57 protein-coding genes and 2 pseudogenes (2 of these 59 only partly in view) are annotated in these 57671 nt (G+C 53.9%); 38 read left to right on the forward strand and 21 right to left on the reverse strand.

From position 1 onward, the window contains the following. Positions 1–59: 59 nt before the first annotated feature. Both BLP91_RS08050 and BLP91_RS08055 read right to left on the reverse strand, forming a co-directional pair. The gene (locus tag BLP91_RS08050) at positions 60–1454 is read right to left on the reverse strand and encodes an FAD-dependent oxidoreductase (protein WP_091569393.1); all 1395 of its coding nucleotides are present in this window, start codon (positions 1452–1454) and stop codon (positions 60–62) included. Between the two features lie 144 nt (positions 1455–1598). After that, on the reverse strand, positions 1599–2789 hold the full coding sequence (locus BLP91_RS08055) for a ParM/StbA family protein (RefSeq protein ID WP_091569395.1): 1191 nt from the start codon (positions 2787–2789) through the stop codon (positions 1599–1601). A gap of 327 nt (positions 2790–3116) precedes the next feature. On the opposite strand from BLP91_RS08055, the gene noc reads away from it, so the two are divergent. The 7 genes from noc to BLP91_RS08090 are packed head-to-tail and all read left to right on the forward strand — an operon-like array spanning position 3117 to position 8943. Continuing rightward, a complete protein-coding gene (gene noc / locus BLP91_RS08060) occupies positions 3117–3929 on the forward strand; it encodes a nucleoid occlusion protein (protein ID WP_091569398.1) in 813 nt (270 codons plus the stop codon). A 55-nt stretch (positions 3930–3984) separates the two neighbouring features. Next, a complete protein-coding gene (locus BLP91_RS08065; RefSeq protein ID WP_091569401.1) occupies positions 3985–4749 on the forward strand; it encodes a ParA family protein in 765 nt (254 codons plus the stop codon). After that, a complete protein-coding gene (locus tag BLP91_RS08070) occupies positions 4739–5608 on the forward strand; it encodes a ParB/RepB/Spo0J family partition protein (RefSeq protein ID WP_091569403.1) in 870 nt (289 codons plus the stop codon). Before BLP91_RS08065 ends, BLP91_RS08070 begins: the two co-directional genes overlap by 11 nt. Positions 5609–5624: 16 nt before the next feature. Next, positions 5625–6773 carry an aminotransferase class V-fold PLP-dependent enzyme gene (locus BLP91_RS08075; protein ID WP_091569407.1) on the forward strand — a complete coding sequence of 383 codons (1149 nt, stop codon included), beginning with the start codon at positions 5625–5627 and terminating at the stop codon, positions 6771–6773. A 17-nt stretch (positions 6774–6790) separates the two neighbouring features. Beyond that, on the forward strand, positions 6791–7477 hold the full coding sequence (locus BLP91_RS08080; protein ID WP_091569410.1) for a DUF554 domain-containing protein: 687 nt from the start codon (positions 6791–6793) through the stop codon (positions 7475–7477). A gap of 24 nt (positions 7478–7501) precedes the next feature. Further along, positions 7502–8032, forward strand: coding sequence for a DUF4446 family protein (locus BLP91_RS08085; protein WP_091569412.1), 531 nt, complete (start codon positions 7502–7504; stop codon positions 8030–8032). Positions 8033–8070: 38 nt separating this feature from the next. Next, positions 8071–8943 carry a diacylglycerol/lipid kinase family protein gene (locus BLP91_RS08090; protein ID WP_091569415.1) on the forward strand — a complete coding sequence of 291 codons (873 nt, stop codon included), beginning with the start codon at positions 8071–8073 and terminating at the stop codon, positions 8941–8943. 45 nt (positions 8944–8988) lie between these two features. On the opposite strand, the gene yyaC is transcribed toward BLP91_RS08090, so the two are convergent. Beyond that, positions 8989–9579: a spore protease YyaC gene (gene yyaC, locus BLP91_RS08095; protein WP_091569417.1), complete on the reverse strand. Its 591-nt coding sequence runs from the start codon at positions 9577–9579 to the stop codon at positions 8989–8991. 101 nt (positions 9580–9680) lie between these two features. On the opposite strand from yyaC, the gene BLP91_RS08100 reads away from it, so the two are divergent. From BLP91_RS08100 to BLP91_RS08160, 13 genes are all read left to right on the forward strand, one after another. After that, positions 9681–10718 (forward strand): YkvI family membrane protein, encoded by a 1038-nt coding sequence (locus BLP91_RS08100; protein ID WP_091569420.1) that lies wholly within the window; start codon positions 9681–9683, stop codon positions 10716–10718. 69 nt (positions 10719–10787) lie between these two features. Further along, positions 10788–11399 (forward strand): lysophospholipid acyltransferase family protein, encoded by a 612-nt coding sequence (locus BLP91_RS08105; protein ID WP_091569423.1) that lies wholly within the window; start codon positions 10788–10790, stop codon positions 11397–11399. A gap of 48 nt (positions 11400–11447) precedes the next feature. Further along, a complete protein-coding gene (locus BLP91_RS08110) occupies positions 11448–11669 on the forward strand; it encodes a DUF951 domain-containing protein (RefSeq protein ID WP_091569426.1) in 222 nt (73 codons plus the stop codon). Between the two features lie 188 nt (positions 11670–11857). After that, positions 11858–12958 carry a redox-regulated ATPase YchF gene (gene ychF / locus BLP91_RS08115; RefSeq protein WP_091569428.1) on the forward strand — a complete coding sequence of 367 codons (1101 nt, stop codon included), beginning with the start codon at positions 11858–11860 and terminating at the stop codon, positions 12956–12958. A gap of 144 nt (positions 12959–13102) precedes the next feature. Next, entirely contained in the window at positions 13103–13396 is a 294-nt protein-coding gene (rpsF, locus tag BLP91_RS08120; RefSeq protein ID WP_091569431.1) for a 30S ribosomal protein S6, read from the forward strand. 42 nt (positions 13397–13438) lie between these two features. After that, the gene (gene ssb, locus BLP91_RS08125) at positions 13439–13897 is read left to right on the forward strand and encodes a single-stranded DNA-binding protein (protein ID WP_091569433.1); all 459 of its coding nucleotides are present in this window, start codon (positions 13439–13441) and stop codon (positions 13895–13897) included. 41 nt (positions 13898–13938) lie between these two features. Then, positions 13939–14166, forward strand: a complete 228-nt coding sequence (rpsR, locus tag BLP91_RS08130) for a 30S ribosomal protein S18 (RefSeq protein WP_091569436.1) — start codon at positions 13939–13941, stop codon at positions 14164–14166. Positions 14167–14304: 138 nt separating this feature from the next. Next, complete coding sequence (locus BLP91_RS08135; RefSeq protein ID WP_091569439.1) at positions 14305–14616, forward strand: MazG-like family protein; 312 nt, start codon at positions 14305–14307, stop codon at positions 14614–14616. 7 nt (positions 14617–14623) lie between these two features. Continuing rightward, positions 14624–15532: a DUF2232 domain-containing protein gene (locus tag BLP91_RS08140; RefSeq protein WP_176757899.1), complete on the forward strand. Its 909-nt coding sequence runs from the start codon at positions 14624–14626 to the stop codon at positions 15530–15532. Positions 15533–15630: 98 nt separating this feature from the next. Further along, positions 15631–17589: a DHH family phosphoesterase gene (locus tag BLP91_RS08145; RefSeq protein ID WP_091569444.1), complete on the forward strand. Its 1959-nt coding sequence runs from the start codon at positions 15631–15633 to the stop codon at positions 17587–17589. Then, the gene (rplI, locus tag BLP91_RS08150) at positions 17586–18032 is read left to right on the forward strand and encodes a 50S ribosomal protein L9 (protein WP_091569446.1); all 447 of its coding nucleotides are present in this window, start codon (positions 17586–17588) and stop codon (positions 18030–18032) included. The genes BLP91_RS08145 and rplI overlap by 4 nt, the downstream gene beginning before the upstream one ends. 72 nt (positions 18033–18104) lie before the next feature. Then, on the forward strand, positions 18105–19451 hold the full coding sequence (dnaB, locus tag BLP91_RS08155; RefSeq protein WP_091569449.1) for a replicative DNA helicase: 1347 nt from the start codon (positions 18105–18107) through the stop codon (positions 19449–19451). A 125-nt stretch (positions 19452–19576) separates the two neighbouring features. Further along, on the forward strand, positions 19577–20863 hold the full coding sequence (locus tag BLP91_RS08160; RefSeq protein WP_091569452.1) for an adenylosuccinate synthase: 1287 nt from the start codon (positions 19577–19579) through the stop codon (positions 20861–20863). Positions 20864–21030: 167 nt separating this feature from the next. Here BLP91_RS08160 and rlmH read toward each other — a convergent pair whose 3' ends face one another. The 3 genes from rlmH to BLP91_RS08175 all read right to left on the reverse strand — a co-directional run bounded on the left by rlmH (position 21031) and on the right by BLP91_RS08175 (position 22978). Beyond that, entirely contained in the window at positions 21031–21510 is a 480-nt protein-coding gene (rlmH, locus tag BLP91_RS08165) for a 23S rRNA (pseudouridine(1915)-N(3))-methyltransferase RlmH (RefSeq protein ID WP_091569454.1), read from the reverse strand. Positions 21511–21529: 19 nt separating this feature from the next. Continuing rightward, positions 21530–21712, reverse strand: coding sequence for a CxxH/CxxC protein (locus tag BLP91_RS08170; protein ID WP_176757900.1), 183 nt, complete (start codon positions 21710–21712; stop codon positions 21530–21532). 75 nt (positions 21713–21787) lie between these two features. Further along, positions 21788–22978 carry a S1C family serine protease gene (locus tag BLP91_RS08175; protein WP_091569459.1) on the reverse strand — a complete coding sequence of 397 codons (1191 nt, stop codon included), beginning with the start codon at positions 22976–22978 and terminating at the stop codon, positions 21788–21790. Between the two features lie 268 nt (positions 22979–23246). Here BLP91_RS08175 and BLP91_RS08180 point away from each other — a divergent pair, with 268 nt between their 5' ends. Next, entirely contained in the window at positions 23247–23450 is a 204-nt protein-coding gene (locus tag BLP91_RS08180) for a hypothetical protein (RefSeq protein ID WP_091569462.1), read from the forward strand. 40 nt (positions 23451–23490) lie between these two features. Here the strand turns inward: BLP91_RS08180 and BLP91_RS08185 are convergent, their stop codons facing one another. From BLP91_RS08185 to yycF, 6 genes and pseudogenes are all read right to left on the reverse strand, one after another. Further along, a complete protein-coding gene (locus BLP91_RS08185) occupies positions 23491–24288 on the reverse strand; it encodes an MBL fold metallo-hydrolase (protein ID WP_091569464.1) in 798 nt (265 codons plus the stop codon). 20 nt (positions 24289–24308) lie between these two features. Further along, positions 24309–25070, reverse strand: a complete 762-nt coding sequence (gene yycI / locus BLP91_RS08190) for a two-component system regulatory protein YycI (protein WP_176757901.1) — start codon at positions 25068–25070, stop codon at positions 24309–24311. Then, positions 25040–26446, reverse strand: a complete 1407-nt coding sequence (locus BLP91_RS08195; protein WP_176757902.1) for a YycH family regulatory protein — start codon at positions 26444–26446, stop codon at positions 25040–25042. Before BLP91_RS08195 ends, yycI begins: the two co-directional genes overlap by 31 nt. Then, positions 26443–26937 carry a sensor histidine kinase gene (locus tag BLP91_RS17525; RefSeq protein ID WP_425412202.1) on the reverse strand — a complete coding sequence of 165 codons (495 nt, stop codon included), beginning with the start codon at positions 26935–26937 and terminating at the stop codon, positions 26443–26445. Before BLP91_RS17525 ends, BLP91_RS08195 begins: the two co-directional genes overlap by 4 nt. 18 nt (positions 26938–26955) lie before the next feature. Beyond that, positions 26956–28368 (reverse strand): annotated as a pseudogene (locus tag BLP91_RS08200) (histidine kinase dimerization/phospho-acceptor domain-containing protein); the annotation flags it as partial. After that, positions 28250–28960: a response regulator YycF gene (yycF, locus tag BLP91_RS08205; RefSeq protein WP_091569475.1), complete on the reverse strand. Its 711-nt coding sequence runs from the start codon at positions 28958–28960 to the stop codon at positions 28250–28252. The gene yycF and the pseudogene BLP91_RS08200, both read right to left, overlap by 119 nt. Before the next feature lie 551 nt (positions 28961–29511). Between yycF and BLP91_RS08210 the strand changes: the two genes are divergently transcribed. Then, complete coding sequence (locus BLP91_RS08210; protein WP_091569477.1) at positions 29512–30276, forward strand: YheC/YheD family protein; 765 nt, start codon at positions 29512–29514, stop codon at positions 30274–30276. A 203-nt stretch (positions 30277–30479) separates the two neighbouring features. Continuing rightward, the gene (locus tag BLP91_RS08215) at positions 30480–31007 is read left to right on the forward strand and encodes a hypothetical protein (RefSeq protein WP_143003502.1); all 528 of its coding nucleotides are present in this window, start codon (positions 30480–30482) and stop codon (positions 31005–31007) included. A gap of 191 nt (positions 31008–31198) precedes the next feature. Here the strand turns inward: BLP91_RS08215 and murQ are convergent, their stop codons facing one another. After that, a complete protein-coding gene (murQ, locus tag BLP91_RS08220) occupies positions 31199–32104 on the reverse strand; it encodes an N-acetylmuramic acid 6-phosphate etherase (RefSeq protein WP_091569482.1) in 906 nt (301 codons plus the stop codon). Positions 32105–32122: 18 nt separating this feature from the next. Further along, a complete protein-coding gene (locus tag BLP91_RS08225; RefSeq protein WP_091569485.1) occupies positions 32123–33523 on the reverse strand; it encodes a PTS transporter subunit EIIC in 1401 nt (466 codons plus the stop codon). Positions 33524–33829: 306 nt separating this feature from the next. Here BLP91_RS08225 and BLP91_RS08230 point away from each other — a divergent pair, with 306 nt between their 5' ends. The 3 genes from BLP91_RS08230 (at position 33830) to BLP91_RS08240 (ending at position 36583) form a co-directional block, all read left to right on the forward strand. Next, a complete protein-coding gene (locus tag BLP91_RS08230) occupies positions 33830–35593 on the forward strand; it encodes a sensor histidine kinase (protein WP_091569487.1) in 1764 nt (587 codons plus the stop codon). 66 nt (positions 35594–35659) lie between these two features. Next, the gene (locus BLP91_RS08235) at positions 35660–36160 is read left to right on the forward strand and encodes a YwhD family protein (RefSeq protein ID WP_245662202.1); all 501 of its coding nucleotides are present in this window, start codon (positions 35660–35662) and stop codon (positions 36158–36160) included. A 192-nt stretch (positions 36161–36352) separates the two neighbouring features. Further along, entirely contained in the window at positions 36353–36583 is a 231-nt protein-coding gene (locus BLP91_RS08240) for a hypothetical protein (protein WP_091569492.1), read from the forward strand. A 17-nt stretch (positions 36584–36600) separates the two neighbouring features. Here BLP91_RS08240 and BLP91_RS08245 read toward each other — a convergent pair whose 3' ends face one another. Further along, positions 36601–38652: a transglycosylase domain-containing protein gene (locus BLP91_RS08245; RefSeq protein ID WP_091569495.1), complete on the reverse strand. Its 2052-nt coding sequence runs from the start codon at positions 38650–38652 to the stop codon at positions 36601–36603. Between the two features lie 389 nt (positions 38653–39041). Between BLP91_RS08245 and BLP91_RS08255 the strand changes: the two genes are divergently transcribed. The 10 genes from BLP91_RS08255 to kamE all read left to right on the forward strand — a co-directional run bounded on the left by BLP91_RS08255 (position 39042) and on the right by kamE (position 51508). After that, positions 39042–39470: a YwiB family protein gene (locus BLP91_RS08255; protein WP_176757904.1), complete on the forward strand. Its 429-nt coding sequence runs from the start codon at positions 39042–39044 to the stop codon at positions 39468–39470. Continuing rightward, positions 39467–41137 carry an arginine--tRNA ligase gene (gene argS, locus BLP91_RS08260; protein WP_091569502.1) on the forward strand — a complete coding sequence of 557 codons (1671 nt, stop codon included), beginning with the start codon at positions 39467–39469 and terminating at the stop codon, positions 41135–41137. The genes BLP91_RS08255 and argS overlap by 4 nt, the downstream gene beginning before the upstream one ends. 332 nt (positions 41138–41469) lie before the next feature. Continuing rightward, a complete protein-coding gene (locus BLP91_RS08270; protein WP_143003504.1) occupies positions 41470–41874 on the forward strand; it encodes a hypothetical protein in 405 nt (134 codons plus the stop codon). A 462-nt stretch (positions 41875–42336) separates the two neighbouring features. Beyond that, a complete protein-coding gene (locus tag BLP91_RS08275) occupies positions 42337–43740 on the forward strand; it encodes a sigma-54 interaction domain-containing protein (protein ID WP_218119244.1) in 1404 nt (467 codons plus the stop codon). 117 nt (positions 43741–43857) lie between these two features. Further along, positions 43858–44910, forward strand: a complete 1053-nt coding sequence (gene kdd, locus BLP91_RS08280) for an L-erythro-3,5-diaminohexanoate dehydrogenase (RefSeq protein WP_218119245.1) — start codon at positions 43858–43860, stop codon at positions 44908–44910. A gap of 260 nt (positions 44911–45170) precedes the next feature. Beyond that, positions 45171–46478: a lysine 2,3-aminomutase gene (kamA, locus tag BLP91_RS08285; protein WP_091569510.1), complete on the forward strand. Its 1308-nt coding sequence runs from the start codon at positions 45171–45173 to the stop codon at positions 46476–46478. A gap of 26 nt (positions 46479–46504) precedes the next feature. Beyond that, a complete protein-coding gene (gene kamB, locus BLP91_RS08290) occupies positions 46505–47524 on the forward strand; it encodes a lysine 5,6-aminomutase reactivase subunit KamB (protein WP_176757905.1) in 1020 nt (339 codons plus the stop codon). Positions 47525–47533: 9 nt separating this feature from the next. Next, positions 47534–49159, forward strand: a complete 1626-nt coding sequence (gene kamC / locus BLP91_RS17270) for a lysine 5,6-aminomutase reactivase ATPase KamC (RefSeq protein WP_281220519.1) — start codon at positions 47534–47536, stop codon at positions 49157–49159. After that, on the forward strand, positions 49156–50763 hold the full coding sequence (gene kamD, locus BLP91_RS08300; RefSeq protein WP_091569518.1) for a lysine 5,6-aminomutase subunit alpha: 1608 nt from the start codon (positions 49156–49158) through the stop codon (positions 50761–50763). The genes kamC and kamD overlap by 4 nt, the downstream gene beginning before the upstream one ends. Next, positions 50738–51508: a lysine 5,6-aminomutase subunit beta gene (gene kamE / locus BLP91_RS08305; RefSeq protein WP_091569520.1), complete on the forward strand. Its 771-nt coding sequence runs from the start codon at positions 50738–50740 to the stop codon at positions 51506–51508. The genes kamD and kamE overlap by 26 nt, the downstream gene beginning before the upstream one ends. Positions 51509–52424: 916 nt before the next feature. Here the strand turns inward: kamE and BLP91_RS08315 are convergent. Both BLP91_RS08315 and BLP91_RS08320 read right to left on the reverse strand, forming a co-directional pair. Next, positions 52425–54311, reverse strand: coding sequence for an electron transport protein (locus tag BLP91_RS08315; RefSeq protein WP_091569526.1), 1887 nt, complete (start codon positions 54309–54311; stop codon positions 52425–52427). A 337-nt stretch (positions 54312–54648) separates the two neighbouring features. Next, positions 54649–55413, reverse strand: a complete 765-nt coding sequence (locus BLP91_RS08320) for a MerR family transcriptional regulator (RefSeq protein ID WP_091569528.1) — start codon at positions 55411–55413, stop codon at positions 54649–54651. 420 nt (positions 55414–55833) lie between these two features. Here BLP91_RS08320 and BLP91_RS08330 point away from each other — a divergent pair, with 420 nt between their 5' ends. Continuing rightward, positions 55834–56070: a GNAT family N-acetyltransferase gene (locus tag BLP91_RS08330; protein ID WP_091569535.1), complete on the forward strand. Its 237-nt coding sequence runs from the start codon at positions 55834–55836 to the stop codon at positions 56068–56070. Between the two features lie 146 nt (positions 56071–56216). Here BLP91_RS08330 and BLP91_RS08335 read toward each other — a convergent pair. Both BLP91_RS08335 and BLP91_RS16750 read right to left on the reverse strand, forming a co-directional pair. Continuing rightward, positions 56217–56531, reverse strand: a pseudogene (locus BLP91_RS08335) (GNAT family N-acetyltransferase); the annotation flags it as partial. Between the two features lie 15 nt (positions 56532–56546). Then, positions 56547–56723, reverse strand: a complete 177-nt coding sequence (locus BLP91_RS16750) for a GNAT family N-acetyltransferase (RefSeq protein ID WP_176757908.1) — start codon at positions 56721–56723, stop codon at positions 56547–56549. 327 nt (positions 56724–57050) lie between these two features. On the opposite strand from BLP91_RS16750, the gene BLP91_RS08340 reads away from it, so the two are divergent. Further along, positions 57051–57326, forward strand: a complete 276-nt coding sequence (locus tag BLP91_RS08340) for a hypothetical protein (RefSeq protein ID WP_091569540.1) — start codon at positions 57051–57053, stop codon at positions 57324–57326. Positions 57327–57337: 11 nt separating this feature from the next. On the opposite strand, the gene BLP91_RS17530 is transcribed toward BLP91_RS08340, so the two are convergent. Next, positions 57338–57671: the 3' portion of a GNAT family N-acetyltransferase gene (locus tag BLP91_RS17530; protein ID WP_091569543.1), read on the reverse strand. Its footprint extends 8 nt past the window's final position; only the last 334 of its 342 coding nucleotides appear in the window; its start codon lies beyond the right edge, outside the window; its stop codon occupies positions 57338–57340. Beyond that, on the reverse strand, positions 57666–57671 hold the 3' portion of the coding sequence (locus BLP91_RS08350; RefSeq protein ID WP_091569545.1) for an SGNH/GDSL hydrolase family protein. Its footprint extends 291 nt past the window's final position; only the last 6 of its 297 coding nucleotides appear in the window; its start codon lies beyond the right edge, outside the window — the gene reads right to left on this strand; the stop codon is at positions 57666–57668. Before BLP91_RS08350 ends, BLP91_RS17530 begins: the two co-directional genes overlap by 14 nt.

The raw sequence follows: 57671 nt of genomic DNA on the forward strand, positions 1-57671 counted from the left end.
AAAAAATAGGCTGTCGAGACTTTCTCGACAGCCTGCAGCCGTAACGGCTGTCTCTTTTTTTATCCCAGGTTATTGATGAGATTGTGAAGTCCCCGCAAAGCCAGTTTCCGTTTTTCCAGCTGTTCCTCTTCGGAGTTTTTCTCGCCAAAGGGGCCGATAATTTCATCATAAGATTGGCCAAAGGGATCTTCGATACTAATATCGTCTTTTTTCAGACCATCGGATTGGGCCAGTACATTTCTTGCGGCTTCCTGGTTCATATAGGAAGAGGAACCGGAATCGACTTCAAACTTTGACTTCCTCTCTTCCTTTTGTTCCGGGGGCTGCCGGAGGATGGAGGAAGAGGCAAAGGGCATGCGGCTTCGTCCCTGAAGCGGGCCGGATTGGAAGGGTTCGTCCTGGTAGCCGCTGTCAGAGGATTGCATTCCGTCCAGGGTTTTGGAGGAGAAAGGTCGGGCTCTTTTCTCAAACGGTTGGGATTGAAAGGGCTCATAAGTTAAGCGTTTTTCTGCGGGCTTTTCCTTTTTTTCATCGCCTTCCCACACCATGGCCCCCGGGATATGCGTCTTTTCCGGTTCCGGAGGAGTTGGGGAAGGGGGTTCAGGTGGTGGGAACTCTTTTAAGTCCTTTCCCTTCCGGTGCTTCAGCCGGCGTTGATCCATCGGTATGACCGCATGAGAAGGTGATTTTCCCGTGGCCAGTTTGGTGACTCGTTTTTTCTTATCGAAGGGGGTGAGGACAGATCGCTTTTCCTCCACAGTTGAAGTCGGCTTCGACTTTTGGGACTCCGCCTGCCTCTTTTGATTGTCGGCGGTTCCTGGTTGTGGGCGGTGGGCAGTCGGTTGATCCGAAGGAGGGACCGCTGATTTTCGACTGCGGACCAACCGTTGCCTCAGCCTTCTTTCCCGTTCCCGAAGAATCGGTTCCGGGGGTTGAGTTTCGGTTTGATTCGGAACCTCTTTTGCTGGAGGCGCTTCCGGTTTCCTCCAGTGGGCAGTGGAACGGTGAATTCTTCTTTTACGTTTATGGATTTCTCGTTCTCGCAGTACATGGCTCCAGATCCGCTTTTCCCCTGATGACGCCTTCTCGGTTATGGAAGGTGGCGGGGTCGAGGATTCTCGATGTTGGGGATTCTGTTTTACTTGATTCCGGTCTTCCAGGGACTGCAAAATATAGACAGAGTGATGGGAATCCGCATCGATTTTTGTCTGTACCAATTTCGATGACGGATCGCTCTCCTTTTCGAGCCGGATCAATTGAGCCTCCACACCCGTCAGTGCCCCCTGGGGGGAACCATGTTGAGACGTGCTGCACATGACGGAGGCAATCGAGCCGGGGTTCAGCTGGAGAAAAAGGGTGGTTTTCCCCTTGCGGGCCGCTTCTTTTGCCGCTTCTTCGCCGGCAGAACCTTTACCGATCACGATCAGTTCATAATCATCTCCCGGATTGGCCATGGCGTTCCCCTCCTTTGGCCCCGCACTTCCGGGCTGAAGGAAATCCGGAATCGCGGGAGTGCTATTGACGAAATGAACCGTTACGGAATCCCCCAGGGCCATCGATCGACCCTGGGGGATTCTCCCTAGGTTATGTGTGTGTGCTTATTTTTTCTGTCCTTTCCGTTGGGAGACCCGTTTTTCAGCTGTGCTGGGTACCGAAAATTCCTCCTGGATGGTGGCAGCGATTTCCCTCTGGGTTTTGGAGGGTACGGAACGGGATTTAGACTGTGTAAATTTGCAAAGGCCGAAGGCGTTGGCAAATTGAGCATCGATCCCGTAATCCTCTGCAAAAATCAGTTTATCGCCGAAGCGCTCTCGATAATAAGGCTTGAAGGGAATAGAAGAGCCGCCGGTTAAGATGATGTATGTAATATCATCGGCGTAGTCCAGCCGGTTCCACACTTCATCCACCAATGAGGTGCCTACCTCTTGGATACAACTTTTTACGATTTCATTGACATCGTATACTTTGCCCTTGAAACTGATCTCTCCGGAGCGGATGACGCGGTTGAGGCTCCAGATGGGGTATTCCTTGCCTTGTTTGTCGGGATCCACTTCCCGGGAAAACTCCATCAACCGTTTAGATAGTAGCTGATAAACATTGATCATAGCATGGCGAGAGGTAAAACTTTGCCGTTTAATAATCGTTTCTCCATGGAGGGTTTCCACATCAGAGGTACCAAATCCGAGGTCATTGATGCTTACTTTTTGGATAAACAGGTCTTCATTCAGCAGTTTCCCTTCGCGGTCCAGGGCGATGTGAAACAGTGTGGCCATCGGCTGGCTGATCACATACAAGTTTTCTCGTTTAATTTCAAATTCGATCTTCCGGTAGGGCAGGTTCCCCTGCTTCACTTCAAAGCTGTGCTTGCCTACTAAGCGACGGCGCAGTTCTTCCTTATAGTCGGTGTAACTATCCGTGGGCAGAGCGACGGAGACGATCGGTTCCGTACTTTCACTTCCTTGCAGCATCAGCCCGGTGCTCACCCGGAACATGAGCAGGTACTCCTCTTCCCGGAACCAGGTGGGGCTGAACAGCCGGCGTTCATGGGAGTCGAATAGTTCATCGTCGGAGGACTGATCGATCGCCAGTTTACCGACAAACCATTCACGGTCCCCTTCCCGTTCCCGGTACATGATATTGTGAGGATCGTTGTTGTAAGTGATTTCCCCGACCCGATTGGGTACTACCATGTTCCGGAGAAACATCTTCAAAAACTTGTCACCATGACGGCTGACGACTTTGGTGCCGTAATAACCTTGGTCATTACCTATGTAGATGGGTTCACTCATTTCCAGTTCCTCCCGTTTTTTGTCGAAGGTCGTCACACTCTTCTTAATTGATTCTATCAAGTCGGGTTGGAAAGGGTCAATAAAAACAGGAATAAGATTCCCGTCAAATCGACTTTCTTCGAAGATTTGTGCTTTCTGTGTGTCGAAAATTTATCACTATTCCTGATGGTTCTCTTATGTTTTTGGTTTTCTGACGATTTGATCGGAAATGTTTCACGTGAAACATCACCTAGACACCCAAATGAGGAGGTTGATCGATTAAAATATAGAATATATGGAGAGAAGAATGGATCGAGCTCATTATTATTTTAGGTGGTGTCCCTAGAAATGAAAGAGCCATTCAGCCGTTTATTCGGCATGGCGGAAAAGGATGAGGCTGACGAGGTAAAACAACTGAAGGTGGATCGGGTGAAACCGAGCCCTTACCAACCACGTACCGTATTCGACGAGGAACGGATTGATGAACTGTGCCAGACGATTCAAAACCATGGCTTGATTCAGCCGGTGGTGGTGCGACGTATTGGCAACGAGTATGAGTTGATTGCCGGGGAGAGGAGATTGCGGGCCGTCAGGCGGTTAGGGATGGAGACCATTCCAGCAGTGATTCGCGATATGTCCGATACAGAAGCTGCATCAGTATCCCTGATCGAAAACCTGCAACGGGAAGGGTTGACCGCAATGGAAGAGGCGATGGCTTATCATAGCCTGATCGAACTGCATGGGTTAACTCAGGAGGGATTAGCGCAACGGTTGGGAAAAGGTCAGTCCACCGTGGCCAATAAATTACGTCTCCTTCAACTACCTGAGGAAGTGCAACAAGCGGTTCAAGATCGACAAATTTCAGAGCGACACGCTCGAGCGTTATTGGGGTTGAAGGATGAAAAACTGCAGCGGAAGCTATTGGATGAAATTTTGGAGAAAAACCTCAATGTCAAACAGACAGAAGAACGGTTGCGAAAATGGACAGAAGTGAGCAATAAACCGAAACCAAAACGAAAAGCTTTTTCCAGGGATGTTCGCATCGCTGTCAATACCATCCGGCAATCGGTAGATATGGTGAAAGAGAGCGGACTCTCTGTTTCATCCGATGAGAAGGAATATGATGATTTTTATGAAGTGGTTATTCGCATCCCCAAGTAAAAGGTGTACACTTTTTTTAGGTGAGAGAACAGCTTTAGAAACGAGGTGCTAATCATTGAGTCGAGTTGTTGCTATTGCCAACCAAAAAGGGGGGGTGGGGAAGACCACCACTTCTATCAATCTGGGAGCCAGCCTGGCTTACCATGGGAAACGGGTTTTGATCGTCGATATCGATCCGCAGGGAAATACCACCTCCGGTCTGGGAATCAACAAGGCGGATGTCAAACAATGCATATATGATGTGTTGATCAATGAAGTTCAGATGGAGAGTGTCTTGCTATCTACCCCGATTGAGGGTGTCGATCTGATCCCGGCACGGATTGAATTGGCCGGTGCCGAAATCGAATTGGTGCAGGTTTTGTCCCGCGAACATCGGCTGAAGCGGTCTTTACAAAGAGTTCGTGATCGGTATGATTTTGTCTTGGTGGATTGTCCTCCATCACTCGGTGTTCTTACGGTTAATTCTTTAACTGCTGCCGATTCAGTCCTAATTCCGATCCAATGTGAGTTTTATGCGTTGGAAGGGTTGGGACAGCTTTTAAACACGGTTCGGATCGTGCAGAAACACCTGAATAAGCGGCTGGAGATTGAAGGGGTTTTGTTGACGATGTATGATGCACGGACCAATCTGTCTCTGCAGGTGATGAATGAGGTGCAGAAGTATTTTCAGGAGAAGGTATATCAGACGGTGATTCCCCGGAACGTCCGCTTGAGTGAAGCGCCCAGCCACGGGAAGCCGATTCTGGAGTATGCTGCCCGCTCTCGGGGAGCGCAGTGTTATGTCGACCTGGCAAAGGAAGTGATCCATAATGGCCAATAGTAAGGGGCTGGGGAAGGGATTGAGTGCTCTTTTTCCAGATGCCCAGGCGGAGGCTGATGAAGCGGTCAATGAGCTGGATGTAAAGGAGTTGCGGCCCAATCCATATCAACCGAGAAAATCTTTTGATCCAGACTCCCTTGAAGAATTGGTCTCCTCAGTAAAAGAGCATGGGGTTGTACAACCGCTGGTGGTGCGGAAAAGCATCCGGGGCTATGAAATCGTTGCCGGGGAACGCCGCTTCCGTGCCGCAAAGGAAGCTGGTTTGGAACAGGTGCCGGCGGTGGTGCGGGACTTCACCGACGAACAGATGATGGAAATCGCATTGATTGAAAACCTGCAACGGGAGGATCTCAATTCAATCGAGATCGCCCAAGCCTATAAGAAATTGATGGACCAATTTTCCTTGACCCAGGAAGATTTGGCCGCCCGAGTGGGAAAGAGTCGTCCCCATGTGGCCAATTTTCTTCGTTTGTTGCAGCTCCCAGCTGAAGTGCAGGAAAATGTTTCACGTGGAACATTGTCTATGGGACATGCCCGGGCTTTGCGAGGGGTAAAAGACCGGGAGGTGCAGCTAAAGCTGGCCCGAAAATGTATCAAGGAAGGGGCCAGCGTGCGCCAATTGGAAGAATGGGTGCAGCAAGTAAACGAAGGACTGCAACGGGAACGGAAGAAAAAAAAGAAGAAAAAAGAGGAGAACCCGGTGCTTAGACGCTATGAGGATTTGCTGCAAGAGGCATTCAGCACGCCGGTTAGGATTCGTCACGGACAGAAAAAAGGAAAAGTCGAGTTTGAATATTATTCAGAGCGGGAGCTGGAACGGTTGATGGAACTGTTTCAAAGAAACCGCATCGTCGATTAAGCAGGGGGAGGCTACCTTGATCTATCTGGATAATGCCGCTACCAGTTGGCCCAAGCCGGAAGGCGTATCTGAAGCGGTAAAGGAATGTTTGGACGAGTATGGTGCCAACCCGGGAAGGGGAGGGCATCGGTTGTCAGAACAGGCGGGTCGTCAGGTAGAGGAGACACGTCGCCTACTGGCTCAATGGTTTCACATCTCGCAACCGAAAAACTTGATTTTTTGCCAAAATGGAACCCACGCTATCAATTTGGCCTTAAAAGGTTGGTTGCGGGAAGGGGACCATGTAGTTACTACCTGCTGGGAGCATCATGCCGTGATCCGTCCCTTGAATGAGATGAAACGGAGCCTGGGAATCAAGGTGGAGTATATCCCACCGGGGCCGGATGGCCCGGTCGATCTATCTCGTCTCAAAGAAGCGATTCAACCTCATACGCGGTTGCTCGTCAGCACACATGCTTCCAATGTGAACGGGGTTTTGTTGCCATTGGAGGAGATGGGAGCGATCGCCGGAGAAAAAGGGGTTCCTTTTTTGGTGGATGCGGCCCAAACCGCCGGCGTTGTTCCTGTCGACGTTCAGTCGATGGGCATCTCGATGCTCGCTTTTCCAGGACATAAAGGGCTGTTTGGACCTCAGGGAACCGGGGGTCTCTATCTGAATCCGGAGCTCCCGGTGCGACCGATCATGCAAGGAGGTACGGGCAACCATTCCGAGGATTTGCACCAGCCTGAGGAGAGGCCTTTGGGATTTGAAAGTGGAACATTGAATACACCGGGGATCGCCGGGCTCGGAGCGGGGGTTCGCTTTTTGATGGACAAGGGCTGGCAGGCGATTCATCAACATGAGACGGAGCTGAGCCAGCAGTTGGTGGAAGGGTTGAAGCGAATGGAAAAGGTTCATCTCTATCAATTGCCTTTTGCCTCCGTTGCAGTGGTTTCTTTTCGAATGGAGGGGATCGATGAGACAGAGCTGGCCACCCTGCTTGATCGCCACTTTGATATCGCGGTGCGGGCCGGTTACCACTGTGCTGCACTTGCCCACCAAACGATGGGTACGAAACCAGGTGGGACCCTCCGGGTCAGCCCGGGATACTTTAACACGCAATCGGAAGTGGACATTTTTCTAGAGGCATTGCAAGAAGTCCAGCAAGCCTTTGCCGGTCTATAAAGAAAGGGTTTTACATCATGGTACTGCTTGGAACCATCGTCAACGGGATAGCTATTGCGATCGGGGCTCTGTTGGGGTCGCGATTGAACGGTATGCGCAAGGAAATTCATGAAACGGCGATGCAAGGGATCGGTCTGGTCGTCATCGTGATCGGGCTATCCATGGCCTTAAAGACTGAAGATTTGATTCTGGTGCTGATCGCTATCGTGGTCGGCGGTATGCTGGGAAGTTGGATCGGATTAGAGAGATGGTTGAACCGGTTTGGAACCTGGATGGAACAGCGAGTGAAGGGAGAAAGCCAGTTTGCTGCTGCCTTTGTAACCAGCACCCTGGTTTATTGTGTCGGTCCGATGTCCATATTAGGCGGATTAGACAGCGGATTGAGAGATGATCACCAAATCCTCTATACGAAATCCCTTCTCGACGGCTTTTCCGCCGTTATTTTTTCATCCACTTTAGGGGTCGGGGTGTTGTTTTCCTTGGTACCGGTTGTGGTGTACCAAGGTGGGATCGCTCTATCTGCCGATTGGATCGCTCAACTGTTGGACGAAAAAGCATTGGACTTGATGATTCAGCAAGTAACCGCAGTCGGTGGATTGATGATTGTCGGGATTGGAATCAATCTTCTCAAGCTGGCGCAAATTCGGGTGGCTGATCTATTGCCAGCTATTCCGATCGCGGCTGTTTGTTCATTTTTCTTCTAAAGTTAGACAGGAGAGGGTCATATCATGGAAGCAAGGGTTTTCTATCTACTATCCCATCCGGTGGGATGGATGCTGCTATGTGCGGCTTTACTTCTTATCTTGGTGTTTGGCTGCATGTTGTGGGTGCGCCAATCCCGTCAACAACAGTTTCTGAATCAGCTGGAGCGGGATGCTGCCTGGTTGCAGGAGGTATCAGAAAGGGAAGAAGATGGACCAGCCCCTCTCGCCCTGATGCATCATCTCCGTCAACTGGATCAGTCCATCCGGAGGCGGAAGGGACGATTGGGATTGGTCCGGTTTAATGCGGCTGGTGATGGGGCAGCGGATATGAGCTTTTCCCTGGCCCTGTTAGATGATGAGCAGACCGGAATCATTATCAGCAGTTTGTTTAGCCATCGGGGGCCTTCTTACTTTTATGCAAAGCCTGTCGAAAAGGGGGTTTCTCCCTATCCGTTGTCTGCGGAGGAGGAACTGGCCATCCAACGGGCGATGGATGACGGAGATGGGATGGAAAGCATCCCGGTATCCTCCGGTTCAAACGAAAATGATTCCTGAACGTACAACACAGTGATGAAATACAAGGCGGTGTCGGTATGATAGTTTTTATAGTGAACCAGCGGTCTGGAAACGGGAACGGGGGGAAGGTTTGGCGGACGCTTGAAAAACGTTTGTATGAAAAAGAAGCTTCGTTTGAAGTGGTTTATACTGAATATCCCGGTCACGCCACGGAACTGGCTAAGATGGCTGCCCAAAAGAAGGAGATTCGTGCCGTGATAGCGGTGGGAGGTGATGGAACGATCCATGAAGTAGCTGGGGGGTTGATCGGCACCTCCATCACCCTGGGTTGCATACCTGCCGGATCCGGCAATGATTTTGCCCGGACACGGGGAATTTCAACGGATCCGTTGCAGGCCCTGGAGCAGATGCTTACGGGTGAACCCGAGGTTGTTGATACGCTTCGAGTGAACGGAGAGGTGACCATCGGCACAGCGGGGGTCGGTTTTGACGCCAGTGTATCTCAGGCGGTCAACCGATCTTCGGTAAAACGATGGCTAAAGAAAGCCGTCTATGTATGGGAACTGATTCGGCTCTTATTTACTTTTCAACCCCAAAACGTCACTGTCACCCTGGATGGAAATCGAAAGCAAGTATCCGGTGTCTGGTTGATCGCCGTCGCCAATATCCCTTTCTACGGAGGAGGCATGAAAATCTGTCCTGAAGCCTCCAACCGGGATGGCTTGTTGGATATCTGTATCGTCAGAGACGTTAGCCGTTGGAAAATACTCTTCGTGTTCCCTCGGGTCTTTCAGGGCACTCATGTCAGTCACCCAGCGGTAGAAATGATGAAGGGAACACGATTAGAAGTGGAGTCGAGCCCCCCTTTGTTGATCCATACCGACGGTGAGGTGATCGGAAAAACACCGGTTGAGATGGAGATTGTCCCCAATAGTCTCCAGGTGATATAAAAGAGATTTCCTGCTGCCCGTTTACCCCTGTTGGCGGGCGGTTTTTTATTGAGGTTGTTGTTTGATCCGAGACACAGCTACCGCTTCGATCGCTGAGGCGATCACATGGGCCATCTTCATCACCATGTTGAGACGCGTATTCTGCAAAACGAAATACTCCATAAATCCGGAAACATTGACAATGCCGGTCATATGAATCTGGCCGACTGAAGGCAGCTGTTTATTCACCCCGGCTCCCGGTCTGAGCGGCCCGTTTTTCACTTGGATCGAGCCCACATTGGCCAATTGGCCCAAACAGGCATCGATAGCAATGATTCGGGGGTTTTTCAATTCTTTCTCCATTCTGGATAAGGCCTGATTCAAGTTCACCGCATGAACAGGCTCGTCCAATGTCCCGTATACCCGCAGCGCCGGCAGGGCGAGGGACTCCAAGCGGGTACCCACGAGGGGGCCGAGGGCGTCGCCTGTGGACCGGTCGGTACCGATACAGATACAGGCCAACTCCCGGTAACCAGGATACAGTCCGAGCACCTGATCCAGCTGGTCCGCACACTGGTGTTCTGCGCTGGGATGGGCATAATGCACCCGTGCCGGATCCGGGATCCCTGAACCGGAGTGAGGGGCAGGTTTGCGCATGGCCGTCTACCTCCAAAAAAAGGGGATAGAATCTTTACCAGTATACGGACATCGCTAAGGAAATATACATGGTAGGGACAACCCGGACAAGGGGGATCAATATGCGCTTTCAACTGTGGCATTCCTTGAAGATCAGCATGACGATCATCGGAACGATGATCGGTGCCGGATTTGCTTCTGGACGTGAAATATGGGAGTTTTTTGGTTCCTACGGGGATGGCAGCAGCTCCATTATCCTACTGTCCACTTTTCTCACCTTTACCTCTACGGTGGTTATCCTCAAAATCAGTTGGAAATATAAGACGCAGCATTATTCCGAGGTGTTGAACCAAGTGATCGGAGCGCGGATGAGCCGGGTTTTTGATTATCTGGTCATGCTGTTCCTGTTGACCAGCACCTTAGTGATGGTAGCGGGAAGCGGGGCCACTTTTCAACAGTGGAACAGCTCCTACACCCTGGGGGTTTTAGTGATGGTAGCTGCCGTTTTATTGATTCTCCTGTTTGATTTGAAGGGATTGATGTCGATGAATTCCGTACTGATTCCGGTGATGGTCTCGGTGCTGATCTTCGTCTGCCTTCAGTTTCTTCAAAACAGCGGCTGGTTTCTGACCACCGATCATCCGAAAACAACCTCTCTCCCTGTCTGGCCCTCCGCAATTACATACACCGCCTTTAACACCATGTCCCTGCTGGCTGTCCTGTCCACCATGGGAAGACAGATTCGTCATCCGGCGGAAATTTGGGTATCCGGTGGAGTCAGCTCGCTCTGTCTCGGGATGCTGGCCTTTCTGTATAATTATTCATTGCTGCGTGTGGACAGCCTGGTCTCTCAATATGAGATTCCCCTGTTTGCCTTGGTGCGGGACTATTCTCCCATCTGGGTGCTCAGTATCTCATTGGTGTTATGGATGGCGATTTACACGACGGCGGTCAGCAATGTTTACGGTCTTTCCCACCGTCTGTCGGAACTCCTCCCCTTCCCCCCCTGGGTGATCGGCGGGACGGTTATTTTGTTGTTGGTCCCTCTAACCCGGCTGGGATTTGCCACATTGGTCAATTATTTATATCCCCTCTTCGGGGTGATCAATTTGTTCATTCTGACGATGGTCCTCTTGTACCCTATCATGAAAGAGGGGTAATCGATCGAGTGGGATTTCTCCTCCTTTATATGTACAATATGAGCATAGAGAGAAGAGGAGGTGGATGATATGTGGTATCGGTTGGGGCAGTGGATGCTGCGCGTAATTTTGCGCGTATATCACCGAGCGGAAGTCCAAGGGCTGGACCGCGTTCCCCGGCAAGGTCCTTTTTTATTGGTAGGGAATCATATCAGTTATCTAGATCCTTTTTACATCGCGGCCCAGTTGCCGCAGCGGATCTCCTTTATGGCGAAGGCGGAATCCTTCTCCCACCCTTTTACCCAATGGTTTTTGCGCAAAGTGGATGCCTTTCCCGTCAGGCGAGAAGAAGCGGATGTACGAGCGATGCGATCAGCCTTAGCCCGGTTGCGCAATGATCAAGTGGTGGGCCTCTTCCCGGAGGGAAGGCGACGGGAAGCGGAACCCCCGACCGAACTGAAAGGGGGCGCCTCTTACCTGGCCCTTCGCGCCCAGGTGCCTGTCATCCCTGTTTGGATCGAGGGGACCGACCGTGCCTTGCCCCGCAAGGGCCGCTGGATCCGGCCGGCCAAAGTGCGAATTTACTTCGGGGAACCGATCCAGAAGATTCCGGCCGGAAAAAACCGGGAAGATCAGGAACGGATTCACCAGATGATCATGAGCGCTTTCCGGCAATTGGCGGAACAGAAGGTTGCCGAATAGCCGCCCGTTTTTCTATAATGGATGCAAGAAATAAGGGGGACGGTGGCGATGGAGCGGAAACAATTTGCATTGGGGGACGTTGTGGAGATGAAAAAACCCCATCCCTGCGGCACCAATGCATGGAAGGTCATCCGGATGGGGATGGATATCCGAATGAAATGTACCGGTTGCGGACACAGTGTCCTCCTACCGAGGTCCCGCTTTGAGAAGCGGATGAAACGCGTTTTACAGAGATCTCCTCAAGATGAAAACCGTGCGGGCGGGGTTTGAGCTCGGCTTACGGTGGAAGCTCCCCGGGCTGGGGAGCTTCTTTTCCGTGGTTTAGTACCGCTGGAATGCTGACCATGACATTTCCCGCTTCCTTTCGCTATAATGGACGGAGGTTGTAACCGACTGCGGGCCGATACCGAGCTGGGGCCCGCCTTTTTAGGCCGACTAAACAGAGGAGTTGAACAGGAATGCCGCTTACAACTGGGATCGTCGGTTTGCCTAACGTGGGTAAATCGACGTTGTTTAATGCAATTACCCGGGCCGGTGCGGAATCGGCCAACTACCCCTTTTGTACAATCGATCCCAATGTGGGGGTTGTAGATGTACCTGATCCGCGCTTGCAAGGGCTGGCTGAGATGGTCCGCCCCCGTAAGGTGACTCCGACATCCTTCCAGTTCACCGATATCGCCGGATTGGTGAAAGGGGCCAGCAAAGGGGAAGGATTGGGCAACCAATTTTTGTCCCATATCCGGGAAGTGGATGCGATCATCCATGTGGTACGTTGTTTTGAAGGTGGCAATATCACCCATGTTTCTGGACAGGTGGATCCAGTCAGCGATATGGAAACGATCAACCTGGAATTGGTGCTGGCGGACTTAGAAACGGTGGAGCGCCGGTTGAACCGGGTGGCTCGCCAGAAGAAGAGCGGGGAAGCCGAGGCGATCAAAGAACATGCGGTTCTGGAAAAATTGCAGCAGGTTTTAGCTGATGGGAAACCGGCCCGGTCATTGGAGCTGGATGAGGAGGAATTGGAGCGGATTCGTTCCCTCAACCTGCTCACCTTGAAAAAAGTGCTTTACGCTGCCAATGTGTCCGAGGATGATGTGGCTGCACCGGAGGAGAACCCCCATGTGCAAGCTCTTCAACAACAAGCCGCTCGAGAAGGAGCGGAGACGGTGGTCATCAGCGCCCAGCTGGAAGCGGAGATAGTGGAACTGGACGGAGAAGAACGGAAGCAGTTTCTTGAGGATCTGGGCCTGGAATCCTCTGGGCTGGACCGGTTGGTGTCTGCAGCCTATCGGTTGCTGGGGTTGATCACCTATTTTACAGCGGGGGAACAGGAGGTCCGGGCCTGGACCATCCGAGAGGGAACCCGGGCTCCCCAAGCGGCCGGCGTCATCCATTCCGATTTTGAACGGGGCTTCATCCGCGCCGAAGTGATCTCATATGAGGATCTGATGCGAGCCGGATCTCAGGCGGCAGCTCGGGACCAGGGGCTGCTGCGGTCCGAGGGCAAGGATTACGTAGTCAAAGATGGGGATGTTGTCCATTTCCGGTTCAATGTTTGATGAAGGAAGATTCCCTTGTGAAGGGGGTTGCTCCTTGCCTTTCCACTCCTCCTCTGATAGAATGTAGTATCGTGGATATAGGATATTCACTCCTTGCTCCATTAGCGGGATGGAGCCGTTTCAGTCCAGAAGGAGGTGTAGAGAATGCATAAGTACGAACTGATGTACATCACCCGTCCTGAGCTGGATGAGGAAGCTCTGAACACCCAGCGGGAAAAGGTTCAGGCTGTGATCGCTCAGAACAACGGGGAAGATATTGAGCTGGAGCATTTCGGCAAGCGGCGTTTGGCTTACCTGATTGACAACTATCGGGAAGGCGTATACACCGTAGTTACGTTCACCGGCAACGAAGATACCGTGAACGAGCTGGGACGCCATTTGAAGCTCAACGACGATGTGATTCGTCACATGATCATCAACATTGACGATAAAGAGTAAGGGCATGTCGCGGAAATCCAAGCGGCTTAGGAGGGGTTGCCGATGTTAAATCGGGTGGTATTGATCGGCCGCCTGACCTGGGATCCCGAGCTTCGTTACACCCCCAATGGTGTCGCCGTCACCAGCTTTCGACTGGCGGTGGATCGTCCGTTCACCAACCAGCAGGGGGAGCGGGAGACCGACTTTATCGATATCGTTGTCTGGCGACAACTTGCGGAAACGGTCGCCAACTATATGAAAAAAGGACGGTTGGTCGCCGTTGAGGGACGGCTGCAGGTACGAAGTTTCGAAAATAACGAAGGGCGACGGATTCGCGTTTCCGAAGTGGTCGGGGACAATGTCCGCTTTTTGGACCGTGGCGGTGATCGCAGCGGCGGTTCCGGGTTTAATCAGGGTTATGACAACCCCGGCGGCATGAGTAAGGACCGTGGCCCCTCCGACGATCCCTTTGCCGATGACGGCAAGCCGATCGACATTTCCGATGATGATCTGCCCTTCTGATGATACGCAAACGATCACAGTAGAGGAAAGGGGGTTCTTCTATGGCCCGCCGTCGAGGGAATAAGCGCCGCAAAGTGTGTTACTTTACGGTGAACAAAATCAAGTATATCGATTACAAGGATGTGGATCTGCTCCGTAAGTTTATCAGCGAACGGGGTAAAATCCTTCCCCGCCGTGTGACGGGGACTTCCTCCAAATATCAGCGGCAACTGACCCGGGCAATCAAACGCGCCCGGCAAATGGCTTTGCTGCCGTACACCACGGATTAAAAGCCGGAGGGAAGGGGCGTGAGAAACGCCCCTTCTTTTTTCATTCCGTCCGGTTCCCACTGGCGAAAAAAAGGAGATTGGCCCTCGGCTGTTGAACATAGCCATAGATCCAAGACCTTTTAAAGGAGTGCGGGAACCATGAGCAGGCCGGAGCGAAGCATGCACATCGCCAAGAGCATGAAAGTGATTGAATGGTTGAAAACGGAAATCCTGGATCAGATCGCAAACCTGTATAAAGGGTTACATACAGCCAATCAGTCCCTGATCGCCGACAGCCTGGCCAGTTTAGTGGTAGCGACCTACGTACTGGCCCGACGGGTGGGGCTTTCTTTCAGGGAGGTGGATCAGGCGGTCACCAGGAAACTCCGGGAAGCCGCGCAGGAGCGGCACCAACTGGAAGATTGGTATGGTGATCTGTCCCAGTTGGAAGAGTATATCAATAAGAGGTGAACCAGTATTGTCACGTTTTCATGTCCGTGACGGGTTGGTGACCATTGCCCTGTTTTTTGTCAGCACGTTGACGCTTTTCACCCCTCTTTCCCTGTTAACCGTCTGGTTTCTCCCCCTCCCTTTTCTCCTGTATGCTGCTAAACACGGTTGGTTGTCTGCCCTTTTGCCTGCCGGCATCGGGGCTCTCTCTCTGTGGGCAGTATCTGGTCACCCGCTCAATGTTGGGTGGGTTATGGCGGTAGCTGTCACCGGAATCACCATGGGGGAATTGTACCGCCGCTCGCAGACCACCGGCACCGATGTGGTGTTGGGCGGGTTGACGGCAGTCTGGGTGGGTTCCCTTCTCTTGTTGGTCATCGCCTCCTTCTCCTTCAACATGATGGACCGATTGGATGCCCTGTTGGCACAGGAATGGGAGCAAAATAAGGAAATGCTTCGCGCCTACGGGATGGAGGATTCCCTGCCGGAGCTTCCTCCCGTCGCCGCTGTGATCCCCGGAATGATTTTTTTGCTGGCAGTGCCCATCCCCTTGCTCAATCTGGTGGTTGGGCGTCGGTGGCTCCGTCGGCGGGGATTTCCCGGGAAATATTTGCCCCCCTTCGGGGAATGGCGACTGCCGAGACCCTTTTTTTATTTCTACTTCGTCTCCCTGCTTCTGTTGATCCTGTTTGGCCTGGGGGAAAACGCCAACCTGATGTTGCTAGGAAATGCTGCCGCTGTTTTGTTCACTCTGTTTATCGTCCAGGGACTGGCTTTTATCACCTGGCTGCTGGAACGAAGCGGGAAGAGCAAAGGCTGGCTGGTGTTGGTGGTGTTTTTGACCCTCTTGATCCCTGTGGCAGGAATGGTGGTTCATCTAATAGGGATTGTCGATTGCGGGACGCGTATTCGAAATCGGATTCGGGGAGAAAAATAAGGGAATCCACAGAAGGCTTTTCAAGCTATGAATCCAACTCTCCCTGGGGTAAAATAGATCATAAATGAAAGAAACGGCCCGGGTAAGGAGATGTCTTCATGCCGAACTTTATAACCAAACGATGGCACGGATACCACATGGTGTTTGCCATGATGTTCAGTTTGGTCCTGATCGTACTCCTATCCGCGTACAACTGGCCGTACGCACTTTTGGGCCTGGCCGTTTTTTTCGGCTTGGGATACGGTTTGTATCAGGCCGAACGGTCTTTTCGGGAAGATTTTACATCTTATGTTCTCACCTTGTCCAAGCGGGTGAAAGGGGCCAATCAAACCGCTTTGGACCGGATGCCCCTGGGAATCCTTCTCTATGATCGGAAGGGACGGGTGGAGTGGCACAACCCTTTTATCAAAGAGGTGACTGGTAAGGATTCTCTGGTCGGGCTGCCGGTGACCGAGGTTTTTCCCGATTTGGTGGAAGTGGATGATTCTCCGGGAAAACTGCAGATCGGGGAGCGTTGGTTTGAGGTCTTACACCACAGCGAAGAGCGCCTGTATTTTTTTCGGGACATCAGTCGGTTGGAGAAGTTGGAACGGCAATATGATCGGGAGCAGAGTGTGATCGGATATCTTCACCTGGATAATTATGATGAAGCGGGAACAGGCCTCGATGAGCAGGAGCGGACCCAGCTGTTGACCGATGTCCAGGGGGCCATCACCCGCTGGGCTAAGGAGAACGATATCAACCTCCGTCAATTTGACTCCGACAAGTTTTTCATGGTTTTTCGGAGGGAATCCCTGGACCGTATCGTCCATAATCGGTTTGATATCCTGGATGTGGTGCGAGATCTCACCCGGGAGAACAAAATCCCGATCACCTTAAGTATCGGGGTGGCTGCCGTCCGTTCCTCGATGGTGGAGCAGAACCAGACAGCAGAGGCGGCCCTGGATATCGCGCTGGCTCGTGGCGGGGACCAGGCTGCAGTCCAGGATGGGGAAAGAATGGTCTTCTTTGGTGGCAAAACCAGCGCCGTGGAAAAGCGGACCCGGGTACGGGCTCGGGTGATCTCCTTTGCTCTGGCCAATCTGATTAAGGATAGTGATCATGTGTTGATCATGGGCCATGAGGACCCGGATATGGATGCCCTCGGTTCGGCGATCGGGATGTTGCGTTTTGTCCGGATGGGAGGGCGGAAAGGACACATCGTCCTGAAGGATTCCAACCCTTCCATCGATGGGCTGATGGAAGTGATTGCCGGAAACGAGTCTCTGGAAGAAGCCTTTATTCCGCCAGATCGCGCTTTGCAGATGGTGAACCGGGACAGCCTTTTGATCTTGGTGGACACCCATAAACCATCCATGGCCCTCGAACCGAGGCTGCTGGAAAAATCCGACCGTGTGGTGGTGATCGATCACCACCGGCGGGGAGAGGAGTTCGTCAAAGATCCGGTGTTGGTCTATCTGGAGCCTTACGCCTCCTCCACCAGTGAGTTGGTGACGGAACTCCTGCAATACCAGGGCGATCGGATGACGATCGAGAATATGGAGACGACGGCTCTGATGGCCGGCATCGTGGTGGATACGAAAAGTTTTGCTTTTCGTTCGGGGTCTAGAACCTTTGAGGCGGCTTCCTTTTTGAGGCGGCATGGGGCGGATTTGGCCATGGTCCAAACGCTTTTGAAGGAAGACCTGGATCTCTTTGTCAAACGGGCGGAGATTGTCAAAAATACGGAAGTGGTATACGATAGGATTGCGATTTCCGTCGGTGAGGAAGATGAACGGTACCACCAGTTGGTCATCGCCCAGGCAGCTGATACACTGCTCGGCATGAAGGGCGTTAGCGCCTCCTTTGTTATCGGTTTGCGTGACGATGGGAAAGTGGCGATTAGCGCCCGTTCCCAGGGTGAGATTAATGTGCAACTGGTGATGGAATCTCTCGGGGGCGGCGGACACCTGACCAACGCCGCCGTTCAGTTTGAAGGCATGACCCTCGAGGAGGCACGTCAGAAGTTGCTCGATGTGCTGAAAGAGAATTTCGAGGAGGGGGGCGACATGGAGTGAAAGTGATCTTTCAACAAGATGTAAAAGGAAAAGGAAAAAAAGGTGAAGTAAAAGAAGTGGCGGAAGGCTATGCCCGTAACTACCTGTTTCCCCGGGGCCTTGCTGTTGAGGCTTCCTCGAGCAATATGAATGCATTGAAAGATCAGCAGCGTCGGCAGGAACAAAAGCGGAAAGAAGAGCTGGCCAATGCCCAGGAATTGGCGAAAAAGTTGGAGCAGTTGGATATCACTCTCCACACGAAGTCCGGGAAGGGAGGGCGGTTGTTCGGTTCTGTCACTTCGAAGCAGATTAGCCAGCACTTGAAAAAGGAATACGACATTCAGATTGATAAAAAGAAGATCCAATTGAACGAGCCGATCCGCACCCTCGGTGTAACCCAAGTTCCCGTCAAACTGCACCCAAAGGTGACGGCCACCCTTTCCGTACAGGTCCTGGCAGAGTGAGATGCGGGTGTCAAGAGCGCTCCCCAAAGGGTGGGGCGTTTTTTTCATGTCAAGTCAGGAGGTGGATGGAGAATGAGTGAACTATTTGCCGATCGTATGCCTCCCCACAACCAGGAAGCGGAACGGGCCGTCCTCGGAGCGATCCTGATCGAACCAGCGGTACTGGTGACTGTGACGGAACGGCTGCGGCCGGAGGATTTTTACCGCCAGTCCCACCAGCGCCTGTTTCAGGTAATCATCGATGTGTCGGAGCAGGGGGAGCCGATTGATCTGGTGACACTTACCTCGGAGCTGTCGGACCGCAAACTGTTGGAGGAGGTAGGTGGCGTTTCCTACTTGACGGAGTTGGCAGAAGCCGTCCCCACAGCGGCCAATGTGGATTACTATGCCCAGATCGTCGAAGAGAAGGCGATCCTGAGACGGCTGATCCGGACGGCCACCGAAATCGCCACCTCGGGTTATTCCGGCGGAGATGAAGTGACGGAAGTGATTGATTCCGCCGAGAAAAAAATCCTGGAGATTTCCCAACGCAGAATTCGCAAAGGGTTTACTCCGATCCGAGAAATTTTGATGGAGACCTTTGAACGGATTGAAAACCTCCATTATAACCAGGGAAAATTGACCGGAGTCCCTTCAGGGTATACGGATCTCGATCGGATGACATCCGGTTTCCAAAAATCCGATCTGATCATTCTCGCCGCCCGGCCCAGTATGGGGAAAACCGCTTTTAGCCTCAATGTGGCTCAAAATGTGGCTATTCGGGCGGGCCTCCCGGTTGCGGTTTTTAACCTGGAAATGTCCGCGCCCCAGTTGGTGCAACGGATGTTGGCTGCGGAAGGGAACATCGACGCCCAAGTGTTTCGGACCGGACGATTGGAAGAGGAAGATTGGGAGAAATTGACGATGGCGATCAGCACGTTATCGGAGGCCCCTATTTTTATCGACGACACACCAGGGATCTCCGTCTTTGAGATTCGCTCCAAACTGCGACGGCTGCAAGCGGAACACGGGTTGGGGATGGTGTTGATCGACTATCTGCAATTGATCGAAGGGCGAGGCCGGGACAGCCGTCAACAGGAAATCTCTGAAATCTCTCGTTCCTTAAAACTGTTGGCCCGGGAGTTGAATGTACCTGTTATCGCTTTATCCCAGCTTTCCCGGGCAGTGGAACAGCGGCAGGACAAGCGGCCCATGTTGTCGGATCTCCGGGAATCCGGCTCCATTGAACAGGATGCTGATCTCGTTTCCTTTTTATACCGGGATGATTATTATAACGAGGAGTCGGAGAAAAAGAATATTATCGAGGTGATTTTGGCCAAGCACCGGAACGGCCCGATCGGAAAGGTGGAACTCCTTTTTCTGAAAAACTATAATAAATTTCTCAGCCTCGATTTGCAACATGGAATGAAAGACGAATAATTCCTTCTACCAGTTGGAAAAACGTTCGGTTTTACGTTGACATCGTAAAGCTTACACTGTACACTGGTAAAGGATTGAATGATTCGGTTGGAATGAACAACCGCCGCGCGAAAGGGGAGCTTATCATGTCGACGGTGGTCGTGGTCGGTACCCAATGGGGAGATGAGGGCAAGGGAAAAATCACCGATTATTTGGCCGAAGAGGCGGAGGTGGTTTCCCGTTATCAGGGCGGAAACAACGCCGGACATACGATTGTGTTTGGCGAGAAACGATATAAGCTGCACCTGATCCCTTCGGGCATTTTTTATCCGGAGAAGATCTGTGTCCTCGGAAACGGGATGGTGCTGGATCCTCGGGCTTTGGTGGAGGAGCTGGAATACCTCCAGACGCACGGGGTGGATCCCAAAAACCTGCGTATTTCGGACCGGGCCCAGGTGATTCTGCCGTACCATATCAAGGTGGACAAGGCGGAAGAGAAGCGGAAAGGATCCGGTAAGATTGGAACGACGGGAAAAGGGATCGGTCCCGCTTACATGGATAAGGCAGCCCGTACCGGGATCCGCATCTCTGATCTTTTGGATCGGGACCGTTTTGCTGAGAGGCTGAAAAAGAACCTGGAGGATAAAAACCGCCTGTTGGAAAAATATTACGACACCTCGGGCTTCACTTTTGAGGAGATTTATGAGCCTTACCTGGCGTGTGCGGAGAGAATTCGCCCCTATGTAATGGATACGTCCGTGGTGCTGAATGAGGCGATCGATCAGGGGCGCCGGGTTTTGTTCGAAGGGGCGCAGGGTGTCATGTTGGATCTCGACCAGGGGACCTATCCCTTTGTCACCTCCTCCAATCCGGTGGCTGGCGGGGTCTGTATCGGTTCCGGCGTCGGACCGACCAAGATTCGTCAGGTGATCGGTGTGGCCAAATCTTACACTACCCGGGTTGGGGACGGCCCGTTCCCGACGGAGCTCCATGATGAGACGGGAGATCGCATCCGGGAGATCGGCCGCGAGTATGGAACCACCACCGGCCGCCCCCGTCGCGTCGGTTGGTTTGACAGCGTCGTCGTTCGTCATGCCCGTCGGGTGAGCGGGATTACCGGCCTCTCCCTCAATTCCCTCGATGTGTTGACGGGACTGCCCACGGTCAAAATCTGCACCGGTTACCGATACCGTGGTCAGGTGTTGGAAAACTACCCGGCTAACCTGGATGTGCTGGAAGAGTGTGAACCGATTTATGAGGAGCTTCCTGGTTGGCATGAAGATATTACCCAAGCCCGGGATCTGTCGGACCTGCCGATGGAGGCTCAACATTATGTCGAGCGGATCACCCATCTGACAGGGATCCCCCTCACCCTGTTCTCTGTTGGCCCGGGCCGCGAACAGACGATCCAGGTCCGGCCAGCCTATGCATAAACTACCGGAAGGAAACCGGTGCTACAGCGATGGCGCCGGTTTTTGTTGTGAATGAGAAACATGCTGTACTGAAAAGAGGGATGTACTCTTTGCAAGCAACCGGGGCGTGGTACTTCTTGTGAATGTGTGGGAAAGTGAAGTGAAAAGGAGGCCGGCAGGCCTCCTTTTCATTTATGATAAGTTTCTCCTCGATTGATTTTAAAGGAGCGGTAGATCTGCTCCAACAGGATGACCCGCATCAGTTGATGGGGAAAAGTCATCTTGGAAAAGGACAAGGTGAAATCTGCTCGATCCATTACCTCCTCAGATAAGCCGTAGGAGCCGCCGATCACAAAAGCGAGGCGGCTTTTTCCGTAGGTGGCAAGCTGGTCCAACTGGTGAGCCAGGGACTCCGATGACAACCCCACTCCCTGGATGGCCAAGGCGATCGTATACGTATCCGAGGTCAGAAAACGGAGGATTCTTTTCCCCTCTCGCTCCTTGATTTTTTCCCGTTCCGCGGAGTTCAGCGGCTCCTGCCCCTTCTCTTCCGAAATCTCTATGACATCCACCTTGGCGTAGGGCGAAATTCGCCCCACATAATCATCGACAGCCATACGGAGATATCGTTCCTTCATCTTTCCTACGGCTAATAACTGTATGCGCATCTCCATCCCCCACCATGATTTATTCCGACACCGACAACTGAAGCCGGTAGTTCGGTTTTTTTCCGCACCAATGACACCCGGGACCTTGCTCCTGATCGGAGGTGCTCAATGGGATCAGATCCGGGGCCCGGGCATATTCATCGACGATTTTATCCAACACCGGGTCAATATGTTCCTCACATGCATACCAAACCTTTCCCACTTGGATCACATCCTTCCTATACGGTATAAAAACAGGTCCGCCCCGCACAAGGCGGGGCGGTGAGAGAAACAGACATCATTCTGCCGGGGCGGCGGTCAGGTTGACAGTGGACGTTCTCTTCTCTCCGTCACGATAGTAGGTCACCTTCAGCTTATCCCCGATCTCTTTTTCCTCCCACAGGTAGGAACGGAGCCTCGAGGCGCTGGAAATCTTTTTACCGTCCAGTTGGACAATGACGTCCAGGCGCTGGAGTCCAGCCTTGTCCGCCCCGCTTCCAGGAGTCACTTCCAGAACAGCTACCCCTTCTTCGACGGAATCAGGGAGATTCAAGTCCGCCGAGCGGGCCCGAGGATCGATCGATGCTACATCCTTGAGGGCGACACCAAGATAGGGCCGACGAACCTCGCCGTATTGGATCAGGTCATTGATAATCGGTTTGGCGTCATTGACCGGAATAGCGAAACCGAGTCCCTCCACCCCTTGTTGGGCGATTTTCAAGCTGTTGATACCGATCACTTGACCGGCGGCGTTGACCAAGGCACCGCCGCTGTTCCCCGGGTTGATGGCGGCATCGGTCTGGATCACATCCATATCCAGCGTTTCAGAGATTTTGATCTGTCGATGAGGGGAACTGATCACTCCGGAAGTCACCGATTGGGAAAATTCCAGCCCCAGGGGATTCCCAATGGCGAGGGCCGGTTCCCCGGCTTTCAATTTATCGGAGTTGCCAAAGTCGGCCACCTTTTTCACGTATTTAGCAGGAATCTGCAGCACCGCCAAATCAGTGGGTTGGTCGCTGCCCAGCAACTTGGCCTCTACGGTTTGGCTGCCCCCATCCTTGTTCTCAATCACCACCCCGATTTGGCTGGCTCCTTGGATCACGTGATGGTTGGTGACCACCAGGGCATTGTCACCTTGTTTATCAAAAACGACCCCAGAACCGGTTCCCTTTTGCACGGGCTCCTGAGTGAAGGGATCTCCCGACTGCTGGAGGTTGACCACGCCCACTACGGCGGGACGAGCCTTTTTCACGGCTTGGGTGATATCGCTGTTCACATCAACGCTTACCGACTGATTCGGTCCGCCGCCGCCCTCTGTTAAGGGAGGGGTTTTGCCTGCAAAATACTGCTGTGGCAACACGCCGGCTTTAACTAAAGCCGGTGACAAGGTAAGGACCAACAGACCGCCGATCACAGCCGAAATGACGGCAGTGATGAAAATCACTATTCCCCGACGGAATCGGTCCGAGCTGTCGTAATAACCCACGGCGTCACGCCTCCTCGTTGATCGTTCGGATAGTGTTCGGCTCTCATCATTATGCGATTGGCATACACATATTATACTAATTACCCCAACTGTCTGAAAGACGAGCTGAAATTGTTACGGAAATCATAAATATCAGCCGGAGAGGTCTGAAGCCCCTGTGATCGGACCATAATGGAAACCAACTACTGGATGATGGGAGGCGTTTGCGATAAAACCGACAGATCCTTCGCCATCTGGTAACGCCGGCCATGTGGATTGGGGAGCACGGATGGCCGATCTGAGAGAAGATGCATATCGGATGGAGCTCTTATTGACAGCGATGGTGGATTTGCTGGAGGAAAAGGGGATTCTGACCCGGGAGGAGCTTTTACAATCGGCACAGGAGACCGATCAGGAATTGACCCGGCTACTGGGAGACCTGGTGCTAGATTCCTTTTATAAAAAGGACGAAAACGAAAAACCCCCATGGTGATGGGGGATAAAAACTCCGGACTCTGATACAGGGTGCGGTTTTATTTTGTAGAGACAGTCATCAGAGGGGTGGGTCGGTCGGGATGAGTTTCCAGCAGATGGACATCACGGCCCACATCAAGGCCCTGTTCCCGGAGAACCCCCTCTACGGTTAAATGGGCCAGTTCCGATAAGTTGTTATCCTGGCTGAGATGGGCCAGAAAAACATTCTCCCCGTTTCCCCGGAGGATGTCTAATAATGCTTCACCGGCATCCTCGTTGGACAGATGGCCGACATCGCTCAGGATCCGCCGCTTGACGTTCCAGGGGTAGGTTCCCATGCGCAGCATGTTCACATCGTGGTTGGCTTCAAAGATCAAAGCATCACAACCGGCCACCTTGTCCACGATCCGCGAGTTGATGTACCCCGTATCGGTCACCAGACCCAGGCGGCCTTCCTTGGAGTGGAAACAAAATCCCATCGGTTCCGCGGCGTCGTGGGAGACCGGAAAAGAATCGATTGTCAGATCCCCCAGTTCCAGAGTGGAGGAGGTGGGAAAAAGATGTTGTTGCTCCAGGGGAATCTCCCCGACCCCGGCAGGGAGTTCCGACCAGGTGGCTTCGTTGGTGTAGACAGGCAGGTTGTAGCGGCGGGCGAAGACTCCCAAACCCTTGACATGATCACTGTGTTCATGGGTGATCAGGATCGCATCCAGGGTGGAAGGGTCGACTCCGACGGTCTGAAACAGCTTCTCCAGCCGTTTTCCGCTTAAGCCTGCATCGACCAGCACCCGGATCCGATCCGTTTCCACATAGAGAGCGTTTCCGGTGCTGCCACTTGCCAATATGCTATACTTCATCCGGCTCTTCCTCTTTCTCCTTAAAAATATCTCTTATTGACTGTGATCGGTTCGATTTCCTGAGTTAATGCATTGACATAGAAGGCGGCCTGTTGCGTTTCAATTTTCCAGACCGGATACAGCACCCGATCCTCTCCTTCGTAAGACGGGCGTCCGTGGTATCCCAAGGTGACATCGACCACGGTCGATCCCTTTTGGATCATCCCGGTGGCGATCAGACGAACCAAGGCATCCTGTGCCGACAACCCGGTTTGGGAGGTGTTGTTATCCGTCTGGATTTTCAGTGGGTAAAGTTCCAGTTTGCTGGCCGCTCCGTCTTTCATCGTAACCAGTAGACGACTGTCAAAAATAGGTCGTTCGTCATGGTGTTGATAATAGACCAACTGATCGGGGTCGCTCTCGTCCGATTTCCTGTATTGATCAAATCCAGGGACCGTTTGCTGCAGGAGCTTTTCCAACTGTTTAGAGGGCCACGGGGCTTCCAGGGTTAACCGGTAGCTGCCCTCGGCTGTCGACTCCCAGCGACTGTCCTGCTCGTGAAGGGTCTTCAATTCCAGGGGCTTGGCATCCAAGCTGGTGACGGGAAATGCTTTTTTGGGCAGATCTACCTTCATCCGAATATGCCGCTTGTCCAACAGCTCCTGCAATTCCTGTTGGGTTTCCCGGGAGACTTCCTGTTTTTGCGCCTGTTCCCCTTTGGCCTGTAGCAGCTGATCGGCCAAAAAAGCGTTGAGGGCCAGAAAGGCTAGGATCAGGATGGTTTTAGCTTTGCTCCAGTCCACTCGACATCCCTCCCCGTTTGGGAAACCGACAGGAATCCCTGTTTGCCGTTATAAAAATCCACCACCCAGACCGGCTCCAATTCTAGTTTGTTCTCTCTCGTCACAGCATGATAGCCGGGGTATATCTGCCGCACATCAGACAAATCGGCATTCTGCTTTTTCAGGGCTTCCCGGACCTCGTTTCCGGAGGGGAGATGATCTGGGTGTTTTTGGCCCGAGCGGGAAGAAAAGAAGATCAGCGAACGTTCATAATGGGTTATACCCTGTTGGGCGCTCAAACGAATCTCTTCCCATTTAGGAAAGGGTTCCGAGCCGTACAAGGGCAACCCTTTTACATGGAGTTGAAAGAAGAAGTCGCTAGCTCCATTATCCTGGTTGGTTTCTACCCGGTTTAGGAGATAGTTTCCCGTCCAACCGCTGTGACGGTTCATAAAGGAGATGATCGTGTTCAACTTTTCCCGGGGATCGGGAAGCTCTTGTTCGGTATCGTTTAACAGGTTGGTATACACCATCGTATTGTTCTGTTCATTGTAACGGAGACTCCGCGAGGAATCCACATCGGTATATATATCGATGTGATTGGAAATGGCGGTTTTCTCCACGTTATTGGGGTTTCGAAACAGAATCATTTTCATATCTTCCACATTGATCTGCCGCTTCTGTTCCAGATTGTAGCTCCAACGGTTAATAGCTGCGCGGTTCGGTGGTAGATAGACGAATCGCGGAACCGCCCCTTCTCTTTTCAGATCCTCTTCATCGAAGTTTCCCTCTTTCCCGTTCAGAAAAGCCTTGAGGGGTCTTTCTGCCGCTTGATCGGCCAGCTTTAGCATTTCGTCGTAATTTTGAAGCAGTGCTGTTCCCTCTACCACAGTCTGGGTCTGATCGGAGATCAACCAGACGGTGACCTGGTTGTTGTCCCCTTCACCGGAGATCCAGATCCGATGGACGGTATCCAGCTCCGGAATCTCTGTCTCCCCTTGGAAGAAAGCCTGGATCACCTCTACGGGCAGCTCATGTCTAAACCTGAGCTCCAACCCCGTTTCATCATCCAACCATTTTTTCCATTCGGCGGGGGAGGGGTCAATCGTTTGGGGATTTTCCAGGCGGGCATGGTGAAGCCGGTCGATCAAGGTTTGATGATCGGCTCCCGGCAAGATCCGTCGATGCTCTCCGTCGTGATGAAGCATGATTTCCGAGGGAGCAGCCAATTGGTGGATCTCTTCCTTTTGAAAATCTTTATGGCCGATCGTGGGGATATGCTGTAGTTTGGGCAAGTTTCCCTGGTTGGAGGGGGAACTGTACCACAACATTCCGGTTTGCACGATGCTCGTCAACACCAACAAAGCGAGGGCGAGAGACTTGAGGGACTCTTTCACGATGACGTCACCTCCGGTTCACAGGGAGGGAGAGTGATCCGCACTGTAGTCCCTTCCCTGTAACGGCTCTCCATGCGGATGGTCCCGCCGTGGGCTTGCACGATCTCCCGGGCGATAGCGAGACCGAGGCCAGTGCCGCCCATGCTGCGGGAACGCGCTTTGTCCACCCGGTAAAAACGTTCAAAGATCCGCTCCAAATCTTTTTGGGGAATCCCGATTCCTGTATCGGAGATGGCCACTTCCACAAATCCGTCAGCCTTTTGCCGGGCAGATAAGGAGACGCTGTGGCCCTCTGGGGTGTATTTGACTGCGTTGGAAAGCAGATTGTCCAACACCTGATCGATCTGGTCCCGGGCGGCATAAATCCGGGGGAGATCCTCCTTCAGGGAGAGGTGGAAATCGATGTTCTTTTGCTGGCACTGAAAGCGGAAGCGATCCGCGGCTGCTTCTAAGACCTCGATCGGCTTAAGGGGTTGTTTATGAAAGCGCACCTTTTTCGAATCGAGGCGGGAGAGCTGCAAGAGATCATTGATCAAGCGGGTCATCCGTTCCGCTTCCTGTCGGGTAACGCCCAAGAAGCGGGAAGCCAGCTCCGGCTCCTCCAGGGCGCCACCTTCGTCGAGAGCCTCCAGGTAACTTTTGATCGTGGTCAGTGGCGTTCGCAGCTCGTGGGAGACGTTAGCCACAAACTCCTTCCGTTGCCGGTCCAGTTTCTCTTCCTCTGTCACGTCTTGCAGGACCAAGATCAAGCCGATCGCCTCACGGCTGGCCCGGAGGACAGGCGTAAAGTTAAGCTTGATGATGGTGAAATCTTCTTCTTCCCGATCCAACTCCAGGAAAATCTCCCGTTCTTCCGTCAGCGGGAGGAGGATTGGATTGGTTAAGGGCAGGATCTGGTTGATATCTTTTCGGTGTTGTACCTTTTTACCGAGCATTTCTTCGGCCCGTCGGTTGGAGACGATCACTTTCCCTTTGCGGTCGGTGGCGATCACTCCATCGCTCATATTGGCCAGTACCGATTGCAATCGGCCTTTCTCCTCCTCTTTCTGGGAAAGGGCGTTGCGCAAGTGCTGCGCCAAGTGGTTGAAGGCAGAAGCCAGCTTGCCGATCTCGTCATCGTTTTTGACCGTCACTTTCCGGTCAAAATCCCCTTCCGCCATGATCGTGGCCTGCTCCGTAATCTCCTTGATCGGATTGGTGATCGTACGGGCTAGGATGATGCCCAAAAAGGAGGTTCCCGCCATGGCGATGGCGGTGATTTTGATCAGGATCTTGTTGATGCTTTTGATCGTACTGTACATTCCCTGCATCGGGGCCTCGATATAGACGGCTCCAGTAATTCTGCCGTCGTTTTTGATCGGGTAGCTATATAACATATACCGGTTTCCAGCCTGATAGTTCACTTCGGTGGTGGAATCCTCATACCCTTGCAACACTCGATCCACCCGAGGGTTTTTCACCCCTTCGGAACTCTTTTCGCCAGAGGTGGTGGCGATCACCACTCCTTCCTGGTCCACGATCTGGACATCGTTACTCTTGTCCAAGGGCAGTTTGTTCAGAATGTCGTCGATCCGCTTTTTTTGTTCATCAGATTCCGTTCCCGGCGTCATCTGATCCTTGACCACTTCCTGCAAAATCCCTGCCTGGCTTTTCAGATCATCGCGGAAGGTGTAATAAAAATGATCCTCCAGCTTTTGAAAAAAATAGACCCCGATCAGCTGCATGGCGATCAAAAGCAGCAGGACGTAGATGACGACTACTTTCCATTGGACGCTGTTGAATACGCGGAGCCATCTCATGCCATCACCGCCGGTCCCTGTCGGGATCCCGCATGGTGTAACCGATACCCCGCCGGGTGATGATATATTGGGGGTGGCTGGGATCATCCTCGATCTTTTCCCGGAGCCGGCGAACGGTGACATCCACGGTGCGAACATCACCGAAGTAATCGTATCCCCAGACAGACTGCAACAAGTGCTCCCGGGTCAAAACTTGGTTGACGTTTTTGGCCAGGTAGAGGAGCAGCTCAAATTCCCGATGGGTTAAGTCCAGGGATTGGTCATTTTTGCTGACGATGTAGCTACCTTGATCGATGGTCAGCTGTCCCACCTTAATCCGGTTGGAGGAATCTGCCTGGCTTTCCTGCTGGTTTTGGGAGCGCCGCAGATTGGCTTTGATCCGGGCCAAAAGCTCCCGGTTGCTAAAAGGCTTGGTCACATAATCGTCCGCTCCGATTTCAAGTCCCAACACTTTATCCACTTCGGAATCTTTGGCGGTAACCATGATGATGGGCATCTGGTGTTTTTGGCGAACCCGGCGGCAAACCTCGATGCCGTCGGTGCCTGGCAACATCAGGTCGAGCAGGATCAGGTCCGGTGGATCCTCCTCCACTCGTTTTAACGCTTCGTCCCCGTCGTAGACGGCTTCCACCTCAAACCCTTCCTTGCCGAGGTTAAACTGCAGGATATCGGCGATGGGTTTCTCATCCTCCACAACGAGAATGTTTATTGCCATCGGTATTCCACCCCATTTCAAGTATCATGCCACTTGCGGAAAGATTCCTCGTCAGACTCCGTTTAAACTTCCTCCCATGCGCATTCAAAGGGACTCCCACGGGTCAGCCGGCAATGGAGCCGGGGCAGGGAGGATTCTCCGTGTTCTTTCAGCCATTGGAAGGGATGCCCCGGTCAGAGACAGCCTGATTAAAGAGGAGGCCGAACTCCTCTTCCATTGCCTTTGTTTCCGGCTCATCCCGTCACCAGGTTCCCCTGCTAATTTCTGTCGTCCCGAAATCGGTGATTGCCTTGATGCCATACCGGCTGGGTAACTGGTGAAAAAGGTGAACAGTCAAGAGAAAAAACCAGCCACGCCAGCAGGGATTGTATGCGAAATCACAGACGAGTTGTGAACATTTTGCCACAATCCTTGTCGTAAACAAACACTGAGGGTCACTTTATCATTTTAACACATCCCCCAAATTGGGCGCAGGAAAGCTCTCCCGGAAAAACCCCTGTCGAATAGACTAGTATGGGTCCACAGTCCTTTTAGGAAAGGAGCGGCGAACCTTGAAGTCCCAGGAACACAAGGTAGCGAGCAAAGGTTTAAAACATCAGGTGATGGAGCAACATCCTTCCCTTCGCTCTTATCTCCCCCGCACGTCTTGGTTTTCCCAGGAAAGTCTAAACCGCTGGGCAACCCGTTTTCCGGTCACGTTTTTAAAACCGGATCAAGGGGGCGGGGGGACGGGGATCCTCCGGATCAGGAGAGAGGGCGGTGGCTCCTTTGAGGTGTGCGATCGTCGGTTTTGCTGTTCCGTTCTCAGCTCCGATCTGTACACAGCAGTGAAGAAAAAGATGCTCCCTGAGCGTCGATATCTGGTGCAGGAAGGCATCCAATTGGCTGTGATCCGGGGACGTCCCTTCGACATCCGGGTAATGTTGCAAAAACCCGGAGGGCGGTGGGTGATCAGCGGTATGGTGGCCAAAGTGGCCGCGAAAGGGCAGTTTGTGACCAACCGGTGTAAAGGGGGAAGGCCTTTGACAGTGGAGAGGGCGTTGGAGGAAGTGTCGATCCGGGAGAAGCGGGAGGTAGAAGAGGTGCTCCGGGAGCTGAAGCAGATGTCGCTGCTGACGGCGAAGGTGTTGGGTGCCCGGTTTCCTGGACTGAGAGAACTGGGGATCGACGTCGGGATGGATCGAAGGGGGCACTTGTGGGTGTTTGAAGTCAACACCCGTCCTCGTTTCCAATTGTTTCGGAAAGTGGGTCAACCCCGCCTTTACAGCAGGATTCTGCAAACTCACCGCCGCTTATGGATAGGAGCAAGCCGATGAAACTTGTCTTTATTCGACAAAATATTCTGTTGACTATGCATACAAGCCATTGTTAGTATATTTGGCAAAAGAAGGGTTTGCGGCTCCATTTAGAGAAAAAAATGTGGTGCTGCCTTCTTTGCCTTTTCTTTGCTTTAAAGGGAGTCCTTTTGGATGGCCGGAGGAATTCCCCTATTCCAATCATGAAAGGCGGGTCACTAAGGATGGCAATTACTGTAGGTGTGTATTTGGGAAAGAAAGACCGTTTTTTGCGCAACTGGTACGATATATTGCCTCGTGGTCAGTTTCCGCTGCTGGTGAAGTATTGTATTCAATCCTACATGAAAGGGGTCTATTTTCCACTGGATACGATCTGTGACCGGGATATGTTCCGGGAGAGAATCGGTTCGATGCGAGAACTCTCCCCCACCCAGCGGAACGTCACATTTACCGAGGAGGACGGGGCTGTTTATCAATGGGTGGGTCGCGTAGATAACGGTTACCGCAGTGAGGAAATCAAGAGCATCCTGAAGGAGACCATCGTACATACACTGCTGGAGGAACATGAACGGACCCCGCTGGCCCGGCAACGGTATCAAAACCTGTGGAAGGGGAGCGAGGAAGAGCCGGTGTACGAGCCCGTGTATCGGTGGAGGGATAGGGAATCACCGGAGAGAAGAGATCGTTGGACACAAGCGATGGTGCGAGAGCCTCTTCCCGCTTATTCCTCAAACGGATCCCGTCAAGGCTGATCTTTTTTGCCTTTCGTTGACCTCTGACTGTACACGATGATAGATACCTGGGTCGCTTCCGGGGAGAAAAAGAGGGTCGGATTTCGCAGATATACACTGGATTTGGGAGGCCGGGGTTTGCAAGGTTAAGGAAATCCCCATAAAAAGGCCCCCTCTGCTATGGCGGAGGGGGCCTTCTATGGGGCTTGACGTTACTCGCTATGGAACAGGGCATCGCCTACCCGTCCGCCGGCATGGGAGAGACGCTGGCGGGCGGAATCGGCGTCGCATCGGGTCAGGATCATCACGATCGCCGTTTTGGTCTCGTCACCACACTCTTGGAGGGCGGTATGCGCCTCCTGATCGGATACCCCGGTAGCCAGTTTGACAATGCGCCGGGCCCGGTTTCTCAATTTTTCATTGGTGGGTTGGAGATCCACCATCAAGTTGCGGTAGGTTTTGCCCAGACGGACCATGGTAGCCGTGCTCAGCATGTTGAGTATCAGCTTCTGGGCGGTCCCCGCTTTTAAGCGGGTGGAACCGGTCAGCACTTCCGGTCCCGTGTCCACTTCGATGGCGATCGTCGCCTCCCGCCCGATGGCGGAGCCGGGGTTGGCGGTGACGGCGGCCGACTCAGCTCCCAGCTTTTGGGCCCGGCCAAGGGCCCCTAAAACGTATGGCGTCCGTCCGCTGGCCGAGAGCCCCACCAGAAAATCCTTTCCCTGAAAGCCGGCGGCTTCCAGATCGGTTGCGCCCTGGTCAGGGGCGTCTTCGGCACCTTCCACAGCAAAACGGATGGCCCGGTCTCCGCCGGCGATCAGTCCCTGTACCTGTTCCGGCGATGTCGAAAAAGTGGGAGGGCACTCCGATGCGTCCAGTACTCCCAGTCTCCCGCTGGTGCCCGCTCCCGTGTAGAAAATCCGTCCTCCTCGCCGAAGGGTCTGTTCCATCCGATCGACCGCGGCGGCTACTTGCGGCAGGACACGAGACACTGCCAGCGGTACCGATTGGTCTTCCCGGTTCATCGTCCGGAGGATCTCCAGGGTATCCATGCAGTCGAGATGAACCGTCTTTTCATTGATCTGCTCCGTTTTTAAAGAGGAAAGCTCCGGATCCATGGTAGGTTCTCCCTTCAATTATGGTGTCAAATTGAACCCGGTGCCGGCCGGGGCCTGGTTTCCGTAGTTGTTATCCAGTTCCCGGTTGAAACCGAAAAAGTAGGTGATGATAAAGCCAGCACCGTAAGCGATCCCTACACCTACGAGGTAGATCAGCACCTGGCCGGGTGGGATCAATAGGGCCATCGGGATCCCGGAGACGCCGATGGCGACAGAAGCGATCTGCATCACAGCCTGGAAAGCGCCTCCGATGGCGGCACCTAAGCAAGCGGTCAAAAAAGGGCGGCCCAGAGGGAGGGTAACCGCGTAGATGAGCGGTTCTCCGATGCCTAAGATCCCGACGGGGAGGCCGCCTTTGATTACATTGCGCAGGGTGGGGTTTTTCGATTTCACATAGATGGCGATAGCTGCACCTACCTGGCCGGCTCCAGCCATTCCGAGGATGGGATACAGCGGATCCAGTCCCGTCTGATTCAACAGCTCCATATGGATCGGGGTCAGCCCCTGATGCAGCCCGGTCATCACCAGCGGCAGGAAGGTCCCTGCCAATACGGCGCCGGAGATGACGGCCATCACCCCGTTTTCACCGGCGCTCAGCAGGCCGGTCAAGCCGTTGGTGATCGCGTCGGAGATCAGTCCGCCCACCGGCTGCAGAACGACGTAGGTGGCAAATCCCGTCGCCAGCACAGCCAGCATCGGTGTGAAAATAATATCGACGGCATTGGGAATTACCTTGCGGAACCAGCGTTCCATCACGGTGATAAACCAGGCGGCCAACAGCACTCCGATCAGACCGCCGCGGCCGGGGACGAGAGCTTCCCCGAAGAGTGTGATGTCGGCGATCTCTGGAAAGATAATCAGTCCGCCGGCGACACCGCCGAGGGCTGGGGTGCCACCAAATTCCCGGGCTGTGTTGATCCCGACGAAAATAGCCAAATAGCTAAAAATAATCTTACTGATCGACGAAAGTAAAATCACCCATTGATTTTCTTCGCTGACTTCGAAAGAGTGGATGATCACATTGGTCAAGCCCATGATCATCCCCCCGGCGACGATGGCCGGGATCAACGGGATAAAGATACTGGCCAGCTTGCGGAGAAACTCCTTGAAAGGGGTGCGGTTGCGGTCCTGGATGGTGGTTTTTAAGTCTTGCACCTCATCCACCGGACGCCCGGTGGCCTCTGCGATCAGGTGGGCCACTTTGGTGGAGGTGCCAGGACCCAGGACGATTTGGAGTTGTTCAGAAGTTTCCACCACTCCCATAACACCCTTCAGCCCTCTCAACTCCTCCAGTTGCACCCGTTCCCGGTCTTGGGGCGTGACCCGGAGGCGGGTCATGCAATGGCTGATTCCCGCGATGTTCTCTGTGCCGCCCAACAGACTCATAATCGAGTCGGCTAACACCCTTTCCTTTGCCATCATAATCCCCCTTGAGAATGTTTTTGTCTTCTGTACAAAAATACGGAAGACAGGTAAAAGCCATGCCTCAAATCTTATGGCGGATGAGTATGAAAATTTCCACCTGAATTTTACCATGAAACAGACAGGGGCAGGTATCGGTTGTTGAATCTTTTGTCGAAAAATGGTTTTCGGGAAGGAAATTTGATGCACAGGGTGGAAAGGTTACGTTATTTCGCAGGACCTATCGTATAGCGGGAGCCATCAAGTAAAGGGAATCATTTTTTATTGCAATGTCGGACAAAAATGTAGGAGGTTCATAATTTGATGTACGATCTTCTGCACCTTCTCTACTCTTTGGAAGAGACGGCTCTTGATTCGTGGCAGGGTTGGATCGGCATCGGGATCAGCTTGGCGCTGATTTCTCTGTTGATATGGAAAAGAAAGCACTGGAACCGGCATTTTCCCTATCCCGTGTATTTGGTGATGGTATTAGGCTTGGTGGCGGTGGTGGATTTCTTTTCCGGTGATCTTTTTATCCTGCCGGTGTACCTTGTGGTGTTGGCGCTGTCGCATGATCGGATCTCAGCGGAGAAAACGGTAGTCTCCACGCTGTTGTTTGCTTTGGTCCATACCTGGATGCAGGTTCAATTTTCGCCGCAGGAGCAGCCCTTTCTCTTGGTGGGGAATGCCAGTCTGTTTGCCTTTTTCGCTTGGTGGAGCCTTTATCTGCAGCGGTCCCACCGGCGTTCTGATGATCTGAAAGCGGAAAATCGGAAATTACTCGCTCGAGTCGAGGAAGTAGAGACTCGGCTTCACGAATATATTGAAGAGCTGGAGGAGATGACCCGGAGAGACTATCTGACAGGGATGTACAATTTTAGCGGATTTCAAGATCAAGTGGCCCGAAATCTGGCCCGTAGTTCGGCGGCTGAGCAGTTCTACCATGTCGTCTGTGTTGATCTGGTGGACTTTCAGCAGGTGAACATCAAGGCGGGAACCGATGTAGGTGACCAGCTGTTGGTGGATATCGCCCGTCAGCTCAAAAAAGAGCTGCCTTCTTACGCACAGGTGGCACGTTATGACGGGGATCAGTTTGCCGTTGGCATGATGGGGGACGACGCCGCTTTACGTCTCATTGTAGATACAGTGGAACGGGTGATTGATGGGTTGCGTTCCGAGCGGGTTCCGATCAACTGTTGCCTGGGAACGGCCACTTACCCCTTGGAGGCCCCCTCCGCTTCCGAACTGATCCAGCTTGCCGAACAACGTCTTTCCATCGAACAAAAGCGGATTCGCCACCGGGAGGATGAACGGAGACGCCATCTGGAGAAACTGTCTGCTGTCGGTCAGTTGGCGGCTGGACTGGCCCACGAAATCCGCAATCCCTTAACCTCCATCCGTGGTTTTATCCAGATCTCGGCGGCGGAGGCCCCTGAGGTCAAAAAGTGGGAATCGGTGATATTGCCGGAAATCGACCGAATCAACGATCTGCTCAAACAGTTTTTACACCTGAGCGAATCCCGGCCGGTGCGGTACACGTTGTTAAACCTGGATCGGTTGATCGATGATATCTTTCAACTGCTCAACCCCGAAGCGATCCTGAGGGGGCACGAGTTGATGCCTGAGCCGCCGGAATCCCCGGTGATCGTAGAGGCTGATGCTGAACAGTTGAAGCAGGTTCTGATCAATCTGATTCAAAACGGCCTGGAATCTCTCCCCGACAATGGGGTGGTCCGGGTTCGCTGGAAGGAGATGGCCGATCGAATCAGCATCCGGGTGCAGGACAACGGCGGCGGGATCCCGCCGGAATATATGTCCCGCATTTTCGATCCCTTCTTTACCACCAAGGGGGACGGAACGGGAATGGGTTTGTCCATCTGCCACCGCATCATCGACGAACATGGTGGGCAGATTCATGTGACCAGCCAGCCGGGCTGTGGCACTACCTTTAATCTTCAGCTCCCATTACGCCAATCCTCCGGAAGGGGTTCGGAGGAATCCCAGGCAGAGGAAGAAAATCCTTTCTCCCATCTCCAATTAAACCGGAGTGAAGTGGTGGAAAGGGTGAACATGCTGAAGCATTTCTAACCCCTTTTTTGAAATCGACTGCAGCCCTGCGATACAATACAGGAAGAAGAACAGGGGGGAAAGCTCTTGAGCAAGAAAAAGAACTCCGGTTTTAATATCATCCGGGGAGATTCCACCACCCACAAGGGTTACTATACCGGCACGTTGAATCTGAGCGATCTGTCCGGCGTCCTGATCGACGGGGACGAAGCGACGCTGGATCTGGGGCTGATTCACGCTAAGAGTAAAGTGGAGCGGAAAATTAAGTTTGAAAGCGATCCACAGGCGGTTCCAGACGGCAAGGAGTATTGGGTGGTCTGGGTGGCCGGGGATCGGAACGAACACGGCCCTTATTACGCCGGGGCTGCCGCTTGTCCCATGCGCATCAACCGGGAGGCCCGACGGGGGTGGAAAAACCTGGCGCACCACGTCAATCAGATGGATGCGGCCCTGAAGCGGAAGTATCGCCTGTCCGATTTGCCGGAACGGGAAAAGGGAGCCTTGCGTAAGCTTTTGATCGAAAACAACGAACAGATGTGGAATAATTCTCCCGATGAGTTGAAAGAAGCCCTGGCCACGGAAAAATGAACGGTATGTGAACATTGTGTGTCTCTGCTTGTAGGGAGGGATGGCCTGGGTTACACTGGTATTCAGGTTACGGAACCGAATTGCTAGGACACCAAAGTAGCGGGCTGAAAAGGGCCCGCTATTTTGGTGTCTTTTTCTTGAGCAGGGATCCTTTCCATTGTGCATGCTACAGATAAAGGAGGCGGTACCGATATGACTTCACGTGAGCCGCAGGAGCACTTTGCACTACACGGAGGAACCCACTTCACTCCTAAGGAGTCCCCGGAATCCATCAATCGGTTTGTTGCCAGCCTGCCGCCGGAGCGAAGGGAGAACCTTTATGAAATCATGAAGGAGTTGGCTGATGCCGACTTGATCACCCTTCACAATGATGGTTTGCTGGCGGATGGGGAAGGGGAGATCGGCGGCAGCGATGACTGCTGAAAAAAATGGTGGTCGGTTTAGCCCGACCACCATTTTTTGATGCGTTCCCACAGGGAAGGCTCCTTGGAAGGTACGTGGGGAGCAGTCTCTCGATGGCGTTTACATATTTGTGTCGGTTCGGTGCCCGACAAGAACCAGACTTCTTTTGTGTTCGGACAGGCGGCTGTCGCTTTCTCCCCGGTCTGGGGATCGATCTTTACTTTGGCCACCCCTTCTGGAGGACGGGGGTGGAGGATAGAGGTGCCGTGCAGCGCATTCTTCATAAAATGTCCCCAAATGTTGTGGGTGTGTCGGGACGTTCCAGGGGGTAACCGCTTTCCCCGATCGTACCCCACCCAGACAGTGGTAGCCAGCCGGGGGGTGTAACCGGACAGCCATGAATCCCAATCGGTGCTGCCGGTTTTCCCCGCCACGGGCCGGTTGATAATCTGTCCCACCCGGCGTCCTGTTCCTCCGGGGGAGAAAACGTCCCGAAGCATGTGGGTCATCACAAAGGTTTCCGCAGGGGACAGCACCTGTTCCGGTTGTCGTCGGGGCCCCGCCAATACATGACCTTCCGCGTCTTCGATACGGAGGATCGATGTGGGTTGGTGGTGGATGCCCCCATTGGCCAAAGTGGCGTAGACTTGGACCATTTCGAAGGGGCTGACCGCACTGGTGCCCAAGGCCAGGGAGGGAACCGGTTTGAGCGGGCTGTGGATGCCCAGTCGCCTGCCCATTCGAACCGCCTCCTCTTCTCCGATAGCCAGATGGGTATGGATGGCGAAGATGTTATCCGATGTGGCCAATGCCTCCCCCATGGTGATGGCCCGGTGGGCATATCGGTTGTGGTAGTTGGTGGGCCGATATTCCCCGCCCTGATAGATAAAGGTGGTTGGCTTGCTTTCGAAACGGGTGGCGGGGGTTAAACCGTTTTCCAATGCAGCCAGGTACAGGATCGGCTTAAAAGTGGACCCCGGTTGCCGCTTGCTGAAGACGCGGTTGTACTGAGAGGTTGCGTAATCTCTTCCTCCCACCATCGCCTTGATGTGGCCGTTGCCAGGGTCGATGCTGATCAGTGCCCCCTGCAATTCCTGTTTGGGAAGGTATCGATGAAAGGAAGCTTCTGCCTTTTTTTGCAGGTTGAGATCCAGGGTGGTATAGATCTTCAGCCCGCCGCCGCGCACCTGATTTTCTTCCAGACCGTATCGGCTGATCGCCTCCTGCAACACGTAATCTCGAAAATAAGGGGCTTTCGCCGGCTGGGGCTGGGGGTGATCAGCGTAAACGAGGGTCTCCGATTTGGCCTGCTCCGCTTCCGCCTGCGTGATCCGACGATTTTTCACCATGGCGTCTAAAATCGCTTCCTGCCGCGCTTTTGCTCGCTGGCGGTCGTTCAGGGGCGAATACCAACGAGGGCCCCGGGGGATTCCTGCCAGCATGGCGCTCTCCGCCAGAGTCAGGTCCCGGGCCGGTTTCCCAAAATAAATCCGGGCTGCCCGTTCAATCCCGTATGCCCCTTCACCGTAGTAAATTTTGTTGAGGTACATCTCCAAAATTTTATCTTTGGAGAAGTGAAGCTCCAACTGGGAGGTGAGGGTAGCCTCTCTCCATTTACGGGACCAAGTGCGGTCATGGGTGAGGTAGAGATTGCGGGCCAGCTGCTGGGTGATGGTGCTGGCCCCCTGGGTGACTCGTCCCTGCTTCAGGTTGACCAGTGCAGCTCGCAGGATTCCCTTGGGGGAAAACCCCCAGTGTTCATAAAAGTGTTGGTCTTCCGCGGTCAAGGTGGCGTCGGTAATGGAGCGGGGAAGTTCCTTCAGCTGCACCGGATCCCGCCGTTCCCCGCGGTTCAGATGATCGATCACCCGGGCCTGTGCGTCCAGGATCTGGGTGGTGATCCCGATTTGCGGCGGCGGGAGCGGTTTCGATTTTAAATAAAGAACCGTGATCAGGGCCAAGGCAACCCCTGTGACAACACAAAAGCCGAACCAGCGCAGCACTACCCGCAACTTCAGCAGCCATTTGCCGAAGGGCAGTTGTTCCAGTGATGTGTCCGGCGGCAGGGTTCGGTTGACGTCATCTCCCATGGCGCCCACTCTCCTCCGGTGAAATGGAAAGGCTTCGCCATGGGTAGTATGAATAGGGATCCTCCTCCCTATTCACCGGAAGAGGAGGGGAGTGTCCACAAATGGATGATTGCTGTGGAGTTGATCCTGATTGTGTCCGAGGTGAAGTTGCATTATCCTAATGAAGGGTTCTTAACCAATGGGGTGGGACTGATCGGATGGAAGTCTCCCCGGCTCATGATCCTGCGATCAGACGTCGGTGGGGTAACACCGAGGGGGTCCGGAAAACGGTTGGGATTCCTTCGTTCCAACCGTTCTCTCTTCCTTTTTAGGAGGGGGGTTCGATTGCTTGGAAATGAGTGCGACCCGTGATAAGATACAGTACAATCGGAAAGGAGACCGTGATTCCTTTGCAACCGATCCAAGTTTCCATTCTCTCCAAAATCGCTACGGAAGACGGCGATGAACAAACGATCGAACAGGAATTGGAAGGCCGTTTCAAAGAGCGGGATGATCACTGGTTGCTAAAATATACGGAAAAACCCGGGACGTCGGAACAAGTACAGACCACCGTCAAGGCTTATGAGAAAGAGGTGACGGTGATCCGGCAAGGGGAGATTTCCTATCGTCAGCGGTACCGCCCGGAGGAGATCACCACCTGCGTCGTCACCACTCCGGGCGGCAATATGGACATGGAAGTAAACACGCTCGACTATAGCCGGGAGCAGACTGGAGACGGCGGCCTGATTCGTTTCACCTTCCGCCTTCGTATGGGCGGGGAAAACATGGGCCGTTATCAACTTAGCATTGGATGGACGGAGGTGCCCGAGGCGACATGAATACGTTGGAACAGATGAAAGAGGAGCTGAAGCAAAATATCGGGGCAGCGGTGATTGCGGCGGGATTGGCTTCACAGGAAGAGTTGCCCGAGGTGATGCTGGAGGTACCGCGGGACAAGTCCCACGGGGATCTGGCCACCAATATAGCCATGCAACTGGCCCGGATTGCCAAAAAAAATCCCCGCCAAATCGCGGAGGAAATCGTTGAAGAGATGAATCGGAACAAGGGATTTATCAAAGAAGTACAGATTGCCGGTCCCGGATTTATCAACTTTTTTATCGACCGAAGCTCACTCTCTAAGATCTTGCTGGAGATGGATCAACAAAAGGATGATTATGGACGGACCGATACCGGTGCCGGCGAAAAGGTTCTGGTAGAATTTGTAAGCGCCAATCCTACCGGCAGCCTTCACCTGGGACATGCTCGGGGGGCTGCGATCGGGGATGTGTTGTGCAATGTGCTGGAGACTGCCGGGTATGACGTCACCCGGGAATACTATATCAACGATGCCGGCAATCAGATTCACAACATGACCCTCTCTCTTGAGGCCCGTTATCGGGAAGCCCTCGGCCTGGAGGCCCCCTTTCCGGAAGATGGTTATCGGGGACCGGATATCGTCCGCCTGGGGGAAAAATTGGCTCGGGAAGAAGGGGATCGCCTGGAGCAGATGGAGGAAGCGGAACGCCACGCTTTCATCCGTCAGTATGGCCTAACTCATCTGTTGGAAAAGATCAAAGAAGATCTCGGGGATTACCGTGTGAAATTTGACAGTTGGTTCAGTGAGCAATCCCTCCATGATTCCGGCGCGGTCCAGGAAAGTGTAGAAGAGTTGACCAAGCGTGGTCAAACCTATGAAAAAGAGGGTGCACTCTGGCTCAACTCCTCCTCTTTTGGGGATGATAAGGACCGGGTGTTGGTAAAGCAGGACGGTTCCTACACCTACATCACTCCGGACATCGCCTACCACCGGAACAAGTACAATCGGGGTTACGGGCGGATTGTCAACATTTTCGGCGCTGATCACCATGGATATGTGCCCCGTATGAAGGCGGCGATGGCTGCACTGGGTTACGATGTGGATCAGATGACGTTTCTCATTACCCAGATGGTGAAGCTATATCAAGGCGGCGAATTGGTCAAGATGTCCAAGCGAACCGGCAAAGCGATCACGTTGGTCGATTTGATGGAAGAGGTCGGGGTGGATGCTACCCGATATATCTTTGCCTCTCGCAGCCCGGACAGCCATCTGGATTTTGATATGGATCTGGCCGTTTCCCAGTCCAATGAAAATCCCGTCTTTTACGTGCAATACGCCCACGCCAGGATTAACAGTGTTTTCCGCCAGGCCGAGGAACGAGGCTATGCGGTTCAAGTCGATCCGGAGAGCTTGTCGGCGCTGCAGGAAGAACCGGAGTTTGATCTCTTGCAGAAGTTGGCTGAGTTTCCGGAGGAAATCGCGACGGCTGCCCGGCAACTAGCTCCCCACCGGGTGGCCCGTTATCTGTATGACTTGTCGACTCTGCTCCACAGTTACTACAATGCTCACCGGGTGATCCAGGAAGATGAAAAGCTGACCCGCGCTCGCATCTCCCTGCTGCTGGGCGTTGCTCAGGTACTAAAAAACGGACTTCGCATGATCGGGGTGTCCGCTCCGGAAAAAATGTAAAGCGGTGGCTGTTTCCCGGCAATGGCCTTGTTGATAAAGTCGCCCGGCAAGGGGGCGGCTTTTTGCATGGGGAAATGTTGAACTTCCGTAAATGTTCATATGGTTTACCTTCAGCTTAGCCGCATCTCGGCGGATGTTCTCCCTCTGGATTCCCTCTTTTGTTCCGGAGGCAGTCTCTGCCAGCCACGTCCGTTTCCCCCGGAATTCCGCGAAATCATCGGAATCCTTAGCGCCCATCTGTTGAAAGATTCCAACCCTTCCGGATATGATCAAGTCGAAAGATAAAAAGCGATCCGTTCTTCAATCGGATCACATGAAAGGGGATCCATCCGGTGAAACGATCCACATGGGTAACAATGGCTATCATCATCATCTTGACGGCCACGATGATGCCTTTTGATTTATATGCTTATGCCAAAGCCGTATCGGGAAACCATCCTACGATGTTAGAAGAAAAGCCAAATCCTTATCGAGGAGAAGAGGTGAAAAACACCAAAAAGGAAAAGGACTCGTTTATCGCCGTGGGAGGATGGAGACGACAAGGCAGCATTGTTATTCGGGGCAGTCCGTCAGAAGCAGAGCGAATCAAGCGATTGGGATTTCGACCGATGAAGGTGATGCCGCTCCATTGTGAAGAAGGAGTTCAGACGTCTGAAAATGGGCTGATAAGAACGGATTCGTCACTGAAGAACAGCTTTGAGTTGAATCAGCTGACTGCGGGCCGGGGCAAAACCTGACGAAAGTCGTTTCGTAAAAAGAAGTAGTGCCTAACGCCGTCGCAGCTGATTTTAGTGCTCCCCTGATGGGGATGGTATGGCGGTCAACGGCGACGGGCAGGGGTTTACGGGATATCGGTTCGCATGGGGCGGATGTGAATCCGTATTCCGGCACGGACATGGAAAGGTGCCCAATCGCCGTTGGACCTCGAGTCAGGAACGATGGAGAAAGGAGGGCGGAGACATAGGAGTGGAGGGGAAGGAGGGGACTGCTACATTCGGATAGAGAGGGGGGAGATGGAGCTGCTCTGCTCCCCTATCCTGTTGGTACTTTGTGATCAGGCCCGGTATCCGGCTCTTTGTCAGAGCCGGCTTTTTGTTTTGTCTTCTGGTAGACGCAACCTTATTTTCTATATATAATCAAGGTGGCGAAAATTCGGCATATCGTGACGACGATTTGGCAGCTTGCACAGGAGGGGAAGCATGGAGGCCAACCTGCTGACGGAAAACATGGTTCGTGAAGTGTTGCGGGGAATCGACGAAGGGCTTCATGTGGTGGACGCAGAGGGGAAGACCGTCTTTTATAACGATTTTGCCGCGCGACTGGACGGGATGAAGGAAGAAGAGGTGTTGGGCAGCCATCTCTTAGAAGTGTTTCCTTCTCTGACACCCAAGACCAGCACGCTGTTAAAGGTGCTACGGACCGGCCAGCCGATCTATCATCAGCAGCAGAGTTATACCAACCGGTACGGCAAGCGAATCGTGACCGTCAACTCTACCATCCCCCTGGAGGTAAAGGGAAAGCGGGCAGGAGCGATGGAGGTTTCCAAGGATATCACCCGGATCCAGGAACTTTCGGAAAAGGTGATCGACCTGGAACAGCAGGTGAGAGGGCCAGCGGCGGAAAGGAAAACATCCCGGGAGCGAGGTTTGTACCGGTTTGAACAGATCATCACCCGCAATCCGGTGATGATGCGGGAGATGGAACGGGCCCGGCGGGCGGCAGCCACCCGTTCCCCAGTGCTGGTCGTTGGGGAGACGGGGACGGGCAAAGAGTTGATCGTTCAGTCCCTTCACCGGATGTCGCCCCGGGGAGAAGGCCCTTTTATCGCCCAGAATTGTGCCGCTATCCCTTCATCGCTCCTGGAAGGGATTCTGTTTGGCACGGTTCGTGGTGCCTTCACCGGAGCGGAGGATCGGCCGGGGCTCTTTGAACTGGCGGAAGGGGGGGCGTTGTTTCTCGACGAAATTCATGCGATGCCGGTGGATCTGCAAGCGAAGTTGTTACGGGTGTTGGAAGATCAGGCGGTGCGCCGGGTGGGGGATGTACGGACACGGTCGGTGGATGTGCGGATTTTGGCTGCGACCAATGAGGATCCCGAGGTGAGCGTCCGAGAAGGGCGGTTGCGCAAAGATCTTTATTACCGGATTCAAGTGGTCCGTATCGACCTTCCCCCGCTTCGGGAGCGGAGAGAAGACTTGCCCCTGTTGATCCACCATTTTATCCGCAAGTATAACTACCGTTTCCAAACGTTGGTGACTGGGGTGACTGAAGAGGTGGAAGCTTTGTTTGCTTCCTATGACTGGCCGGGTAACGTCCGGGAACTCGAGCATGCCATCGAAGGGGCGATGAACCAGGTGGAGGGAGACCGGATCCGGTTGGAACACCTGCCGCGTCACATGGATATCGGGCGACGTCGGGCCAGCCTCGCCGAGCCGATCGGGATCGGTGACGGGGAGTCCTTGCCTCAGGTGTTGGCCCGCGTCGAACAAGGATTGATACAGGAAGCGATGGCAGAGACAGGGAACAACGTCCGGCAGGCGGCGATCCGTTTGGGCATTCCCCGACAAACCCTGCAATATAAGTTGCGAAAGCGAAACAGATAGATGGAGGGCGCCAGAAATTCGGCGCTTCTTTTTTGTTTGGGGCCAAATATCCCTCCTGTATGGGATTTTTATATTGGCATCCATTTTGCATTATTTAGTGGATGAGGAGGTGCTAGGTTGGAATTGAAGCAGGAGGGACACCGGTTCGGAGTGCACCGAGTGATGGAGCCGGAGGGGGGATTACCCCAGTCGGCTTGGAAGTTGGACGCGGAACCGGTCTGTCATGAGAGTGAACTCTTAATCGAGGTGACCCGCCTCAATATCGACTCCGCCTCTTTCAACCAGATGAAAGAAGCGGCAGGAGGGGATCCCGAGGGTGTGAAGGACCGGATCCTGAATACGGTGCGAGAACGGGGAAAGATGCACAACCCCGTCACTGGTTCCGGGGGGATGCTGATCGGGCGAGTGGCGAAGAAAGGTTCCTCTTTTTCCGGCCAGGTCCAGCCGGGGGAACGGATCGCCACACTGGTTTCCCTCTCCTTGACGCCGTTGACGCTGACCGCCATCGATGCTGTCGATATGGCGACGGGTCAGGTGGATGTGCGGGGGTGGGCCGTATTGTTCGCCAGCGGCCCTTACGCCCTCCTTCCCGATGATATGTCAGAGGCGTTGTCTCTGGCTGTGCTCGATGTGTGCGGGGCTCCGGCTCAGGTGGCTCGCATCCTCCACTCGGGTCAGCGGGTAGCTGTGCTGGGGGCCGGGGGGAAATCGGGGCTTCTCTCTCTGTATCAGGCTCGGCGCAAGGTGGGGGCATCTGGCCAGGTGCTGGCCTTGGAAACGAGGGAAGCGGCATGCCAGGAGATTCGTTCCCTCGGTTTGGCCGACGAAGTGATTCCGGTGGATGCCCGGGACCCGGTGGCGGTATTGGACGCAGTCACTCGAGTCACGGATGGAGTATTAACGGATGTCACCGTCAACTGCGTCAATGTACCGGATACGGAGCTGGCGGCGATCCTGGCCACCCGTGATGGCGGGACGGTGTATTACTTCAGTACCGCGGTTCGCTTTACCGCCGCCGCCTTGGGAGCCGAGGGACTGGGCAAGGATGTCCGCATGATGATCGGCAACGGCTATGCCCCTGGCCACGCGGACCTGGCTCTCAACACTCTGCGGGAATCCCCTGAATTGCGGGCAATCCTGGAAGCGCGCTACCAGGTGGCGGCAGACTGACCAAGGCAGCCCCGTCGATGATCCCACAAGGATGAACGATAGCGCAACCGGAAGCGGAGCGACCCAGGTGCGACTTGTGCTCTCCTGAGGCTTAGAGCGATCTCGGAATCGTGTGCGGCGGCATGTACCCGAAACGGCACCGATTGCCACCCAAGCTTAGATAGGGGTCGGGTCCCCGACATTTCCTGATGCCGGCCCGTTGACCCCATACCCCCTTTGTTCCGGAAAAAGCTAAGAATACTGGGGAAAGGAAGGATATCATGGTGCGAGATTGGCGAGAGATCGAACTGTGGAAAGATGTGACCGAGGAGCAATGGAATGATTGGTTGTGGCAGTTGACCCATACCATCCGCAATCTAGAGGACCTGAAAAAAGTGGTCAACTTGAAGGAGGATGAAATCGGAGGGGTGGGCATTTCCAACCGGACCATTCCATTGAATATCACTCCCTACTACGCTCTGCAGATGGATCCAGAAGATCCCTCCTGTCCGATTCGGATGCAGTCGGTCCCCCTCTCTCGGGAACTGGAGCAGACACCCTACGATATGGAGGATCCGCTGCTGGAGGATACGGATTCGCCGGTTCCGGGGTTGACTCACCGTTATCCGGACCGGGTGCTGTTTTTGATCACCAACCAGTGTTCCATGTATTGCCGCTACTGCACCCGCCGCCGTTTTTCTGGGCAGATCGGGATGGGGGTGGGGCGGCCGCAGATGGATGCCTGCATCGACTACATCCGAAACACCCCCGAAGTGCGGGATGTGCTTCTTTCCGGCGGAGATGGTCTCTTGGTCAACGACCGGGTGTTGGAGTATGTATTGAAACACCTAAGGGAGATTCCCCACGTGGAGATCATCCGCATCGGAACCCGGGCCCCGGTTGTTTTTCCCCAGCGGATCACGGAAAATCTCTGCAAGATCCTGCGCAAATATCATCCGGTCTGGCTGAATACCCATTTCAACCATCCCAAGGAACTCACCCCGGAAGCGCGCCGAGCCTGTGAAATGTTGGCCGATGCAGGGGTTCCTCTGGGCAATCAAGCCGTGATCCTGGCCGGGATCAACGACTGCCCCCACGTGATGAAAAAACTGAATCACGAGCTGGTTAAAACCCGGGTCCGCCCTTATTACATTTACCAATGCGATCTGTCTGAGGGGATCAGCCACTTCCGGGCTCCCGTTTCCAAGGGCTTGGAAATCATGGAGTATCTCAGGGGACACACGTCGGGATATGCCGTGCCTACCTTCGTGGTGGATGCGCCGGGAGGAGGGGGCAAAATCCCGGTGGCACCCAATTATGTGATCTCCCAGAGCTCCCAAAAGACGGTGCTGCGCAATTTCGAAGGTGTGATCACTACCTACCCCGAACCGGACCATTATCAGGAGCATGATTCTGAAAACTGCGAGTACTGCCAGGCCGCGGAAGGGAAAAATGTCGGCCTCGCTTCCTTAATGGCGGATGAACGGATCAACTTGGAACCCAAGGTACTCTCCCGGGAGGAGCGGCGTGGGGACTTCGAACGGAAAAAACGGCGGATTCGGGAAAAGCCCCCTATCACCAAATCATGAATAAGGGCCCTGTACGGTCTCTGGCGGTGATCGGTCTGGCTAAAAACGTGGGCAAAACCACTGTGCTCTGTGGCTTGGCGGAGCGGGAAGCAGCCGTCGGGCGTTCTCTCGGCATCCTCAGCATTGGAGTAGATGGGGAGGAATGGGATGTCTGGAGTCTGAAGCCGAAACCGGTTGTAATGATTCCTCCTGGATGCCTGGTGGCCACGGCCGCTTCCCTGTTGGATGAAAGGGGCGGGGACTGGGAGCTGGTGGAGTCGACCCCTTTTTATTCGCCATTGGGACGGGTCACCTTGGCCCGAGCTCGACGCCGGACCCGGATCAAACTGGCGGGGGTGACGCGGACAGAGGAGGTGCGGGAGGTTATCGCACGGCTGTTGGCCCAGGGAGCGGAACGGGTGTTGGTGGATGGTGCCTATGACCGTAGAGCAGCTGCCAGTCCTTGGGTGACTGATGCGGCGGTATGTGTCGCTGGAGCGGTGATGGCCCATTCTCTGGATGGGGTGATGGAAAAAATGGAGGAGGCGATCCGACTGATCACCCTGCCGGAAGCGAAGGATCCGCTGCTGCGATCGGCCGCGGAGGCCGCTCGGGTCGGAGGGCGGGTTGTCGGCATCCGCAAAGGTCGGTTGGAGACCCTTCCTTTCACCTCTCTTCTCCTGGCGGATCGGGTGCGGTCGATGTGGACGGCTGGGGAGTGGGAGGGCCTCGCCCTGCCCGGATCACTGACAGACCGGGGACTGGAGTTGTTGGCGTCCGCCGCTAACCGTCCCCCGGCGGTGGTGCTGACGGATCCCACCCGTTCTTTCGTCTCCTTGACAGCACTCCGCCGCTTTTACCGAAAGGGAGGAACGCTCTCCTATCTGAAGGGAGTACGGTTGGCCGCAGTGGCGGTCAACCCGGTCTCCCCTGACGGTTACGCCTTTGATCCTGAAGAGATGAAGGAGCGGGCGGCTCGGATCTGCGCGCCTGTACCTGTCTTTGACGCCATCCGGGATCAGGCGGAGGTGTTGGATGGGATCAACCAATGTTTAAGTGGGGGATGAATGGTGTGGATGGATGAGGAGACCCGGCGGGCACTCCGCTGGGAGGAGATCTGGTCGCAGTTTTCGCCCCGAACCCCGATGGGGCGGAGGAAAAAGCGGTCCTTCATCCCCTTCATGCCCGGGGAGGAAGCCCAATGGCAAGCCCATCTTGCGACGCAGGAGCAGCTCCTAAAGGCGAAGCAAACCTTACCGGAAGCAGTTCCTCACCTGGAACATCACCTGTCCCGGCTGTCAGATCCGACGGATGCCATCGGGAGGTTGCAGCAGGGGGCCACTCTGACGGTATCAGACTGGTTCCAGGTAAAAACGTTTTTGTGGCACGGATGGAAACTGTGCTCCTTGATTGTGGAGATAGCCCCCAGGTTCCCTCTGTCATACGGGGTCAAAGCGTGGGAGTCGGTATTGCGCCGGTTAAATCCGGATCCGGTGCTCACTCCTTCCTTCTCCCTTGCAGCCTCCTTTGATTCCCGGTTACAAAAGTGGCAGCAAATTTTGGAGGAAGCGGAACACCAGGTACGGGAGAAGAAAGAACAGGCCGCCGGCGATGTGGAGCAGGTGTTTCCTCTGCAGCGGAACCGGGAGGGGGAGTGGGTGGTGGATCGCCAGGCCCCCCACCTGGCGGCGCTGCTTGCTGATCCCCGGCTGGAAACGGTACGTAAGACCCCCTTTGAAGTGGTATTTCGCCCGGCGCCCACCCCGGAAGTGAAGGAGGCTTGCCGTCGTCGCTCGGAAGCGGCGGACCGGCTGGAAGCGGTGGAAGAAGAAGTGTTGCGTCACTTGGCAGATCGCTTTCGTCCCCAGACCCGGTTCCTGAGTGGAGCAGTGGAGGAAGTTGCCCGCTTTGACCTCTACTGGGCTCAGATGCGGATGGCAGAGAGATGGAACGGGACCCGTCCTGGGCCGGATCGGCGGGCGTTTCGGATCCGGGGCGGGGTCCATCCCTTCACGGCTCGGTCTCTGGAGGAAAAAGGCCGTTCCTTTACAGCGGTGGACATCGAGGTTCGCCAGGGAGTGACGGGAATCATCGGGCCCAACATGGGTGGGAAAACCGTAGCTTTAACCACGGTGGGACTGATCGCTTCCCTGGGGCAATATGGATTTCTGGTGCCGGCCCGCACCTGTTCTATGCCCTTAGTGAACTGGATTACCGGGGTGATCGGGGACGGACAGGATGTGCAAGCGGGTCTCAGCACCTTTGGAGCGGAAGTGAAAAGGATCGCCGAGGTGTTGCAGCGCCCTTCAGCCGGCCTTTTGCTGATCGATGAGCCGGGGCGGGGCACTCATCCGCTGGAGGGGGCGGCTCTATCAGCGTCACTTACCAGCTATCTGGCTGAGAGAAGGAACTGGTCGCTCCAGGTGACCCATTTCAGCGAAGTACTGGAAGTATCGGGAATTCAGGTGTACCGGGTAGCGGGTCTGTCGGATTTGCCCGCGGAAACCGCGGAGGGAGATTGGGAGCGAATGTTGGAAGAGCGGATGGATTACCGGCTTCTCCCCTGGTCGGGAGAGTCGATTCCTCGGGATGCGCTTTCTATCGCCGGGATGTTAGGTATTCCTCCCGCCATTCTCAAGGAAGCCCGGAATAGGTTGAGCCGATCCGCAGAGAAGACGGAACATAAGGGGGTTGGAGGATGAGAGAAAAGCTGCGGCTGGATCAAGGGCAGATTGACCGAGGGCGAAAAGCGGCGGCTCGGATCGCCGCCGATGTGAACAGGGAACTGGAAAAGAAAACCACCGTCGCCGTGGAACGAACGGTCCTGCGGCTTTTAGGCATTGACGGCGTGGATACGGAGGGGGTTCCTCTTCCCAATGTGGTGGTGGATCATCTGTTGGAACAAGGCCGGTTGTCGGCGGGTGCCGCCAGTTGGGTGGTGAATGCCGCCCTGCATGAGAACATCACCCCTCAGCAGGTGGCGGAACGGGTTGCCGCCGGCTCCCTCAGCTTGACGGAGATTCCCCAGGTGGAGTGGGCGTCCCTTCTGCGGGAAGGGGAGCGGTTGGCCGCCCAAGGGCTGGAACGGATCGCCGCCAATCGGAGGGAACGAGAGGAACAAATCCGCCGTCTCGGGGAGGGGAGGAAGCCCTATCTCTATGTGATCGTAGCCACCGGGGATATCTATGAAGACATCATCCAAGGGAAGTCCGCGGCTCGCCAGGGAGCGGATATCGTGGCGGTGATCCGCAGCACCGGGCAGAGCCTGATCGACTATGTCCCCTACGGGGCGACCCGGGAAGGGTTTGGCGGTACCTACGCCACTCAGGAAAACTTCCGTTTGATGCGCCAGGGTTTGGACGAAGTGGGGGAAGAGGTGGGCCGTTACATCCGCCTTTGCAATTATTGCTCCGGTCTCTGTATGCCGGAGATCGCCGCCATGGGGGCGATGGAGCGGCTGGATGTAATGCTGAACGACGCCCTTTACGGCATCCTGTTCCGGGATATCAACATGCAACGCACCTTGATTGACCAGGCTTTTTCCCGTCTGATCAACGGTTATGCCGGAATCATGATCAACACCGGTGAAGACAACTACCTGACTACCGCTGATGCGGTGGAAGCGGCCCACACCGTGTTGGCCTCCCAGTTTATCAACGAACAGTTTGCCCTTTTGGCGGGACTCCCGCCGGAACAGATGGGACTGGGTCACGCCTTCGAGATCAACCCGGAGCTTGAAGACGGCTTTCTGCTGGAACTGGCTCAGGCCCAGTTGTCGAGGCAGATTTTTCCCGAGGCCCCTCTCAAATATATGCCTCCCACCAAACACATGACCGGTAACATCTTCAAAGGGCATGTCCAGGACGCTATGTTTAACCTGGTCAGCATCCTGACCGGCCAGGGGGTGCAACTCCTCGGTATGATGACGGAAGCGATGCACACGCCCCATATTCACGACCGCAAACTGGCCATCGAAAATGCGCAGTACATTTTTAACAACGCCCGCCACTTGGGCGAGGAGATTCAGTTTGTGTCTGGCGGCCGGGTGGAAGCCAGAGCCCGTGAAGTGCTCGACCGGGCTGTCGGTATGCTGGAGGAAGTGGAGCGGATCGGGTTGTTTACAGCACTGGAGCGGGGCATGCTGGCCGATGTGAAGCGAAGCCCCACCGGCGGCAAGGGATTGTCTGGTGTCCTGGAAAAGGACGAAAACTATTACAATCCCTTGGAGGCGGAGCTGAAAAGAAGGGTCGGACTGGATCCGCGGGAGGAGGGGTCGGTCCATGGCCGTGGACTTCCAACGCGTTAAACCCTATGGCGACACGTTGGGCGACGGGGCGGTCCAGCTCAGCTTCTCCCTGCCGGTCCCTTGCGGGGAGGAGGCCCGCCAAGCGGCTCGTCAACTGGCGGCGCAGATGGGATTGGAGGAACCCCAGGTTTATCATATGGATGATCTGGGGGAAGGGTATACCTTTTTTATCGTCTACGGAACATGCACCCATACCGTCGATTTCACCTCGATTCGGGTACCTAAGGTGGACGACGGCGGACGGATGAATTACGAGGCGATCAACCGCTTTATCCGGGAACGGATTGGGCGCAAACTGGTGGTGATCGGGGCTTGCACCGGCACCGATGCCCACACCGTCGGCATCGATGCCATTATGAACATGAAGGGATACGATGGGGAATACGGGCTGGAACGCTACCCCGAGATTGAGGCCTACAACCTGGGCAGCCAGGTCCCCAACGAGGAGATGCTGGCCGAGGCGATCGAGCGGGATGCCGATGCCCTTCTCGTCTCCCAGGTGGTCACCCAGAAGGGGGTCCATATCGACAACCTGACTCGCCTGGTGGAATTGACGGAGGCGGAGGGTCTCCGAAATCGGCTGATCCTTGTCTGCGGCGGCCCCCGCATCAATCACGAAATGGCCCTGGAACTGGGTTTTGACGCCGGCTTCGGCCCCGGTTCCCTCGCTCCTGATGTCGCCTCCTTCCTCGTTCGGGAATTGGAGCGGCGGATGAGCAATGATACTTCTAAAGCCCCGGATTAGACAGATGAAGCAGCGCGGAGTGTGACAGGAGATGTAATTGCATGGGTGAGTCATTGCGACGCAAAATGAACATTTGGAACAGATTTGATCGTTCTTTGTTTTTTTACTACCCTTTATAGAACGCCTGACCATTTTTCTTTGACCCCATATCTTTCCCCAACCCGGAAGCCGGCCCATAGAGCCGGCATTCTTCTTTTTGGATACCGAGAAGAATAAGGTGAATCCCGATAGCCCTTCCTTTTTTGGGCAGTCTAATAACCGATCACAGATGAAGACAAGGAATGATGCCCATGTCCTTAAAAACTTCTCCTCCAATCCTGATCAAGGAAGAAGTTATCGATGATTTTAACGGAAGGTCAACAATCGGGAGTTGGGCCTGATCTGGCGGTATTCAGTTTGGGAGCATAAAGATACAAACGGAACCATCACTCGGATTGAAAAAAGTGAAGGATGGCTGAACCTCTACTTTTGTTCCATCCCTCTGGTGGGTGACGAACGACTGTTGATGGACGAATCCCCCATGAATGTTGTACACGACGAAGGTCCATGATCATGCTCGGGCCTCTTTTTTTCCTGTTGGGCGGGGATAAAGGCCATAGACGCCACTCGAAAGCGATTTGTTTGGGAAGTTGAAGACGATTAATGAAAAAAGGCTCTTATGGGCCGATTGAGGGAATGGATGGCTTCCTTTTTTGATCCCATCCACAGGGGTTCGGCCATCATTTTGTGAATTTTCGGTGTTGTTTTTGTTGGCGGTGTGATCCAAGTCTTTGCTGTTTCCAATACAAAACCCCCGTTTAACTGGGGGAAGTGATAAGCAAGATACGATGTTTTACACAAAGAGAGGTAATCGGGGGTGGAAGTCTCCTTGAGAGTATGGGGACCGTTACGCACCCCTTGCTTACAGTTCGGAGAGTTATTTTTTCTCAGGCAGGGAGAGAAGATAGTGCACCAACGCTTGTTGCTCCTCTTTTGAAAACCCTGTGTTGTCATCCACCCAATACTCGTGTCCGATTCCTTGAATATGCAAGGATCGCAAGTCCGGCGAGTCTTGATTAGCTTGTATGACTTGTTGGCGGATATCTTTATCCAGCAAGGCGGTTAAGCTCTTGAACGGATCGGGTTGGATTCCTTTCAACAACGTGCCTGTGACCCCTTTTTCCTGTCGTAGGCCGACGGCCACTCCCCCATCATGGAGGTACGGAGCTCGCCAGTACAACCCCTTCAGACTGGGAGTTTTGTAGCCACCGGGGGAGTCTCCGTGGGCAAATCCCAAGCGTACTTTTTTTGAATCATAGGGGACTTTCAAGGTTCGCGCCCCTTTCGGAGGCGGAACTGGTGTATCGGGTCGATACAGTATCGGGGGACCGAAACGGTTGCCCGTCTTTTTTAGTGCCTGGGCTCGGGACGGCTCAGTTTTTACGATATCAGCCGGAATGATGCGATTGCGGGTGAAAGCTCCCCCTGCGTGACAACGGATGCAACCAGCCCGTCGGAAGACCTTCCGGCCGCGTTCTACCTTCTTCTCATCCAGGGTAACCGGTGCTTTGGGAGGAACGAGGGTATTTTGCCAGGCGGCCATGGCGTTGTTTTGTTGCCCCACCTTGGTTCCTGGAGAACTGATCAACACCCCCGCCGGTGCCACCGGTGTCGATTTCGGGAAAGTGGGAGGTACGACCACCTCGTTGACACCGGGTGTCCCCGGGGTGGGGTCCACGGAAGCGAAGAATTGAGACGGTTTTTTCCCGTCTTCAGGGCGGTAGCGGAACCGGGGATGGGCAGCGTTTTGGAGGATGGTGCCTAAATACGCTTCCTTGGGAATGCCAAAGAGGGCCGGACTGGCGTCCGCTTGAGTGAGAGTATCTGAATTTTGGGCGTGGACATTGTTAGAAAAGACGCTCAATCCGTGAAACGGACCGGTGGAGGCAAACCCGCTCCAGCCGTAAGGATGAGCCCCGAATGTAAAGGAATCGGGGATTTTCGTCGGATTGCTCTTTAGGTCGATGGTGGAGTCGAAGCTCCCTCTCGGCCATTTGGAAAATACCTGATCCACCTGTTTTTCGATCGCCTTCGGTTCTGGCAGCGACTGTTTCGGATCATCCAAATATCGCTTTAACCCGGCTAGTTGACGGGGGGTCAGCTGAGTGTGGGTAAAGTAAGCTGCGGAATTGGTGCCCATCGCCAAGAGCAGGCCTTGGTTGAGATTGCTGTTTGCCGCTCCTTCCACCACCTTTTTGGTTTGCCGGTCGACTGTGGCATGACAGGCGGCGCAGGAAACGCCCACCTTCAGCTGTCCCTCTCGGAATTTTACCGGCATCCCCAACGGCATAAAGGATCCCTTGGGGACATCGATTCCAGTGTCGATTTTGCTCCCCTTCCGATAGGTTTTCCCTCCGAGGGTAACGGTTTGGGCCAACTCCACCTGTAGGTTGTCGGTTCCTTTTCCTTTCAGCTGGAGGATCGCTTTCATGATCTTGGGAATGGTCAGGGGGCCGTCCACTAAGCCCACGATGTCCGTCAAAAACACCTCGTTCCCAAAGGTTTCTTTATAGAACGTTTCACGTCCGGATTTTATAAGAGAAGGCGTGACGGCAACCGCTTCCGGATGTTGTTTCCCTTCCTTTGCAGAGAGGGTTTTTCCGTTAAGATCATAATAGGTCGTTTCTTGTTCCGATGAATCGGGTCGGTTTAAAACCTTGTCTGTCGCGGGCATATATGCCATCTCAGGTTCTAAAAAATAAACGGAGAGAACCCCCGCAAAAGCCAAACCCAGCACAATCATCCAGATGGTTCGTCGTTTCATCATGACCCTCCTTAACCAACCGTTGCTATTAATTTGTGCGGAGGGAATGATTTATATTTGGTCATGGATCCGCTGACACCAAGCCTTTTTCTCGTTTCATAAAGCCCCCTTGGTCACACTGTGCAATCTCCCGTTGGGCATTCGTCGGCGAATCATAAAACTCGACCTCTGGAGCTGATGGCACCAACCCAAACAGTATGTTTTAGTGTCTGGCTTCAACCGATGTTGAGCAGGAAAACACCCCACCAATTTCACTTCTCTGACTGGTGGGGTGTTTGTTATTCCCTTACCCATTTTTGTGTGGCCAGACAACGGGATCACAACCGAATACTGCCACTTAGCGCTTAAAACCCGTGTAGATGTGGATGGCATCTCGCAAAAACTTCGCCATGCCGGGTTGCTCCTCATCGTAGTACGCGGTGAACCGTGGATCATCCACATACATCTGGGCCAGGCCGGCATGGGCTTCTTTGTTGTAGTTATCCCAGCAATGGGTTAACCACTGCTTGTGCAGGTGGGCTGCACGTTGGGCGATGTCACTGGCAGGGTCGCCGTTTTTAAATGCTTTTGCTAAGGTGGTTTTGATCTCTTTCTCCAGGTGCTTAAATTTTTCAAACTGCTCCTGGGTCATGTTTTTCAGCTTTTCGTTGGATCGGTCGACCACTTCGTCGCCGTACTTTGCTCGAATCTCCTCACCGTACTTCTTTTCGTTCTCCTCGATCAATTGTTCTTTAAACCCCTCAAATTTGTCCTTATCCGTCATGGTTTGTTTCCCCTCCATAAAGGCGATGGTTTTTTCCACATTGTGGATCAGTACATCCAACCGTTTCCGCTCGGCGAGAAGCTGCTGGCGATGTTCTTGCAAAGCGCGAGTTCGGTCGAAACCGGGGTCGGTCACGATCTGTTTGATCTGCTCCAGGCGGAACCCCAATTCTTTGTAGAACAGGATTTGCTGCAGTCGGTCCACTTCCGCCGGGCCGTAGATCCGGTATCCGGACGCGTTGATCCTCGCCGGGTTTAAAATGCCGATCTCATCGTAATACCGCAGGGTTCTGGAGCTGACCCCCGCCAGCTGGGCCAGCTTCTGCACGGTATATTCCATCGGTTCACCTCCTCACTCCCACCGTAAAGCTTTACGTAACGTAAAGGTCAATCCTTTTTCCCCAGGCATCTGAGGATATTTTTACCCATCCTCGACCGAACGGGGAATCGATCGCGATGAGCGGCGAGGGGTAAGTCCCGGTTTTTACAAACTCATGGATCGGAGGATGTAGATGATGGGAAAATCATCGAAAGCGAGCGGTTGAGGTTTCAGTTCTATCAGGAGGCGGATGATCTTTTTTTCGTCTTTGATTTCCGATCCGGAAAGGATGCATTTTATCGGGAACGGGCAAGCGATTCCGCCTGGAACGGAGGCGGCCCGCCGGATGTTCCACCGTTCGGGGTCGGGAACCCTGGGGAGCGGGGTTTTTTCGGTTGGAAACCAAGGAATTAGCCCGACCCGTCGGTTAGGCCTTACTGGCTGGCTCGCATTTATTGGGGGCGGGGCTATGCCCTGGAAGCGGCTTCCCAGTTGAAACAGTTGGCTCAAGCACAAGGGGAGAAGCGGGTGATCTCCATCATTCACCCGGACAACATTCGCTCCCGGCGCGTCGCCCGCAAAAATGGATTGTGGTTCGAACGGACACGGTTTTTTGCGGGCATCCTGTACAAATTTTTGCCGCCGACCTGCAAAGAAAAACCTGGTGAGGCTTCCTAGCCGGTTTCCCGGCTGCCCGATAACCAAACGGCTCTATTTACGATGATCACCCTCTTTGAGCAGCAGCTTCTCAGTGTTCCATCGAGAAGCGTTGTGATTAAATGTTTGTTTAGAGACGAGGGGAAGCGCCGCTCCACTTGACAGGATCAGGAGGGTAAAACAAACAACTGGTGTTCCGCTGTATCCCACTGGGGACGACGACGGAGGCCGATCCGTTCCACCACCCGGATGGAGGGGGTGTTGGCGGGGCGAATGCGGGCCACGAGGGGCACATTCGGCAGATACCGACGGGCTATCTGGACGGCGGCCTGTGCCACCTCCGTTGCATAACCGTGGCCCCAGGCCCGGGGGGAAAAGCGGTAGTAAAGGTTTAATACTTCTTGTTCCTGCCAGTAATCCCGCCGGATTCCTCCGATCCCGATCACCTTTTTTGTCTCAGGCAACACCACCGCCCAATAGCCAAACCCATCCTTGGCTCAGTCTGTTCGCCATTGTTTCAAGGTTTCTTCCGCCTCCTGTCGGTCTTTCATCGGACCGGCGGGCCGATAGCGATTGGTGGCGGGATCCCCTTCGATAGAAAAGATATCGATTACATCCTTTGGCTCTGGTTTGCGCAGGGGTAGCCGCTCCGTTTTCACCTGATCCACATTCATAAATAAGCAACCTCCCCTAAAGATTTCGTCTTACGCGAGAAAAATGGTTTTTCTTCATACGATCCATGGAGATAAGCCGAAGGTCGGGGGTGCAACCTGTACCTTCGGCCGATAGCCAGCAGGGAGTGCAACGACTAAGCTTAAAAGAGAAAGCTTTCAGAAACGGATTCAGAGTCAGCCAAAACCGTGGAGACGAAGAAAAAACGCACCTCGAGTCGCTGTTTTCTGATTCTGATCGACGGTAGGTCTGACCAATAGGGAGTGATTTCCGTTACGGTGAGAAAGGAAACCATGAGTCGGAGACAGGAAAGGAAGGGAGGGAACGGGATGACGGGGCCGGTTGACCCGGTGACGGCGGATTCATCGGCGATACCCAGTCGGCATCCCCCCCAACGCCGCCAACACATACAGCAGCGGAAACGACCCCCAAAAAAGCCTTTCTGGATGTTGGGAAAGGACCGGGTCGCCGCGTGGGTGAATCAACAAAATCCCTTGGTGAGGTCGATCATCGGTTGGAGCTTGGTCGGACTGTTGTCCTTGATGTGTCTCCTATTCATATACCTTGCGGTGATCGTCATTTATGCGCTGCCCATCATGCTGTGAGAAAACGAAGGTTAAAACCCGGTGTCCACTTCCGCCGGGCTTTTCTTATGAAGACAGATGAAGAACATACACATCGAAAACCGGCTTGTTGATACAGCTTTTTGGCCGTGGTGTTGGGGGCGGTTACTGTCAATTGGATTTTCTAGGCCGACGAGCCCTTCGGCACGACGCAGGAGTTCTTTCAGCAGGGCTTGTCCCATGCCCCGATTCCGTGCCTCTGTGGCGACGTACATCCCCCACAACACTCCCTTATGTTTCTTTTTTCGCTTCAGCTGTCGAAAAAAGCCGACCCTTAAAAGAGCCTCCGGATGGATTGACCGAAGGCCCTTTTTTGCCTGTTCATTG

The sequence above is a fragment of the Melghirimyces thermohalophilus genome (assembly GCF_900102685.1).
In the GTDB taxonomy this organism is placed as follows: domain Bacteria; phylum Bacillota; class Bacilli; order Thermoactinomycetales; family DSM-45169; genus Melghirimyces; species Melghirimyces thermohalophilus.

Coding starts and splice junctions, on each gene's coding strand:
- argS (WP_091569502.1), top strand. CDS start 39,467: ATGAATACGTTGGAACAGATGAAAGAGGAGCTGAAGCAAAATATCGGG.
- BLP91_RS08315 (WP_091569526.1), bottom strand. CDS start 54,311: ATGAAACGACGAACCATCTGGATGATTGTGCTGGGTTTGGCTTTTGCG.
- rlmH (WP_091569454.1), bottom strand. CDS start 21,510: ATGCGCATACAGTTATTAGCCGTAGGAAAGATGAAGGAACGATATCTC.
- BLP91_RS16750 (WP_176757908.1), bottom strand. CDS start 56,723: ATGAATGTGGATCAGGTGAAAACGGAGCGGCTACCCCTGCGCAAACCA.
- kamC (WP_281220519.1), top strand. CDS start 47,534: ATGGATGAGGAGACCCGGCGGGCACTCCGCTGGGAGGAGATCTGGTCG.
- BLP91_RS08160 (WP_091569452.1), top strand. CDS start 19,577: ATGTCGACGGTGGTCGTGGTCGGTACCCAATGGGGAGATGAGGGCAAG.
- BLP91_RS08275 (WP_218119244.1), top strand. CDS start 42,337: ATGGAGGCCAACCTGCTGACGGAAAACATGGTTCGTGAAGTGTTGCGG.
- BLP91_RS08105 (WP_091569423.1), top strand. CDS start 10,788: ATGTGGTATCGGTTGGGGCAGTGGATGCTGCGCGTAATTTTGCGCGTA.
- BLP91_RS08070 (WP_091569403.1), top strand. CDS start 4,739: ATGGCCAATAGTAAGGGGCTGGGGAAGGGATTGAGTGCTCTTTTTCCA.
- murQ (WP_091569482.1), bottom strand. CDS start 32,104: ATGGATCCGGAGCTTTCCTCTTTAAAAACGGAGCAGATCAATGAAAAG.
- kamE (WP_091569520.1), top strand. CDS start 50,738: ATGGCCGTGGACTTCCAACGCGTTAAACCCTATGGCGACACGTTGGGC.
- ssb (WP_091569433.1), top strand. CDS start 13,439: ATGTTAAATCGGGTGGTATTGATCGGCCGCCTGACCTGGGATCCCGAG.
- rpsF (WP_091569431.1), top strand. CDS start 13,103: ATGCATAAGTACGAACTGATGTACATCACCCGTCCTGAGCTGGATGAG.
- BLP91_RS08085 (WP_091569412.1), top strand. CDS start 7,502: ATGGAAGCAAGGGTTTTCTATCTACTATCCCATCCGGTGGGATGGATG.
- yyaC (WP_091569417.1), bottom strand. CDS start 9,579: ATGCGCAAACCTGCCCCTCACTCCGGTTCAGGGATCCCGGATCCGGCA.
- BLP91_RS08050 (WP_091569393.1), bottom strand. CDS start 1,454: ATGGCCAATCCGGGAGATGATTATGAACTGATCGTGATCGGTAAAGGT.
- BLP91_RS08225 (WP_091569485.1), bottom strand. CDS start 33,523: ATGGCAAAGGAAAGGGTGTTAGCCGACTCGATTATGAGTCTGTTGGGC.
- BLP91_RS08245 (WP_091569495.1), bottom strand. CDS start 38,652: ATGGGAGATGACGTCAACCGAACCCTGCCGCCGGACACATCACTGGAA.
- BLP91_RS08185 (WP_091569464.1), bottom strand. CDS start 24,288: ATGAAGTATAGCATATTGGCAAGTGGCAGCACCGGAAACGCTCTCTAT.
- BLP91_RS08110 (WP_091569426.1), top strand. CDS start 11,448: ATGGAGCGGAAACAATTTGCATTGGGGGACGTTGTGGAGATGAAAAAA.
- noc (WP_091569398.1), top strand. CDS start 3,117: ATGAAAGAGCCATTCAGCCGTTTATTCGGCATGGCGGAAAAGGATGAG.
- kamD (WP_091569518.1), top strand. CDS start 49,156: ATGAGAGAAAAGCTGCGGCTGGATCAAGGGCAGATTGACCGAGGGCGA.
- BLP91_RS08080 (WP_091569410.1), top strand. CDS start 6,791: ATGGTACTGCTTGGAACCATCGTCAACGGGATAGCTATTGCGATCGGG.
- kamA (WP_091569510.1), top strand. CDS start 45,171: ATGGTGCGAGATTGGCGAGAGATCGAACTGTGGAAAGATGTGACCGAG.
- BLP91_RS08145 (WP_091569444.1), top strand. CDS start 15,631: ATGCCGAACTTTATAACCAAACGATGGCACGGATACCACATGGTGTTT.
- BLP91_RS08090 (WP_091569415.1), top strand. CDS start 8,071: ATGATAGTTTTTATAGTGAACCAGCGGTCTGGAAACGGGAACGGGGGG.
- BLP91_RS08100 (WP_091569420.1), top strand. CDS start 9,681: ATGCGCTTTCAACTGTGGCATTCCTTGAAGATCAGCATGACGATCATC.
- BLP91_RS08215 (WP_143003502.1), top strand. CDS start 30,480: ATGGCAATTACTGTAGGTGTGTATTTGGGAAAGAAAGACCGTTTTTTG.
- BLP91_RS08340 (WP_091569540.1), top strand. CDS start 57,051: ATGACGGGGCCGGTTGACCCGGTGACGGCGGATTCATCGGCGATACCC.
- BLP91_RS08230 (WP_091569487.1), top strand. CDS start 33,830: ATGTACGATCTTCTGCACCTTCTCTACTCTTTGGAAGAGACGGCTCTT.
- yycF (WP_091569475.1), bottom strand. CDS start 28,960: ATGGCAATAAACATTCTCGTTGTGGAGGATGAGAAACCCATCGCCGAT.
- BLP91_RS08180 (WP_091569462.1), top strand. CDS start 23,247: ATGGCCGATCTGAGAGAAGATGCATATCGGATGGAGCTCTTATTGACA.
- ychF (WP_091569428.1), top strand. CDS start 11,858: ATGCCGCTTACAACTGGGATCGTCGGTTTGCCTAACGTGGGTAAATCG.
- BLP91_RS08320 (WP_091569528.1), bottom strand. CDS start 55,413: ATGGAATATACCGTGCAGAAGCTGGCCCAGCTGGCGGGGGTCAGCTCC.
- BLP91_RS08055 (WP_091569395.1), bottom strand. CDS start 2,789: ATGAGTGAACCCATCTACATAGGTAATGACCAAGGTTATTACGGCACC.
- BLP91_RS08135 (WP_091569439.1), top strand. CDS start 14,305: ATGAGCAGGCCGGAGCGAAGCATGCACATCGCCAAGAGCATGAAAGTG.
- dnaB (WP_091569449.1), top strand. CDS start 18,105: ATGAGTGAACTATTTGCCGATCGTATGCCTCCCCACAACCAGGAAGCG.
- BLP91_RS08240 (WP_091569492.1), top strand. CDS start 36,353: ATGACTTCACGTGAGCCGCAGGAGCACTTTGCACTACACGGAGGAACC.
- rpsR (WP_091569436.1), top strand. CDS start 13,939: ATGGCCCGCCGTCGAGGGAATAAGCGCCGCAAAGTGTGTTACTTTACG.